This window comes from Lacticaseibacillus thailandensis DSM 22698 = JCM 13996 (assembly GCF_001312865.1).
Taxonomy (GTDB): Bacteria; Bacillota; Bacilli; order Lactobacillales; family Lactobacillaceae; genus Lacticaseibacillus; species Lacticaseibacillus thailandensis.
The window spans coordinates 173,014-230,684 of sequence record NZ_BBER01000004.1; the positions used below are offsets into that span (position 1 = coordinate 173,014).

At 55.7% G+C, this 57,671-nt stretch carries 47 protein-coding genes, 3 tRNA genes and 12 pseudogenes (2 of these 62 only partly in view); 14 read left to right on the forward strand and 48 right to left on the reverse strand.

The genetic code is table 11. The annotated features are described in order from the left end of the window. The 3 genes and pseudogenes from JCM13996_RS07330 to JCM13996_RS07340 form a co-directional block, all read right to left on the reverse strand. A pseudogene (locus JCM13996_RS07330) lies at positions 1-572 on the reverse strand (NCS2 family permease) (it extends 741 nt beyond the left edge of the window). Positions 573-729: 157 nt separating this feature from the next. Further along, positions 730-1,248 (reverse strand): biotin transporter BioY, encoded by a 519-nt coding sequence (locus tag JCM13996_RS07335; protein WP_054750629.1) that lies wholly within the window; start codon positions 1,246-1,248, stop codon positions 730-732. Positions 1,249-1,258: 10 nt separating this feature from the next. Beyond that, positions 1,259-2,095 carry an NAD(P)H-hydrate dehydratase gene (locus JCM13996_RS07340; RefSeq protein WP_054750630.1) on the reverse strand — a complete coding sequence of 279 codons (837 nt, stop codon included), beginning with the start codon at positions 2,093-2,095 and terminating at the stop codon, positions 1,259-1,261. A 211-nt stretch (positions 2,096-2,306) separates the two neighbouring features. On the opposite strand from JCM13996_RS07340, the pseudogene JCM13996_RS07345 reads away from it, so the two are divergent. After that, a pseudogene (locus tag JCM13996_RS07345) lies at positions 2,307-3,499 on the forward strand (acetate/propionate family kinase). Between the two features lie 72 nt (positions 3,500-3,571). Here the strand turns inward: JCM13996_RS07345 and rlmB are convergent. The 12 genes and pseudogenes from rlmB to JCM13996_RS07400 all read right to left on the reverse strand — a co-directional run bounded on the left by rlmB (position 3,572) and on the right by JCM13996_RS07400 (position 15,080). Then, positions 3,572-4,462: a 23S rRNA (guanosine(2251)-2'-O)-methyltransferase RlmB gene (gene rlmB / locus JCM13996_RS07350; RefSeq protein WP_082383872.1), complete on the reverse strand. Its 891-nt coding sequence runs from the start codon at positions 4,460-4,462 to the stop codon at positions 3,572-3,574. Continuing rightward, positions 4,446-4,865, reverse strand: a complete 420-nt coding sequence (locus tag JCM13996_RS07355) for a Mini-ribonuclease 3 (RefSeq protein ID WP_054750631.1) — start codon at positions 4,863-4,865, stop codon at positions 4,446-4,448. The genes rlmB and JCM13996_RS07355 overlap by 17 nt, the downstream gene beginning before the upstream one ends. Then, positions 4,862-6,270 (reverse strand): annotated as a pseudogene (gene cysS, locus JCM13996_RS07360) (cysteine--tRNA ligase). Before cysS ends, JCM13996_RS07355 begins: the two are co-directional and overlap by 4 nt. Before the next feature lie 351 nt (positions 6,271-6,621). Then, positions 6,622-7,089, reverse strand: coding sequence for an NUDIX hydrolase (locus JCM13996_RS07365; RefSeq protein ID WP_054750674.1), 468 nt, complete (start codon positions 7,087-7,089; stop codon positions 6,622-6,624). Positions 7,090-7,115: 26 nt separating this feature from the next. Beyond that, the gene (locus JCM13996_RS11140) at positions 7,116-7,523 is read right to left on the reverse strand and encodes a hypothetical protein (RefSeq protein WP_162205197.1); all 408 of its coding nucleotides are present in this window, start codon (positions 7,521-7,523) and stop codon (positions 7,116-7,118) included. Then, positions 7,472-9,148 (reverse strand): putative glycosyltransferase family protein, encoded by a 1,677-nt coding sequence (locus JCM13996_RS07375; RefSeq protein WP_054750633.1) that lies wholly within the window; start codon positions 9,146-9,148, stop codon positions 7,472-7,474. The genes JCM13996_RS11140 and JCM13996_RS07375 overlap by 52 nt, the downstream gene beginning before the upstream one ends. Positions 9,149-9,242: 94 nt before the next feature. Next, complete coding sequence (gene gltX / locus JCM13996_RS07380; protein WP_054750634.1) at positions 9,243-10,730, reverse strand: glutamate--tRNA ligase; 1,488 nt, start codon at positions 10,728-10,730, stop codon at positions 9,243-9,245. A gap of 91 nt (positions 10,731-10,821) precedes the next feature. Next, positions 10,822-11,217, reverse strand: coding sequence for a TSUP family transporter (locus JCM13996_RS11865; protein ID WP_263848889.1), 396 nt, complete (start codon positions 11,215-11,217; stop codon positions 10,822-10,824). Between the two features lie 25 nt (positions 11,218-11,242). After that, positions 11,243-11,554 carry a TSUP family transporter gene (locus tag JCM13996_RS11870; RefSeq protein WP_263848890.1) on the reverse strand — a complete coding sequence of 104 codons (312 nt, stop codon included), beginning with the start codon at positions 11,552-11,554 and terminating at the stop codon, positions 11,243-11,245. Between the two features lie 28 nt (positions 11,555-11,582). Further along, positions 11,583-12,857 carry a PIN/TRAM domain-containing protein gene (locus JCM13996_RS07390; protein WP_439646477.1) on the reverse strand — a complete coding sequence of 425 codons (1,275 nt, stop codon included), beginning with the start codon at positions 12,855-12,857 and terminating at the stop codon, positions 11,583-11,585. Positions 12,858-13,109: 252 nt separating this feature from the next. Beyond that, positions 13,110-14,501 (reverse strand): DNA repair protein RadA, encoded by a 1,392-nt coding sequence (radA, locus tag JCM13996_RS07395; protein ID WP_054750635.1) that lies wholly within the window; start codon positions 14,499-14,501, stop codon positions 13,110-13,112. 39 nt (positions 14,502-14,540) lie between these two features. Continuing rightward, a complete protein-coding gene (locus tag JCM13996_RS07400; protein WP_054750636.1) occupies positions 14,541-15,080 on the reverse strand; it encodes a dCTP deaminase/dUTPase family protein in 540 nt (179 codons plus the stop codon). 183 nt (positions 15,081-15,263) lie between these two features. On the opposite strand from JCM13996_RS07400, the gene JCM13996_RS07405 reads away from it, so the two are divergent. Next, a complete protein-coding gene (locus JCM13996_RS07405) occupies positions 15,264-15,572 on the forward strand; it encodes a GNAT family N-acetyltransferase (protein ID WP_054750637.1) in 309 nt (102 codons plus the stop codon). A gap of 5 nt (positions 15,573-15,577) precedes the next feature. Then, a pseudogene (gene rpiA, locus JCM13996_RS07410) lies at positions 15,578-16,265 on the forward strand (ribose-5-phosphate isomerase RpiA). 440 nt (positions 16,266-16,705) lie between these two features. Here rpiA and JCM13996_RS07415 read toward each other — a convergent pair. The 4 genes and pseudogenes from JCM13996_RS07415 to JCM13996_RS07430 all read right to left on the reverse strand — a co-directional run bounded on the left by JCM13996_RS07415 (position 16,706) and on the right by JCM13996_RS07430 (position 20,837). Continuing rightward, positions 16,706-18,044 (reverse strand): annotated as a pseudogene (locus JCM13996_RS07415) (C1 family peptidase). Between the two features lie 54 nt (positions 18,045-18,098). Beyond that, positions 18,099-19,420 (reverse strand): annotated as a pseudogene (locus JCM13996_RS07420) (C1 family peptidase). A 90-nt stretch (positions 19,421-19,510) separates the two neighbouring features. Further along, positions 19,511-20,176 (reverse strand): histidine phosphatase family protein, encoded by a 666-nt coding sequence (locus JCM13996_RS07425; protein ID WP_054750640.1) that lies wholly within the window; start codon positions 20,174-20,176, stop codon positions 19,511-19,513. A gap of 1 nt (position 20,177) precedes the next feature. Next, positions 20,178-20,837: a histidine phosphatase family protein gene (locus JCM13996_RS07430; protein WP_054750641.1), complete on the reverse strand. Its 660-nt coding sequence runs from the start codon at positions 20,835-20,837 to the stop codon at positions 20,178-20,180. A 1,020-nt stretch (positions 20,838-21,857) separates the two neighbouring features. Between JCM13996_RS07430 and JCM13996_RS07435 the strand changes: the two genes are divergently transcribed. Beyond that, complete coding sequence (locus JCM13996_RS07435; RefSeq protein WP_263848891.1) at positions 21,858-22,244, forward strand: GGDEF domain-containing protein; 387 nt, start codon at positions 21,858-21,860, stop codon at positions 22,242-22,244. A 45-nt stretch (positions 22,245-22,289) separates the two neighbouring features. On the opposite strand, the pseudogene JCM13996_RS07440 reads toward JCM13996_RS07435, so the two are convergent. The 18 genes and pseudogenes from JCM13996_RS07440 to JCM13996_RS07515 all read right to left on the reverse strand — a co-directional run bounded on the left by JCM13996_RS07440 (position 22,290) and on the right by JCM13996_RS07515 (position 38,109). Then, positions 22,290-23,638: pseudogene (locus JCM13996_RS07440) on the reverse strand (MurT ligase domain-containing protein). 194 nt (positions 23,639-23,832) lie between these two features. Beyond that, on the reverse strand, positions 23,833-24,795 hold the full coding sequence (gene manA / locus JCM13996_RS07445; RefSeq protein ID WP_054750643.1) for a mannose-6-phosphate isomerase, class I: 963 nt from the start codon (positions 24,793-24,795) through the stop codon (positions 23,833-23,835). A gap of 72 nt (positions 24,796-24,867) precedes the next feature. Continuing rightward, the gene (locus JCM13996_RS07450; RefSeq protein ID WP_225353522.1) at positions 24,868-25,902 is read right to left on the reverse strand and encodes a serine hydrolase domain-containing protein; all 1,035 of its coding nucleotides are present in this window, start codon (positions 25,900-25,902) and stop codon (positions 24,868-24,870) included. 80 nt (positions 25,903-25,982) lie between these two features. Next, positions 25,983-26,690, reverse strand: a complete 708-nt coding sequence (locus JCM13996_RS13200; protein ID WP_054750644.1) for a PepSY domain-containing protein — start codon at positions 26,688-26,690, stop codon at positions 25,983-25,985. A gap of 90 nt (positions 26,691-26,780) precedes the next feature. Then, complete coding sequence (locus JCM13996_RS07460; protein WP_054750645.1) at positions 26,781-27,560, reverse strand: hypothetical protein; 780 nt, start codon at positions 27,558-27,560, stop codon at positions 26,781-26,783. Beyond that, positions 27,553-28,263: an ATP-binding cassette domain-containing protein gene (locus JCM13996_RS07465; protein WP_054750646.1), complete on the reverse strand. Its 711-nt coding sequence runs from the start codon at positions 28,261-28,263 to the stop codon at positions 27,553-27,555. Before JCM13996_RS07465 ends, JCM13996_RS07460 begins: the two co-directional genes overlap by 8 nt. Beyond that, positions 28,256-28,633 (reverse strand): GntR family transcriptional regulator, encoded by a 378-nt coding sequence (locus JCM13996_RS07470; RefSeq protein ID WP_054750647.1) that lies wholly within the window; start codon positions 28,631-28,633, stop codon positions 28,256-28,258. Before JCM13996_RS07470 ends, JCM13996_RS07465 begins: the two co-directional genes overlap by 8 nt. 243 nt (positions 28,634-28,876) lie before the next feature. Beyond that, positions 28,877-30,750 (reverse strand): annotated as a pseudogene (locus JCM13996_RS07475) (ABC transporter ATP-binding protein). Further along, entirely contained in the window at positions 30,750-32,480 is a 1,731-nt protein-coding gene (locus JCM13996_RS07480; RefSeq protein WP_054750648.1) for an ABC transporter ATP-binding protein, read from the reverse strand. Before JCM13996_RS07480 ends, JCM13996_RS07475 begins: the two are co-directional and overlap by 1 nt. Next, positions 32,473-32,835: pseudogene (locus tag JCM13996_RS07485) on the reverse strand (TetR/AcrR family transcriptional regulator); the annotation flags it as partial. The pseudogene JCM13996_RS07485 and the gene JCM13996_RS07480, both read right to left, overlap by 8 nt. A gap of 65 nt (positions 32,836-32,900) precedes the next feature. Then, on the reverse strand, positions 32,901-33,146 hold the full coding sequence (locus JCM13996_RS12950) for a TetR/AcrR family transcriptional regulator (protein ID WP_082383880.1): 246 nt from the start codon (positions 33,144-33,146) through the stop codon (positions 32,901-32,903). 338 nt (positions 33,147-33,484) lie between these two features. Then, positions 33,485-33,991 (reverse strand): M20/M25/M40 family metallo-hydrolase, encoded by a 507-nt coding sequence (locus JCM13996_RS13205; protein WP_439646478.1) that lies wholly within the window; start codon positions 33,989-33,991, stop codon positions 33,485-33,487. Then, complete coding sequence (locus JCM13996_RS13210; RefSeq protein ID WP_439646479.1) at positions 33,964-34,671, reverse strand: amidohydrolase; 708 nt, start codon at positions 34,669-34,671, stop codon at positions 33,964-33,966. Before JCM13996_RS13210 ends, JCM13996_RS13205 begins: the two co-directional genes overlap by 28 nt. 36 nt (positions 34,672-34,707) lie before the next feature. Then, a complete protein-coding gene (locus tag JCM13996_RS07495) occupies positions 34,708-35,181 on the reverse strand; it encodes a threonine/serine exporter family protein (RefSeq protein WP_054750650.1) in 474 nt (157 codons plus the stop codon). Positions 35,182-35,183: 2 nt separating this feature from the next. Continuing rightward, positions 35,184-35,942, reverse strand: a complete 759-nt coding sequence (locus JCM13996_RS07500; protein ID WP_054750651.1) for a threonine/serine exporter family protein — start codon at positions 35,940-35,942, stop codon at positions 35,184-35,186. 17 nt (positions 35,943-35,959) lie between these two features. Then, positions 35,960-37,335: pseudogene (locus tag JCM13996_RS07505) on the reverse strand (class II fumarate hydratase). 303 nt (positions 37,336-37,638) lie between these two features. Then, a tRNA-Gln gene (locus JCM13996_RS07510) sits at positions 37,639-37,709 on the reverse strand. Positions 37,710-38,038: 329 nt separating this feature from the next. Continuing rightward, positions 38,039-38,109: transfer RNA gene (locus JCM13996_RS07515), tRNA-Gln, on the reverse strand. A gap of 146 nt (positions 38,110-38,255) precedes the next feature. Here JCM13996_RS07515 and JCM13996_RS07520 point away from each other — a divergent pair. The 3 genes and pseudogenes from JCM13996_RS07520 to glpK all read left to right on the forward strand — a co-directional run bounded on the left by JCM13996_RS07520 (position 38,256) and on the right by glpK (position 42,032). Continuing rightward, positions 38,256-39,684, forward strand: a pseudogene (locus JCM13996_RS07520) (C69 family dipeptidase). Positions 39,685-39,970: 286 nt separating this feature from the next. Next, positions 39,971-40,300: a heavy metal-binding domain-containing protein gene (locus tag JCM13996_RS07525; RefSeq protein WP_054750652.1), complete on the forward strand. Its 330-nt coding sequence runs from the start codon at positions 39,971-39,973 to the stop codon at positions 40,298-40,300. Positions 40,301-40,511: 211 nt separating this feature from the next. Continuing rightward, a complete protein-coding gene (gene glpK / locus JCM13996_RS07530) occupies positions 40,512-42,032 on the forward strand; it encodes a glycerol kinase GlpK (RefSeq protein WP_054750653.1) in 1,521 nt (506 codons plus the stop codon). 63 nt (positions 42,033-42,095) lie between these two features. On the opposite strand, the gene JCM13996_RS10940 is transcribed toward glpK, so the two are convergent. The 6 genes from JCM13996_RS10940 to JCM13996_RS07555 all read right to left on the reverse strand — a co-directional run bounded on the left by JCM13996_RS10940 (position 42,096) and on the right by JCM13996_RS07555 (position 45,537). Continuing rightward, positions 42,096-42,242 (reverse strand): hypothetical protein, encoded by a 147-nt coding sequence (locus tag JCM13996_RS10940; protein WP_156321907.1) that lies wholly within the window; start codon positions 42,240-42,242, stop codon positions 42,096-42,098. A gap of 82 nt (positions 42,243-42,324) precedes the next feature. After that, the gene (locus tag JCM13996_RS07535; protein ID WP_054750654.1) at positions 42,325-42,534 is read right to left on the reverse strand and encodes a hypothetical protein; all 210 of its coding nucleotides are present in this window, start codon (positions 42,532-42,534) and stop codon (positions 42,325-42,327) included. A gap of 9 nt (positions 42,535-42,543) precedes the next feature. Further along, on the reverse strand, positions 42,544-42,825 hold the full coding sequence (locus tag JCM13996_RS07540) for a DUF6287 domain-containing protein (protein ID WP_054750655.1): 282 nt from the start codon (positions 42,823-42,825) through the stop codon (positions 42,544-42,546). 247 nt (positions 42,826-43,072) lie between these two features. Continuing rightward, positions 43,073-43,390, reverse strand: a complete 318-nt coding sequence (locus JCM13996_RS07545) for a hypothetical protein (RefSeq protein ID WP_054750656.1) — start codon at positions 43,388-43,390, stop codon at positions 43,073-43,075. A gap of 669 nt (positions 43,391-44,059) precedes the next feature. Then, positions 44,060-45,169, reverse strand: coding sequence for a DUF6287 domain-containing protein (locus tag JCM13996_RS07550; RefSeq protein WP_054750657.1), 1,110 nt, complete (start codon positions 45,167-45,169; stop codon positions 44,060-44,062). A 32-nt stretch (positions 45,170-45,201) separates the two neighbouring features. Then, on the reverse strand, positions 45,202-45,537 hold the full coding sequence (locus tag JCM13996_RS07555) for a hypothetical protein (protein WP_054750658.1): 336 nt from the start codon (positions 45,535-45,537) through the stop codon (positions 45,202-45,204). Between the two features lie 237 nt (positions 45,538-45,774). On the opposite strand from JCM13996_RS07555, the gene JCM13996_RS07560 reads away from it, so the two are divergent. The 3 genes from JCM13996_RS07560 to JCM13996_RS07570 all read left to right on the forward strand — a co-directional run bounded on the left by JCM13996_RS07560 (position 45,775) and on the right by JCM13996_RS07570 (position 49,671). Continuing rightward, the gene (locus tag JCM13996_RS07560) at positions 45,775-47,673 is read left to right on the forward strand and encodes a helix-turn-helix domain-containing protein (protein ID WP_054750659.1); all 1,899 of its coding nucleotides are present in this window, start codon (positions 45,775-45,777) and stop codon (positions 47,671-47,673) included. 76 nt (positions 47,674-47,749) lie between these two features. Further along, entirely contained in the window at positions 47,750-48,262 is a 513-nt protein-coding gene (locus JCM13996_RS07565) for a helix-turn-helix domain-containing protein (protein WP_054750660.1), read from the forward strand. Positions 48,263-48,330: 68 nt separating this feature from the next. Beyond that, on the forward strand, positions 48,331-49,671 hold the full coding sequence (locus tag JCM13996_RS07570; protein ID WP_054750661.1) for a hypothetical protein: 1,341 nt from the start codon (positions 48,331-48,333) through the stop codon (positions 49,669-49,671). Between the two features lie 319 nt (positions 49,672-49,990). Here the strand turns inward: JCM13996_RS07570 and JCM13996_RS07575 are convergent, their stop codons facing one another. Next, positions 49,991-50,872 carry a hypothetical protein gene (locus JCM13996_RS07575; RefSeq protein WP_054750662.1) on the reverse strand — a complete coding sequence of 294 codons (882 nt, stop codon included), beginning with the start codon at positions 50,870-50,872 and terminating at the stop codon, positions 49,991-49,993. A 401-nt stretch (positions 50,873-51,273) separates the two neighbouring features. Here JCM13996_RS07575 and JCM13996_RS07580 point away from each other — a divergent pair. Both JCM13996_RS07580 and JCM13996_RS07585 read left to right on the forward strand, forming a co-directional pair. Then, positions 51,274-51,345 (forward strand) — tRNA-Glu (locus tag JCM13996_RS07580). Positions 51,346-51,730: 385 nt separating this feature from the next. Then, positions 51,731-52,410 (forward strand): annotated as a pseudogene (locus tag JCM13996_RS07585) (2,3-bisphosphoglycerate-dependent phosphoglycerate mutase). Positions 52,411-52,645: 235 nt separating this feature from the next. On the opposite strand, the gene JCM13996_RS11875 reads toward JCM13996_RS07585, so the two are convergent. The 3 genes from JCM13996_RS11875 to proB form a co-directional block, all read right to left on the reverse strand. Then, complete coding sequence (locus JCM13996_RS11875) at positions 52,646-52,939, reverse strand: hypothetical protein (RefSeq protein ID WP_225353523.1); 294 nt, start codon at positions 52,937-52,939, stop codon at positions 52,646-52,648. A gap of 193 nt (positions 52,940-53,132) precedes the next feature. Further along, positions 53,133-54,386, reverse strand: a complete 1,254-nt coding sequence (locus tag JCM13996_RS07595) for a glutamate-5-semialdehyde dehydrogenase (protein WP_054750663.1) — start codon at positions 54,384-54,386, stop codon at positions 53,133-53,135. A gap of 24 nt (positions 54,387-54,410) precedes the next feature. After that, complete coding sequence (proB, locus tag JCM13996_RS07600) at positions 54,411-55,244, reverse strand: glutamate 5-kinase (protein WP_420836033.1); 834 nt, start codon at positions 55,242-55,244, stop codon at positions 54,411-54,413. A 403-nt stretch (positions 55,245-55,647) separates the two neighbouring features. Here proB and JCM13996_RS07605 point away from each other — a divergent pair, with 403 nt between their 5' ends. Then, positions 55,648-56,511: an aldose 1-epimerase family protein gene (locus JCM13996_RS07605; RefSeq protein ID WP_054750664.1), complete on the forward strand. Its 864-nt coding sequence runs from the start codon at positions 55,648-55,650 to the stop codon at positions 56,509-56,511. Positions 56,512-56,598: 87 nt separating this feature from the next. Here the strand turns inward: JCM13996_RS07605 and JCM13996_RS07610 are convergent, their stop codons facing one another. Continuing rightward, a complete protein-coding gene (locus JCM13996_RS07610) occupies positions 56,599-57,579 on the reverse strand; it encodes a serine hydrolase (RefSeq protein ID WP_082383881.1) in 981 nt (326 codons plus the stop codon). A 52-nt stretch (positions 57,580-57,631) separates the two neighbouring features. On the opposite strand from JCM13996_RS07610, the gene JCM13996_RS07615 reads away from it, so the two are divergent. Next, on the forward strand, positions 57,632-57,671 hold the 5' portion of the coding sequence (locus JCM13996_RS07615) for a hypothetical protein (RefSeq protein WP_054750665.1). The gene runs 245 nt beyond the window's last position; only the first 40 of its 285 coding nucleotides appear in the window; it begins with the start codon at positions 57,632-57,634; its stop codon lies off the right edge, out of view.

Below are 57,671 nucleotides of genomic sequence, written 5' to 3' on the forward strand. Positions count from 1 at the left end.
CTTGACCATCAAGATAGCGGTCACCACGAGGCCAAAGATCGTTAGCCACGTTGTCCCCACGCTCAGTGAACCGAGGCCCACGATGGTCGACTTGTTGGCCGTGATCAGGCCGCCATCACTTAAACCTAAAAAAAGCAATGAACAGCCCAATCCCACCAGAAATCGCGGCTTTCAGGTCACCAGGAATTGCATCAATGATCTTTTCACGGAGCTTAAAAATCGTGATGATGATAAAAATTATGGAAGCAACAAAGACGCCAGCCAGCGCGGTCTCCCACGGCACCTTCATGCCGATGCAGACGGAGTAGGCAAAAAAAGGCGTTGATCCCCAAAGCCGGTGCCGTTGCAATTGGATAACGGGCCAAAACGCCCATCAATATGCTCCCCAACGCACTAGCCAAAGCCGTGGCGGTAAACACCGCCCCTTTGTCCATGCCCGAGGCGCCTAGAACCGACGGATTGACGAACAGGATGTACGCCATGGAGATGAAGGTGGTGAAGCCCGCCAAAAGTTCACGCCGGACGGTGGTATGTAGCTGGTCTAACTGAAAATACGACTTGATACTATCCATAAAAAGGTCTCCTACTACGAGCAAACACTCGAAAATTAGATTAGTAAAAATGACGAACGAACGTGTTTTATGGTATACCAAGCCGGGCAAACGGTCAATATCTTTTTCTGAAATCAGCAAAACCCGAACATTAATTCATGCTCGGGTTTGCCTTTGTTTACAGTAATAGGCCAGTCTGTCGCAGTACCGGTGCGACCATGGCGGTCCCCATGGTTGCCACCAACGCCTTCACCAATAGTGGCATGAGAAACGGTACGATTCCCACTCCTAGCGCACTACCAGCAACGACGTGTAACCAGACCGCACCCACGAATAGTTGGAGCAAACCAGCCCCCAGGTTCCGGGCACCAATCACCATCACTGACCGTGATTGTTGCACACTACCGCCAAGGAACAGCGGGAACAGTATTAAACCCACCAGGTACCCGCCAGTGGGGCCCACCAGGTGGCTCAGGCCACCAGTGAAACCCGCAAACACCGGAAGCCCCACTGCGCCCATTAGGATGTAGACCAGCACGGCCCCCATACCGCTACGCCGATCGAGTAGCCCCACCACCAGGGGCACCATCAGGGTTTGTAACGTCAGGGGCACTGGCCCCAGCGGCACCGTCAGCGGGGCCGTAACTGCCATCAGTGCAGCGCCTAAAGCCACGTACGTGAGTGTCCGAATACGCATGGTCGTCCCCCTATTCTGCGTTGCTGTGACTCAACTGGGCCATCAACGTGGGTAACGCGGCACTCACCGCGGTCGGCAAAGCCACGTACTGGCTGCGCGCCACCATATCGGCGGCAGCGCTATGGACCCACACGGCGGCTGCAACCACCGCCAAGCTATAGCCAAACTGACCGATAAACGCGGCAATGATGCCCGTCAGCGTGTCGCCAGAACCACCCGTCGCCATGGCGGGACCACCACTCGTATTCCGGAACGCCACATGACCGTCTAACGTCACCGTGGGTGCACCTTTGCACACCACCACCCCCGGTAATTCAGCCGCAGCGGCTTGACTAGCCGCCACTGTCTGGTTAGCGATGGCAATGCCACTCAGCCGTTGCCACTCCATGGCGTGCGGCGTCCACACCGTCTGGGCCGTCCCCGTCTGGTGCTGGTGCCCGGCTGCCATAATGTCAATGGCGGAACCGTCCACAATCAGTGACTGCGGCGTACGCACCGTGTCGAGCACGAGCTGCAACACCACGTGCGCGGCGGCACTATCGCCTAGGCCGGGCCCGACAACTACCACGTCAGCTTGGGCCAACAATTGGGGCAACATGGCGTCCGTCCAGGTGCAGACCATGGCCTCCGGTAACCGGGCGTGCAAAGCTGCATGGTTCACCGCGGCCGTCGCGACCGTCACCAGCCCCGCACCAGCATACACGGCGGCAGTGGCGCTCATGATGGCCGCGCCACCAAAGTGTTCGTCACCTGCCACGATGACCACGCGACCATACATGCCTTTGTGGCTCCGCGTCGTCCGTGGCCGCACCACGTTGGCAGCGCGGCTACGCGTCATTTCATCCATATTCTCAACCTCCTTGGCCTCAGCCTAGCACATTGGCCGGAACTTGCAGCCGTTTGTGGCGGTGACTGCCTGTAGGGACACCGCCCACCACTGATCTTGGTCATAGTAGCAGCTACTGGTTGGCAAAAATACCGGCACGTTATAAAATGTGCTTGGATACTTAGTTACTAATAATAAGTGCTAGCTCCTGCTACAGAAAGGACGTGTACGTATGCCCCAATACCTTGCCATCAACGCCGGCAGTTCCACACTGAAGTGGCGTCTCTTTGCAATGCCGGCGGAATCACTCTTGGGCCAAGGTCTGATCGACCGCATCAACCACTCACACGCCACGGTGACCGTCAAGGTGCCCCACCAACCGGACCTTACTTACACCACTGCAACCGACGATTGCCGTCGCGTTGTGGCGGACTTATTGTTACGTCTCAAGCAACTCGGGCTCGTCTCCCATCTCCACGACATCGTGGGTGTGGGGCACCGGGTCGTGGCGGGCGGCGAGGACTTCAACCAGTCGGTCGTGGTTGATGATGACGTCCTGCTCCGTATCCGCAACCTGCGCAACCTCGCACCGTTACACAACCCAGTGCAAGCAAACTTCATCGCGACCTTTCGCGACGTGCTACCATGGGCGACTCAGGTGGCCGTGTTCGACAGCGCCTTTCACCAAAGCATGCCACCCACAAGTTACCTCTACGGTGTCCCGTACAACTGGTACCAACAATACGGGGCCCGCAAGTACGGCGCGCACGGCACCAGCGTCCGGTACGTCGCTGCGCGCACGGCTACCCTCTTGGGACGCCACTGGACCAGCTACGCTTGATTGTACTCCATCTGGGCGCCGGTTCCAGCGTTACAGCTGTCAAAGACGGACGGTCACTCGACACCTCGATGGGTTTTACCCCGCTAGCCGGGCTGATCTCCGCCACACGTAGTGGTGACGTCGACCCGTCGCTATTAGCCTACATGATGCGCAAACTAAACGTCACCGCGGACCGGATGGTGGACCTACTCAACGATACCGCGGGACTACAGGGCATTTCGGGAATATCCGACGACATGCGTATTCTGAGTGCCGCAGCCGCCGAGCAGCCCCGCGCCCAACTAGCCATCGATATGTACGTACAACGCATTGTCCAGTATGTCGGGGCCTACGTCGCCGAAATGAACGGCGTGGACGCCTTCGCTTTTGCCGGGGGAATCGGCGAACACAGTAGTGCCATTCGGGCCCAGATCATGGCACACTTTGCTTACTTGGGCGCGACCATCGACCCCCACGCCAACACCAACAACGGCAACGAAACCGACCTCAGCACCACCGACGCCCCGGTGCGCACGTGGCTAGTACCCACCGATGAGGAACTGATGATTGTCCGCGATACGTACCGCCTGGCAACGGGTCAGTGAGCGTCAACGTGTCCGATAAACTAAAGCAGCTGGCCGCAACGAGTTTATGCTCATTGCGACCAGCTGCTTTGATTAGCTTAAATTATTGCTGGGCTGCTTGCCGACTCGTAAAGGCTGGTACATCAGGATCCCGGCCGCCACGCTGGCGTTGAGGCTTTGCACATGGCCCACCATCGGGATCGACACCGTGGCGTCCATGAGCTTCTGAATGCCCGGGGAAATACCTTTGCCTTCGTTACCGATGACCAACCCAATCGGCCCGGTCGCGTTCCACTGCCGGAAGTCCTGCCCTTCCATGGCGGTACCGAAGATCCACAAACCGCGGTCCTTCAGTGCCTTAATGGCGTTCGCTAAATTTGTGACCCGCGCGACCGGCACGTGTTCGATGGCACCGGTACTGATTTTAGCTACCGCACTCGTCAGGCCCACAGCCCGGTGCTTGGGAATAATGATCCCGTGCACGCCGACCGCATCCGCCGTCCGCATGATGGCCCCCAGATTACGGGGATCCTCCAAGTTGTCAAGGATGAGGAAGAACGGGTCCTGCTCCGCCGCCTGGGCTTTGGCAAAGAGGTCATCGATGCTGGCGTACGCGTATGGTGGCATCGCCAGCATGACCCCCTGGTGGTTCCCGTTATCACTCAACAGGTCAAGCTTACTCTTCGGTACCTCGCTTACGAGGATTTTGGCCTTCTTAGCCCGTTCCACGATGCTGTGAATCTGGTCACTACTGAGGGACTTTTGCACGAAGAGCTTGTTGATGGTCGCGGCGCTCCCACTTGTCAGCGCCTCAGCTACCGCATGGCGTCCCCAGACAAACTCGTTGTCCTCACTGTCGGCATCGTCATCACGACGGGGCGCTACCGGTGCCCGGCGCGGCGTGCGCCGACTATCACGGCCCCCACGGCGGTCATCATCACGTCGACTTCCCCGGTGATTGCGGCCCTTACTTGATTTGTCCATGTCCCGTGCCTCCCTGTTCAACGTAATCAATACACCATTGAGCTAATTCACGCACCCGGTCTTCGCGTCCGGCTAGGTGCAGGGACCCAAAGAGGGCCTCAAAGCCGGTCGAAATCCGGTAGGTCACCACGTCGGTATTTTTAGCGTGCGTGTAGCTCTTGGCGTTGCGCCCATGCTTATACATGTCCCACTCGTCGTCGCTCAAAACGGACTGCTGTTCCATCCCGTCGATCAACGCCGCTTGCGCCTTGGCAGAAACAAAGTTCTTGGCTACCCGCTGTAGTTGCGCCGGCTTGGTCAGCCCCCGCTGTTCGAGCAGGTGCTGCCGGACGTACACGTCATATACCGCATCACCCATATAAGCCAACGCAATCCCATTCAACTGTCGCGGATCCATCGTCATGCGCGCCGCCACCTCGTTCCTTGTGCTGTATCTTCCAAAATAATGCCACGTTCCGTGAGTTCATCGCGAATCCGGTCGCTAGTCGCAAAGTCCTTCGCTGCGCGCGCCGCGTCCCGGTCGTAAATCATCTGCTCGACGTCAGCATCGAGCAGTTCGTCCGTGGTTGCCGTCTGCACACCAAAAATCTGCATCCAGTCATCAAAGGTGGTCAGTAACAACGCCACCGCCTCAGCGTGCACGGTATCGGCATTAGCATACCCGTTCATCAATTTGACCAGCTCATAAAGCACTGCCAAACCGTTAGCAACGTTAATGTCGTCATCCATGGCCGTAATAAACCGTTGCTTCAGGTCCGCCACCGCCGTCACTACTTGCGGGTCGGTCCCCTTTGCGGCACCCTGCTGACGAAATTCCAGGTTGGCGCGGGCTGTCCGCAGGTGCTCGAGGTCCGTGGCGGCTGCCGCCAAGTTGGCTTCGGTGTAACGAATCGGTTTGCGGTACTGCGTCGTCGCCATGAAGAAGCGTAGTACCATGGGGTCAACCGTCTTGATGATGTCGTGTACGGTCACAAAGTTGCCCAGGCTCTTGCTCATCTTTTGGTCATCTTCACCCACCGTCACGAAGCCGTTGTGCATCCAGTAGTGGACGAACGTTTTGCCCGTTTTGGCTTCACTTTGCGCGATTTCGTTCTGGTGGTGCGGAAATTCGAGGTCCTGACCACCACCATGAATATCGATGGTGTCGCCCAACAGTTTGGTGCTCATCACGGAGCACTCAATGTGCCACCCCGGCCGGCCTGGCCCAAACGGTGCGTCCCAGCTGATTTCGCCCGGCTTGGCCCCCTTCCAGAGAGCAAAGTCGATGGGGTCCTCTTTGCGGGCCGTCTCGACGTCATCCACGTGCTGGCTCGCGCCCTGCTCCAGTTCATCGATGTTCTTGTTAGCTAGGGCGCCATAGTTCTTCGCCTTGCGGGCGCGGAAGTAGACGTCGCCGTCACTGGCGTAAGCGTAGCCTTATCCATGAGCACCTGGATGAAATCGATGATATCAGGAATCATCTGGCTAGCGCGCGGATTGACCGTTGCTGGCTCGATGCCAATCGCCTTTGTGTCCGCCATAAAGGCATCGATAAAACGCTGGGCTAGATCGAGCGGTGCTTCGCCAGTTTTGTGGGCGGCATTAATGATTTTATCGTCCACATCCGTGAAGTTAGACACGTAGGTTACTTTGAACCCCCGGTACTCAAAGTAGCGACGAATCGTGTCAAAGGCGATGGCCGACCGTGCGTTACCAATGTGAATGTAGTTGTAGACGGTAGGCCCACACACGTACATCTTAATCTCACCGGGTGTGATTGGTTTAAATTCCTCTTTTTGACGGGTCAGTGTGTTGTACAAACGCAACATTAGCCGCCGCCTCCCTTCGTGCTTCAAGCTACCTACCATCATACAAGACTTCCCGCCTTGCCGCCAGTATCCGTGGATGGTAGGGGCAAGGCGTTGCGGGAAAGCAAGGTACTACATCGGTGGGCACTCCACGGTGACCGCTGCGGTAGCCAACCATCGCACGAGCTCGCGCCATCGGACCGACCAACCAGGTTACGCCGGTCACCAGCAAGAACAACCATGCTCAATAATCGTCCATCGACCATCATGAATCTACTTGCGCCACGTGCCCGGCATAGTCCTCTCAGGTGAACATCAGCGGTCATCACCATTGAGCGCAAACAAAAACCGGGTTACAAACCCGGTGTCTGCCTATAACTGGTGGGTCGCAATCAGCGTCGCCACAAAGTCAAGCATGTCTTCATTTTGCTTAATGAAAGTCGTTGGCCGCTCCTTGAAGTCGAAGTAAGCGCAACGCTTCGTCTCCTTTTCGCTGGCTTCGCCAAAGCTGCCACCCACAACGTGGACCAGGAATAACCGCGCACAGTTCTGCACCTGGTCGCCGTTCGGGTACTGCATAAAGTACTTGTCGAACAATCCTAGCGGCCGAATCACTTCCACATCCAGGCCGGTGTCCTCCTTCATTTCGCGCACGACTGCGTCCTTGAAGCTCTCACCATATTCCAGGTAACCGCCCGGTACGCACCAACCACTATCCTCGCCGTTGCGTTCCTGCAACAACACGCGGTTCTGGCCATCCAACACAATGCCAGCCGCCGTATTTAAAATAACGGGTGTGTGACCAACCTTACTCCGAATCATCTCAATATAATCTGCCATTTCTTCACCATCTTTGCTTTGCTTGGTTACCGGGTAGCTACGTGTAACCGGCGCCACTGCCTTACCCGTAGTATAGCATCCCCCAACACGTACAGCGCAACTGCCCCCCAACCAATTAGGGCCGCGTGCCACAACGGGCTAAACCAGCGCGCCGGCACGTACCGCTGCACTAGTTGATTGGCCCCTTTGCGTGCATATACAATGACCGCACCAATATCGGTACGGGCGTAATCACCGCGCCGCAGTCGGTGACCATTGAGCCACAGTTCAGTGTGCGCGTAGGCGACCACCGGCAACTGGACGGCACCCGCCTCGGTTGCCGTCCAACTGGTTGCCAAAGCTCCGTTAGCCAACGTCGCCTTATGGTACCTGGTGGTTTTGGTCATCCCGGCCACATCGGTGGCCGTGACGCCCTTCTTAGCCTCATCCTGCACGTACTGCTCGGGATCACCACTAGCGTAAGCCGCGTAACTATACTGCGGCGCGTTGGCAATAATCTGCGCGTAATAGATGTTATACGGACTGGCGTCGTCCAGGGCGACCTGCTGCTGCTTGTACAGCTTGGCGTTGATGCGCCCACCAACCGCGCCCTCATTGGCGTCGGGATCGTTCGTGACGGCCACACGTTCTTGATGGTAGAGCACCGATTGACTATTCTCACGCATCCACCGGACGGACACAGCGGCACGGGCAAGTAATCCGGTGTGGCTTTGGCTACCATCTGCAGGGCTCGACCCAGGTGTCGTCCGTTGAATGTCTCGCGGATCGTGGCCACATCGGGCGCATTCATCGTGATGCTGGTCTGCGACTGCAGAACTTGCGGCTTGTTCCAGGCTTCGGCCGAGTTTTGCACGTCCGTCACCGTCTGAACACCGAGCAAGCCCACCGCCGCCAAAGCCGCGGCCCGACACCAAAGCCGGGGTGTGCGACCAAGACGCCACGTTCCGTCGCCAACCGTCATCGCGGCTCCAGCAACTAAGAGCGTCGCCGCCACGACCAGTAGCCGACTGGGAAACTGGAGAAAGTTACCCAGGCCCGACCACCGGGCCGCCAGTGCGTTCCACGGTACAAGTTGTGAACTCAGTAGCAAAAATACGGTTCCTGTGACCGTAAAGGTACGGTTCAACGTCCGCACGTACCGCCACCGCGTGAGCACGGTCACGATTTGCGCGGCAAAGAGCAAGGTAATCACCAATCCCAGGCCGCTACCGTTGATTGTGCCCCGCCCGTAGTTACCAAAGGACGGCGTGACCGTGTAGGTGCTCAGGTTATTCGGCGCGTAGGGCGCAAGGACGTGGCCGCTAGTGTACACCTCGAGCATGGCGCCCCAGATGTTGGCCGTGAGCACCAGGGTCAGCACCACCGCCAAAATGAGGTCGACCATCATCCGTCCTTTGCGTGGTGTGCGGTATAACCCAATGGCCACAAAGGGTAGCAATGCCAACGTACCCAGCACCGCACTAAGGACGTGCATCTGCAAGACGATAGCCATAATCAGCGCTAACGGCACTACCCGTACGGGCCGTTCTGGGTGTTCCAACATACGCACCCCCGCCAGGAGAATAATGGGCATTAGGGCGGCACCCCAAGCGGTAAATTCTTGCGTGGTCAACCAGGACGCCACCCAGCCCGACAACATGTAAACCAGGCCAGCAACGGTCGCCCACAGCCGCCGTACGCCGGCGCGGCGGGTCAACACGTACATGCCGGTGCCAGCAATAAACAACACCAGCCACCCGAGCAAAACTTCCACAGCCAACCAGCTGTGCGTCCACAGTAACAGGTACCCCACGGCATAACTAAATAATGGGCCGTACAGGGCATTGACTACCCGGCCGGTACGCTGAAAGCCGTAATTCATTTGGAAATAGCTCCACACGTGATGGCGAATCTGTTGGTAAGCATCATAAAAGCGGTTCAGGTGAAAGATGGCATCAATGCCTAAAATTATCCCGTGATTCCATAATTGCGGGGCGACGGCCAAAAGCGCCACCAAACCGATAATAATGATGGGGGTGCAACGCGCACGCCGCACTTTACGTAGAAGTTGCTGTACCACGGATATCCTCCTGCAACAAATGTTTCTCAATATGTATAAAAATGGGAGCTACCACGCCCATACTGCGCGTGGTTGCCCCCCTATTCAGTGCGCTCTACTTCAGCGCGTTCAGTACATAATCAATGTTAGCCAAAACTTGCTTGCGGCCAATCAGTTCTAGCGTTTCTGGTAACTGCGGACCATGCATTACGCGCGTCGTGGCAATACGGATTGGCATGTACAGCTTACGACCATTGGCACCAGTCTCAGCCCGGACTTCCTGGGTTGCCCGCTTAATGTTCAACGCGGAGAACGGCTTCATGGTCTTGGCCTTAGCCTGGAACGCCTTGATGACGGGAATTGCTAGCTCGTCGGCCAGCTCAGCCCGATCATCATCGTTCAGTTCAGCTGGCTGGCTGAAGAACAAGTCGGCATCATCAACGATTTGCGCGGTGTAGCTCATCTGGTCGCGATAAATGTTGACCACCTGACGGACCCACTCAATCTGTTCCTTATCGGGATCGGTATCCACTTTGCCCGCGCGGATCAAGTTGTCCATCGCCAAGCCGGCAATATCGTTCATGTCGGTCTTCTTGACGTACTGATTGTTGACCCACTCTAGCTTCTTCTGGTCAAACTTGGCCGGACTCTTACTCAAACGGTTCGGATCAAACTGCTTGATGAACTGCTTCTTGGAGAAGAGTTCGCTCTCACCTTTTGGCGACCAGCCCAACAGCGCGATAAAGTTGAACATGGCCTGGGGCAGGTAGCCCAGTTCCTTGTATTGTTCGATGAACTGCAAAATGGTCTCGTCACGCTTGGACAGCTTCTTACCGGTGGCGCTGTTGATGATCAGCGTCATGTGGCCAAAGACGGGGTGCTCCCAACCAAAGGCGTCGTAAATTGCCATCTGCTTAGGCGTGTTGGCGATATGGTCGTCACCGCGCAGCACGTGGGTGATCTGCATCAAGTGGTCATCAACAACCACGGCAAAGTTGTAGGTCGGCATACCGTCACGCTTCTGAATGACAAAGTCGCCCCCGATGGAGTTGGAGTCAATACTAATGTCACCCTTGACGATGTCGTTCCACTCGTAGGTGTGATTTTCAGGAATGTGGAAGCGAATAACGGGCTCAAGCCCCTTCGCCTTCGCGGCAGCAATGGCGGCCTGCTTTTCGTCCTCACTCATGCCGGCATACTCGTAGACGTAGTGCGGCATTTCGCCGTTGGCCTTTTGCTGTGCACGTTCGGCTTCTAGCTCTTCCTCAGTCTTATATGATTCGTAAGCCAGACCCTTGTCCACCAATTCTTGAATCAATGGTGCGTAGATGTCGCGGCGTTCAGATTGACGGTACGGGCCAAAGTCGCCGCCCTTGTCGGGACCTTCATCCCAGTCAATACCTAACCAGTGGAGGTTATCCATCTGGCTCTTTTCGCCGTCGGCAACGTTCCGCTTGGTGTCAGTGTCTTCAATCCGTAAAACCAAGGTGCCGTTGTTGTGACGTGCAAACAAATAGTTGAATAAAGCCGTACGGGCATTCCCAATGTGAAGATGTCCGGTTGGGCTCGGTGCGTAGCGCACACGTACTGGTCGCTCTGCCAATATTCTGCCTCCTAATGACTACTAATACTCAAAATTCCGATAATAAGTGTAACATACTTGGGACCAGAGCGGAGCCCCGCGGGTAAAAGCGTTACACCAACGCCTGCACCAGGTAATACAGCCCACTGATGCCGATGAAGGTGTACACAATTTGCCGTACGCGCGTCAAGTTCAGTTGGTCAACCACACGATTAGCCACGATGGTGCCAATAACCGCGCCCAGCATCCCCACCGCCACAAAGCCTAAGTGGTGGAGTTGCAAGATGCCCTGACTAAACCGCAATGAGGTCACGTACACGGTGTCCAACATGAAAAACGTCTGGATACTGGCCAAGTACTCCGTCGTGCTGCGGCTTTCCGTCAAAAAGTAGAGGGCCATCAACGGACCACCAATACCAAACAAGCCGTTGAAGAAACCCGACACGATCATGAACACCACCGCTACCGGCCACACGATATGCCGCGGCGCGTGCCCCCGGTACTGCATGAGTACCTGTAGGTGGCAATCGTAATCAGCAAGCCACCCAGTAAACCTTTGAGCAAAGTTGTGGCCAATGCTGGCCCAGGTGGACCGCCACGGTGGCAACCACCGAATAAACCACAAAGGGCACGATAATGTGCAGCCAGTGGATTCCCCGCCGGTACCGCCACACCAACGCGGCGTTGGGCCCGGACATCGTTAACGTCAATACCCCGGCGCCTTGCGGAATAGGCAACACGAACGGCAAGAACGTCATTAACACGATACCAGAACCAAAGCCCGTAATACCTTGAACCAGGCCGGCAAAGAAACCTGGTATCACGTACAATAATGTTCCTAGCACCCGTCCCCAACTCCATTCATGTACAAAGTTAACTAAGCCTTGTCGGCACGGCCGCGACGCCCACGCCGCTTACGCGCTGGCTTGGCCGATGCCGCCGCTTGCTCCTGGCGGTTCGCGCTCTGCGGCTCATTTTGTGGCCGGTTGCTTCGGCCGATGGATCCGGGGCAGCCTCAGTAGAAGCATCTTTGCCTAACGGATTGACACTGTGAGCCGGCCGGGCGAAAATCATGCGCCCAGCGTTGGTCTGAATCGCGCTCGTCACGATAACACGTAGATTTTGATCCATGTAGTACTGGCCATCCTCGACAACGACCATCGTTCCTTCCGGCATGTACGCGACCCCTTGCTGGCGTTCGGTCCCAGCCTTCACGATGTGGACCGTCATTTCTTCGCCCGGAATGACTTCCGGTTTCAGCGCGGTGGCCAGCTCATTAATGTTGAGAATCGGCACGTTTTGGAACTCGCTCACCTTGCCCAGGTTGTAATCGTTCGACACCACGACCGCATCCATTTCCTTGGCCAGCTTCAACAGTTTGCCGTCCACTTCGCGGGAGCCCTCAAAATCAGAGTCCGTCATCTCGATCCGAATATTCTTATCCTTTTGCATTTGGTTGAGAATATCCAGCCCACGACGACCACGTTCACGTTTCAAACTATCCGCCGAATCGCTGATTAGTTGCAGTTCATGTAACACAAAGTTGGGTACCAGCAGCGTTCCTTCAATGAACCCCGTCTTGGCTAAGGCCTGAATCCGGCCATCGATGATGACACTAGTGTCGAGAATCTTGTACTGGTGAAACGCGACCCCCTCAACATCATCGGCCTCCGTGACGTCCGGCTTGGACTTGGCGTCATTGTTATTGCGCCGCATGGTCATTAACAACCGGCGCCACTCATGCCGCCGGGTGGTACCCACACGAAAACCCAGATACCCAAAAACGATCATCAAGATGATTGGTGGCACGGTGGACAAGAAGCCGTTTGGTAGCCGGAAAAAGATCAGTTGGGAAATGAGCGTCGCCAGAATCAAGCCAACAATGGTCGACAAACTGCCAAAGAGAATGTAAGTTGGGGACTTATCGCTCAAAAACTGGTCGGCCCGGGCAATCATCCGTAATATAACACCTGCCAACATGAACGCCAGAACGATAAAGAATAAGGCACCAATAATTGCATTAACCACAAAATTATTAAATAATTCGTTCTGACCCATGCCCACGAGGGTCCAGATCCTCGGCATTACGGCCACACCAGCCGGAATCCCGAGTACCGCAAAAATTGCCGTAATAATTCGCTTTTGCATATACTTTCCTCCTCCATATTAGATTTACACGTACACACGTGCATCAGGTAGCAATAACGTGCCCGCTACCTTACCGCTTATTTTAGTCCTTATCGTCGATACAGGCGACCATATGGACCAAAGAAAGCGCAATTTTAAAATTATGATTGTTGACAGCCGCCGCCTCACCCCCTACGCCATTAGCCAAAAAGGGGGGTGCTTAGCTCCAGGAATATTTCCCGGGCAATAATCACCCCCATGGTCGCACTGGTATTAATTATGGTTGTGCCCAAACACCCTCTGTAGGGCTTCGCTGACACTAGTGACCCCCACCACGTCAATATCGTGCGGCACGTCCCAGCCATGCAGGTTGTTGCGTGGCACAAAGATGCGCTTAAAGCCCAACTTGGCGGCCTCTTTGACCCGATCCTCAATGCGGTTAACGCGCCTAACTTCACCAGTCAGGCCAATTTCCCCAACAAAGGCATCGGTGGCCGGAATCTCCACGTCTCGATACGAGCTGACGATGGCCATGGCAATGGCCAGGTCAATGGCGGGTTCGTCTAAGCGGACACCACCCGTGGCTTTAAGGTACGCATCCTGATTTTGCAACATAACGTCGGCGCGCTTTTCCAGCACCGCCATAATCAAGCTGGCTTTATTGCGGTCAACACCGCTACTAGTCCGCTTGGCATTACCAAACAGGGTCGGCGTAATCAAGGCCTGAATTTCCACCAGGATCGGCCGGGTACCTTCCATCGAGACCACCACCGCCGAGCCCGTGGCGCCTTGCATCCGTTCCTCCAAAAAGATTTCGGATGGGTTCGACACTTCCTGCAGACCGTCGCTATGCATCTCGAAGATACCAATTTCGTTGGTGCTTCCAAAGCGGTTCTTCACCGAGCGTAGGATCCGGTAGGTGTGGTGCATGTCCCCCTCAAAGTAGAGCACCGTGTCCACCATGTGTTCGAGCATCTTGGGTCCCGCAATGGCACCCTCTTTGGTCACGTGCCCGACCACAAAAATAGTTATACCTTGGCTCTTGGCGATGCGCATCAGTTCACTAGTCACCTCGCGAATCTGACTCACCGAACCAACCGCCGAGTTCATGTCGGGCACGTTCATGGTCTGCACGGAGTCGATGACCACAAAGTCGGGGTGCATGTCGTCAATGGCCTGCCGAATCGCAGGCATGTCGGTTTCAGGGTACAAGTACATCCCCGAATCCGCCATGCCCAAACGGTCGGCCCGCAACTTAATTTGGCTGGCACTTTCCTCCCCAGAAACGTATAGCACCGTGCCGTGCTTGGCCGCTAACTGGCCCGAAACCTGGAGTAACAGTGTAGACTTCCCAATACCGGGGTCCCCACCAATCAGGATCAAGGACCCAGGGACGATCCCGCCACCAAGTACCCGGTTCAGTTCTTGGAGGTTAGTAGTGATTCGCCGTTCCTTGGTTGCCGTCACGGCGTTCATCCTTTGCGGCCGCACCTGGTTTCCCGTCGCTGTCTGCCGGGGCTGACTCTTGGTGCTGGTGCTAGCGGTTGGGGTGACGGTTTCTTCAATCAAGGTGTTCCAACCACCACAATCAGGGCAACGGCCCACGTAAGACGCGGACACATAGCCACAATTTTGACATACATACCTAGTTCTGGCCTTGGCCATTATTCATCCCCACTTTCAACACCCAAAAACTGCTTGATGCTACTTACCGGTTGAACCAAACCCACCATTTCGCTGTTGGAGGCCGCCCTGGTCACCATCAGCCGTCAGGAACGGCATGAAGATGCCTTGGCCAATACGTTCACCCTTCTTGATCACCTTGGTCCGCGGCCCGAGGTTAACCAGCTGAAAGAAGATTTCGCCTTCGTTGTCCGGATTATTGTAGTAATCGGCATCAACGACCCCAATCCCGTTCGGCAGGATGAGGCCGCGCTTCAACGGGTTACTGCTCCGGTTAGCGAGGACAAACACCTCGTCGGGTTGCATAAAGACTTTGATGCCCGTCGGCACTAGTTGTGGCCGCAGCACATCGCTGGCCCGCTGGAAGTCATTATCGGTCAGCGGGTGCTCGTTGCGAATGAGGCGGAAGAGCCGAATAAAGTCGTAGCGCCAGATACTTTTGAGGACAAAGTCTTCGCGGGCAAAGAAGTCGTAGCCGGCGGCGTTTTTGGTAGACCGGACCGGTAATTTGAGACCATCGTTAGCATACTTAGAAACGACGGCAAATCCACGTTTGGGCATTGGTTTTCTCCTTTGAAATCATAATGATTTGCACTGCTTTGTAATTAGAATAAGGATAACACAGTAGCAACTGGTACGTGGGCCAAGCACCGGGCAATTAACTGCACGGTGCCCACACCCCCCGGCAGCATGGTACACTAGACCCGGAAACAGCCGTAATGATCAAAATATTGGAGGCAGACGATGAAATTTCAGCACGAACACGGTCGTTATTTTCTCACTGACGACCAGGGGCACCTTACCGCGGAAGTCACCTACACCAGTATCGACGAGGGTCACGCACTAAGTATCGACCACACCTTTGTCGATCCCAGTCTCCGCGGCCAGGGAATCGCTGGCCAACTAGTCCGCCGCGTGGTCGACCACGCCCGGCACCACGACCTGAAAATTGAGCCGCTATGCACGTTCGCGCGCGCCGAATTTCAGCGTCGGCCAGAATATGCCGACGTCTTGCGCCATACCGCCGCAGAACGTCACGCCACAAAGGAGTAATCATCATGGATCAAAACGCACTGAAAAAAAATGGCTGCGGACCGCGCCGCCGAGTTTGTTGAAGACGGAATGACGCTGGGGCTGGGCACCGGCTCGACCGTGCACTACCTGGTGGAGGCTATTGCCCGCCGCGTGCAAGCGGAACACCTACACATACAGGGGGTTTCTACCAGTAGCCGTACCGAGGACCAGGCACGCGGTTTGGGCATCACGATGGTTGGCATTGATGACGTCGACCACATCGACCTCACCATTGATGGTGCCGACGAGATCGACCAACACTTCCAGGGCATTAAGGGTGGTGGTGCGGCCCACACGTTGGAAAAGATGGTCGCCCTGACCAGTGCTCAAAACATTTGGATCGTTGACCAAAGCAAATTGGTGGACACACTCGGGGCCTTCCCGCTTCCAACCGAAGTCATCCCCTTCGGTCACACTCAGGTTGAGCGCCGCCTAGCTGCGGAGGGCCTCAATCCCGAGTGGCGTCGCGATGACCAAGGGCAGTTGGTCACCACACACAACGGCAACTACGTCCTCGACCTGCACGTGGGCAAAATTGCCCACCCGCACCTGTTGGCCCAATTCTTGGACGCGCAAACCGGAATCCTTGAGCATGGCTTGTTTCTCGATATTGTGAACAAGGTCGTGGTCGGCACGCCGGATGGGACGCAGGTACTTAACGCCGGTCGCTAAACACAGTTGAATTAACGTAGCGGGCCGTGGCATGATTGCATGTCACGGCCCCTTTTATATTCCTCTGGTTAACGTACCAACGCCAGCACTGGCTCACATTTTTCTCACCATGCCTACGCCCCAAACTTCGTATTAACGCTTGCGGCTATCCTGTTCAATAATGCCGTAGACGATGGTAATAACGATCAAATAAACCGCCACGATCAGCCACCACCACAGCGAATACTGGGTGACCCAACTACTTAAAAAGGCGCTAAAAAAACACCGTTAACAGCAGTAGGGCAATATACGCAACGTACTTCATTTGGGCACCTCCCAATTGTTGACCATTATCCATAATTATTTTAACGCTACCACGGTCCCCGGAGCAGCAACTTTGTTCCCCCAAGACACCAAAGAGGCCCCGGTCAATTACCGGAGCCTCTAGTCGTTACGCCAACTTAAGCCAAAGCACCCATTGGTCCCACGGTGCCAGCAGTGTGGGGTGATCGTATTCCTTCTTGATGACGTCGTTCAGTTCATCAGACAGGAACTTCTTGTTGATTACGACCTGGTAGACGTAGTTGTCGAACCAGTCGTCGGAAGCAACAAAGTAGCCCTTTTCACCGACCTTGTCACCCCAGGAGTTTTCCACCTTCCACTTGGTTGGCTGGCCGTCAACCAAGTCGACCCCAGTCAGAACCATGGCGTGCGTCATCAGGCTCTGCCCATAATCTAGGCGTTCTGCTTGGTCATCTGGAAGCTGGTGTTGAACAAGCCGTCCTGGTCGTAAATGTTCGTGTCGAGAATCCCCAACTGACGGTCGGATTCCTTACCCACGTCACTACCAAACCAAACGGATTTGCCAGCCTGCAGCTGCTTGATGGCTGCCGCCTTAAAGTCCTCAACGGATAAGTTCAAGTGACGTACTTCACGGCCACCCACAACGTTACCCAGCATTTCCACCGTGTACAGATGGTTGTACGGCTTGTCAGCAGTTGGTGCCTGGATAATGGACTGGTACTGGTCCAGATCCCAGCCAATGTACTTGTCGTAGAAGCTCTTTGGTGTCAGGTCTGCGTCGCGGTGGTATTCCTTGTCGTCGTCCCGGTATTCAAAATCGAACTTCGTTGGCGGGTTGCCCAGCGTGTACGCCAAGATCCGGTAGTCTTCGGACAAGAACTTACTCTTGGTAGCCGCAAGGTCATCTGCACTCGCACCATCGTTCACCAGCTTGCGCAGGGCCACCGCGTCTTTGCGTAGCTTCAAGTTCAACGTAGCGTTCAGCTCAGAACTCTTGCTGGAACTGTAGGTTTCAGGCATGACGGACTTCGGCACGATTCCGTACTTATCAATTAGAGCCGTCAGCATATCCCACTGACCACCGTCCTGTTGCGGTGTCGTCAACAGGAAGGCCACCTTGCGGGAATCGGTTGGCTGGTCCGCCGTGGCGATGATGTTTTCATAGAAGTAGTTGGACTTTTCAAACTTGTCCCAGAAGAACGTGAAGTTCTGGGAAAGCTCAAAGTCCTTGATCTTGAACTGGGCCTGAATGGAGTGCCGCATGGTGTTCAAGGCCGCAAACATCCAGCAACGGCCGGACTGCTTCTGGTTCGCAACGGCACCGGTATCCAACTCAACGGAGAAGGTCGGCGTCATGGCCACCTTGCTGGCGGTGTTCTCGGCCACCTTCAAGATGCCGTTGTTCATGACGGCTTTCTGCAAAGCCGGTGCTGCTGGTGTAGCCGCAAAGTCCTGGGCGTACTGGTCCAAGTTTGCGGACGTAACTGCTTTTGCCATTAATTAATTGCCCCCTAAGAAGATTTAAACGTAGTGTAGCACAAAATGAGAATACTATGCGAGTGGGTCCCATGGTGCCAGTGTGGTCGGGGCCTGGTCGAGCACGTCTAGCACCCGTTGTGGCAAGTATTGCCGGTTAATGGCTACTGAGTAAGCGTAGTCCTGGAACCACCGCTCATCCGCGACAAAGTAGCCGTCGTGTCCATTGGCGGAGCCCATGAATTTTCCACCTTCCACTTGGTCGGTGCGCCCTTAACTAGGTCAACACCCGTTAAGACCATGGCGTGACTAACCTCAGCCTGATGTGTGTCGAACCGCGTGCCGACGTCCATGTGCAGGTCAACGCCGAACAACTCGCTTTGTGCGTACAAGTCGCCCACTAACGTGCCACTTTGGCGGTCAGAATCAGCCAACACGTCGTTGCCAAACCACACCGTCTCGCCACCCTGAATCTGCTGGATGGCCGCTTGTTCAAGGACCGCCTCCGGAACGTTGACCCACAAAATCCGCCGGCCACCCTCGACGTGATCCTGGGACGGCAAGGTGTAGCTGTGCCAGTATTCCTTGCCCGTAGCATTCGTGCTGATCAGCATCACGTACTGGTCGAAATCCCAGCCGAGGAACTGGTCAAAGAAACTACGCGGCGTCAAACCAGGCACACGGTGGTACTGGTGCTGGTCATCCATGTACTCAAAGTCGAATTGACGTGGTGGTTCGCCGTAAGCATACGCGAGGATCCGGTAGATCGTGCTGAGTTGCTGCACGCGTTGAGCCGCTAACTGGTCAGGCGTGGCGCCACTGGCGTACGCCTGCCGCAAGGCGACGGCGTCCTGCCGTAACTTTAAGTTCAGCGTAGCGTTAAGCTCCGTGGTATTGTCACTGTTGTAGGTTTCGGGCATGACTGACTTAGGTATGACCCCATATTTGGCAATCAACGACGCAGCGTTTTCGTACTGGCCACCATCCCCGTTAGCCCAGGTAAGGTACCAGTCCAACTTGCGACTGCCGATGGGTGCCGCCACGTTAGCAATCATTTGGTTCAAAAACTGGTTGGACTTTTCCAACCGGTCGTAAAATGCTAAAAACGCCTGGGAAAACTCCAGGTTCTTGACGCCAAACTTGCCGGACACCGCGTGGCGCATTGTGTTGAGCTCCGCGAACATCCAGCAGCGCCCACTATGTTTCTGGTTGGTCACCACACCCGTGGGAATCTCGTCCGAAAACACGGGTGCAAAGGCGGCCTGTCCCAACTGCTGGCGACTCGCTGCCTTGATGCCAACGTTCTGCACCGCCCGCGCTAAGGCCGCGTGACCGGGCTGCTGTTGCAACTCCTGCTGGTACTGTTGCACTTGCTGCCATGAAATTGCCTTACTCATTTGCTGACCCTCCCGTCGTCATGATAAACATACTCAGTTTACGCCATTTAGTGAGTTTTTGAAATGATTACCGTGAGAAAAGGGTGAGTTTTATTGTTTGGCCGGCAAATTAAACAGTGCACGTTGAGCCGGCGTCAACGTGTCCACACGGTCCGGGGTCACTTCCCAGGCCAGCTTGGCCCAAGCACCTGGTTGGTCGCGCAGGACCGTCACGCTGGTGTTGACCAGCTCCCCATCGGTCCGGGCACCATCAATGCTGGTCGTGCCGGTCAGTACCCGCGCCAGCAACGTCAAAATAATGGCGTGGGCGACCACCAAAACGTGCCCGTCCGCGGGCACGCCCGCCACAGCCGCGCGCAGGGCGGCGTGGCCCCGCTGCCAAAGGTGGGCGATTGTCTCGGCATGCATCGCCTGCGCGTTAAAGGCATCCAAATGCTCATTAAAGTGGTGAAACTCAGGGTCGTCCGCAATCACGCTGACGGGGAGCCCATCCCAATCGCCCAGCGTCATTTCGCGCAACCGCGTATCGGTGATGATGGGTACCTGCTCGCCCACCACTAAACGGGTCGTGGTCACCGCCCGTTTAATTGGGGAGGTGATGATACGGTCAAAGTGGACGCCAGCCAGCAATTTGCCCAACGCCTGCGCACTGGCCACGCCTTGGGCTGTTAACGGGCTGTCCACCGTACCACCATTAACGCGGTCGTCCGCATTCAGAATCGTTTCGCCGTGCCGAACCAAGTATAGATAAGCCATATCATTCCTCCTTGAATAGTTGCTGGACGGGTGCTGGCTCGTCAGCCAACGCCGCAGGGGTCACACCCCACGCTAATCGCCGCCAACCCGGGTCACCCGTCTGGTTTTGCAGTACCGAAACACTGGTGTTTGCCAGTAATGGGGCATCCCGCGTCTGGCCAAGCGGCGTGCCGATAAGTACTCGGCTCACAATCGACAGCAAGATCCCGTGCGCCACGATCAAGACGCGGTCTTGGGTGCCCAACCCCGCCACGGCATCCTGGTAAGCGGCGCTCGCGCGGTCAACTAATTCCTGGTAGGTCTCGGCGTGAATGGCGTGCCCATCAAAGCGGTCCGGGTGGTGAAAATAATCGTCATATTGGGTAAAGCTACGCGCAAAATCACCCGTTTGACCGTCCCAATCCCCCAACCGCATTTCACGCAAGCGTTCATCCACCCGCAATGGTGCGTCCGCCCCTACAATCAACTTGGCCGTACGTATTGCTCGTGCTTGCGGTGATACTACGATACGGCGGAAACTCAAGGGCCGTAACATCGCACCCAACGTCCGGGCACTCGCCACGCCTTTGTCTGTCAGCGGGGTATCCACGCCACCACCATTAAAGCGGCCCTGCGCGTTGATCTGCGTTTCACCGTGTCGTACTAGGTATAAATATGCCAATATCCCAACCCCCTGGATGTTAATATCTAGCTCACGACCATTATAACGGACCCAGCCGGGGAAACCAGTCAGGGACTGAACCATTCCGTGTCAGCGTTGTACAGTCAGCGACAATGAATGTTGCTGCGTTAACCCCGCCATGACGGCCATTTTCAATTATTTCAATCATTTAACCCTATTAGTTTTCGAATATGTTATATTAGCGATTGGGGAATTTTTTTGTTGAGGGGGACCGCCTATGCTCGTTTCGTGGGGTCTACGCACGACCACCTTTATTAACAACTCGCTTGTGCTGATCGGCTATGCACTACTATTTAATTGGTTGCAAAATACCAATAGTTTGACGGGCCGTTGGCGGCATTGGCGGGAACCCGCACTGATCGGCATGACCATCGGTTTTGTGGTCTTATTCCACTTTTCCTCGGTCCTCGCCATGGCGGCACAGAACAACCCGGTAGGCTATGGCTGGACCTACCTCAACTTTCAGGGTGCCACGTTACTGTACGCCTTGTTGAGCTCTCGGCGCCGGCACGTGTTTTTGACCATGATCATCGTGGTCAGCCTGTGGTATTGGTGGCTACCCCACGTGTCCATGTCGTTACCGCTTGATGCCTGGACCATCGTCATGATGTACCTCGCCACCAAGTTCGGGGTGAAAATCGGGACCTACTGGTGGATCTACTATCCGTTTGCCTACGTGTACATGGCCCCCTTCTTCATTGCCAATTGGCGGTCATTAAACGGCATCGATGTGGGGTGGCCGTGGCAATTCGTCACTTTGACCCTCATCCTGTGGTTTCTTTGGGAAACGCACTACCGGTTCAAGGCGCGGCGGACCCATGAAGCTCACCTACTCAGCGAAGCCCGCATCGACGACCTGACCGGTTTACGCAATTTCCGGGTGTTCGATGCTGACCTGCACACGGCCTTTGACCGGCTACAAGATCATAACGAGCTATACGCCTGTATACCTTTGATATTGACCACTTCAAGCGGGTCAATGATACCTATGGGCACGTGGTGGGGAATACGGTGTTGCAGGCCGTCGCCAAACGCTTACGGGAAGTCGTTGCACAGTTTGATTACCCCGTACGGACCTACCGGACCGGCGGTGAGGAGTTCAGCTTCCTGCTGCTTGACGTCGTAGAGGATTTTGACAAGGCCTCAGCCTACTCGACCGCCGTTCAAAAGGCGTTAAGTGACCTCACCTTCACCACCGACCGCGGCGACCAGTTCCACATCACCGTCTCAATTGGCCAGGACCGGTCAATTCACGAAGACCGCAATTACCTCGATATCTACAAACGCGCGGACAAATACCTGTATAATTCCAAAAATCATGGTCGTAACGCCATTACCATTCACGGTATTACCATCAGTAAACCCAACGCAGCTAGTCCCAACTAAAAATGATGCTGACATGTTTGCCGCATGTCAGCATCATTTTTTTTCTTAGGCATCAAAACCCGCCGCGATGTAACCACCATCAGCGAGGTGCTTCCGCATCTGGAGCACCGCCGTATAGGTTGCCAGCAAGTAAACGTGCTGTTCCGGTACCCCTTTGATCCAATCCACCACGTTGTTCAGGTCCGGTGCCGTGGCTAAGGCGTCAGGATCCACGCCGGCCACCTGCATACGTAACTGGATATCACGGTACCGCTCGCCACCCACCATGTAGCTACTGTGCTGGTGGGCGTGCACGAACTCTTCGAAGTTGCCGTCCCAGATCCATGACGTGTCGATCCCGTCGGCGTAGTTAGCGTTGAGCAACACAGCCAGGGCAAACGACTGGTCATCATGACCGATCATGTCCAAAACTTGGTTCAAGCCCACCGGGTTTTTGACGAGCACCAGCGTCACCCGCTTCCCGTCAATATTGATTTCTTCCTGGCGCCCAAAGACCTTCTCGTCGTACGCAAAAGCGTTCGCCATCTGTGCTGGCGTCACGCCAAACTCACTCGCCACGCTGTACGCTGCCAGCGCGTTGTAGACGTTGTACAGGCCGCCGATATTCAGGGTGTAAGATTGGTCACCAATCGTAAAGGTAGAGCTGGTCGGCGTCTGCTCCGTAACGGCAGCCACGTGGTAAGTCAACTCCGGGCGGCAAAGCCGCAGTTCGGGCAGAAAAAGCTACCCAGGTTACTGTACGTGCGCTCGCGGTAATGTAAAATATGCTCACAGCGTGGGCACAACACACCATCAGTGTTTGGTGGTGCCAAGAGGTTATCGTGACGTCCAGTGTCAAAGCCGTAGTAACGCATCGGGTTCTTCAGCGGGCGGGAACTAAAAATCGGGGCGTCCCCGTTGGCCACGACCAAGGCATCGGGATGCATGTTAATGCCATTCAAGATCTTCTGGTAGGTCGTGTAAAACTCGCCGTACCGGTCCATTTGGTCACGGAAGATGTTGGTAAGCACGTAGGCTTTGACGTGCACCAACGCCGACACGGGCGCCACGTTGGCTTCGTCAACTTCCAGCACGGCCAGGCCGCGCCCGTGACCTTTGTGCGGACCCTGGGCGATAAAGGCCGAGATAATACCACTCATCATGTTACTACCCGTGGGGTTAGTCATGAGGTCAGGATACTTTTGCCGGAGGGCCTTCACGATCATGCTGGTCGTCAGGGTCTTACCGTTGGTCCCGGTGATGATAATCACATCATAGTCCCGCGCCAAACTGCGTAGGACATCGGGATCGATCCGGGCAGCCAAGTTGCCAGGAAATGCAGAGCCGCGTTTGAAGACTCCGTGCAAGACACCATATGATAAACGAGCGAGGCCCCGCGCAGTTGCGGACCGAATTGGGTTTTGCGTTGTGATGATACTTTCCTCCACATCCGTAATTAACTGTGTTCAATTCTAGCACACCTGGCCTGGTCATGCGGTAATATACGGTGCATACGGGCAGTATGGCTCCTATAGAACCGCCAATTAACGGACATACTAAAAAGGGCCAGCCACACACTGGTGGTTGGCCCTGCGTTTGTTAATAGAAATTACTTGGTCTGGCCCGGCGTGGACGCGATAATGTCCATCTTGCCGTCGAGGTCCCAATCGTCGACCTGCGTCGGAATGATGAAGTGGTCACCCTTCTTCAGGGCGTACACCTGCCCATCAACCGTGATGTGGCCCGCACCATCAAGGACGGACACCAGCGTGTACGGCGCCGTCTTGGTCAAGTGCAGTTCACCGTTGACCTGCCAACGGTATACCGAGAAGAACGGGCTCATTGGTGCGGTCACAAAGGTAGTGACCGTGGAATCACCCATGGTCTCGTGCTTGATGTCCAACTTGGGGTCGACACTCGGCACCGTCGTCACGTCGATGGACTGCTTCAGGTGTAACTCACGCTTATGCCCCTGGTCGTCCGTCCGGTCATAATCGTACAGGCGGTAGGTGGTGTCGGAACTTTGCTGAGTCTCCAGGACCATAATGCCCTTGTTCAGCGCGTGAATCATGCCGCTGGGAACGTACACAAAGTCACCCGTCTTAACTGGGACCTTGCGCAACAGGTGCTCCCAGTCGCCCGCTTCGATCATGGACTTCAACTCGGCCCGCGTCTTGGCATGGTGGCCGTAAATCAGGTAGCTGCCTGGTTCCGCCGAGATCACGTACCAGCATTCCGTCTTACCCAGTTCGTGCTCGTGTTCGGCCGCATAGGCGTCGTCCGGGTGAACCTGTACGGAGAGACTATCCTCAGCGTCCAGAATCTTGGTCAGTAGCGGGAACACGTTGTCCGTTGGCTGGCCAAAGTATTCACCGTTCTCAGCGTAAGCCTGGTTCAGCGTCTTGCCTGCCAGCGGGCCATTCTTAATCGTGGCCGGCCCGTGTGGGTGACCAGAAATCGCCCAGCACTCACCAATCTTACCCTCAGGTAGGTCGTAGCCAAACTGCTCCAGCTTACGGCCACCCCAAATCTTTGGCCGGAAATATGGTTTCAGGAAAAGTGGTTCTGTCACTGTTATCAAGCTCCCATCTATGGCATTTGCACACGCATTCACGTATGCGTTTACACCTGTAAGGATACCACACTAGGCCCGCTCTGTGGCGGCCAAATATTGAGGAATCAACGCATCCCGTGCCGCCAAAAATTCGGGGTGTACGACCGGGTGCACGCGGTTCGCCAGCACAATCAACCCGCGGTGCCCCTTGGGATCCAGCAGAATAAACGTTCCGGTATAGCCGGTGTGGTACAACCACTGCCGGTGCGTCACTGGCCCTTCCCGCAGGTCAAAGCCCAAACTGCGGCCCCCGGCGTAACTTTGCTGCAAATTTTCGGCCCAATTTTCGTGCAGAAAAATTTGTTGCACGCGGCCAAAGGTGACGTGGGCGTATTGCACCAATCCGTCAATGTTGGCAAACAGACCCGCCGCGCCGGAATCGGCACCCAGAATTGCACTCTTGGGGTCGTGCACAATTCCGCGCCGTAAACCGTGCTCGGGACCATAGGTCGTCGGTACGGTCTGCGCTGGATCAGGGGTAAAGGTGGCGTTGGTCCGCATACCAAACGCCGGTAAGACCCGGGCGGTAATCAACCGTTGAATGGGATCGCCGTAAACTTTGGCTAACGCCCACCCCACCAGGAGTAGGTTAACGTCGCGGTACTGCACGACTTTGCCGGTCCCGTCCGTTTCGTGTAGCTGGGTCAACAGGGCGTGGCGCAACTGGTCAGCTGGCAGTTCGTCGCGGTGCGGAATGTAACCCGCCAGTCCCGAGGTGTGCGTCAACGCCATGCGAAAGGTGACGTGCGGTGCCGAAAACTCCGGCAACACTTCCTGAATGGGCTGATCAATTCCCAGAAGTCCATCCTGCACCGCCCGCAAAAATAGTGGGGTGGTGCCGACCACTTTGGTCAGTGACGCCAGGTCATAAAACATCCCTGGCTTTAACGGCAGCGGCTCAGGTACGGTCGCCGCCTGTCCCAATGTTTGGGTGTACACCGCATCCCCATCCAGTAGTGCGTACGTCGCACCGGGCGTGATGCCACGCTTGATCATGTCAGTCAGGGCCATCCGTACCAAGGCGTCGCCGGCCGCAATACGTTGTGTTTGTTCGGTTGCATCCATTTTTACTAATCCGCTTCCCAACTATGTATTCGTGCCGTTGATGGCACGTAATCCCCGCTATTATAGCACTGGTGGACCAACTAGTGATGCCACACAGACCACCCGTAACAAAGTAGGACCAGAAATTGATTGATTTCTGGTCCTACTTTGTTTGCGCCAACAACTGCATCCCATCGAGCGCCGCAATCGGCACGCCCGCCACTAATCATCGTCTGACGTTGCCAACACCTTACCAGTGTCGGCCTGGACGGAGACCTCACGTTGCCCGGCGTGTGCCGTCTGGATTTTGACGCTCCAAACCGGCACCCCGTCGTCTTGTTCCAGCGACCACTCGCGCGCGGTACCCGGCACCGCTGGGTGGCTGCCTGTGTGATGTGCCCTAAAGCCAACAGGTGCTCCGTGTTGATGGCGTGCTCCTGCCGCTCCACCCCGCCGGCCTCATCGGCTGCCAACGCGTGTTGCGCTTGCCGCAACACCCGACCCGTCCGACCATCCAGCACCATCTGGTACTCGGTATCATCATCCACGGCCTCCACGTCGTACTGGTACTGATTGCCGTGCGGTTCGATCTCAATACTGCTCAGATCGACATCGGTACCCCAGCGGTCGTGCATCAACTCGACAACGGCACTCACCGAGACTTTGACCGCCTGACTCGGCTTGGATGACTGTTGTCGGTTAACGTGACTACTATTACTCTGGCTACTCGTTTCGTGTGGCGTCGCGGTTGGATGACCACACGCACTCAATACGCACAGGCTCACTACGGTCAATAGTATCGTCTTCATCAGTTTTCCTCCACTGGTGTGCACGTCCAGACTTTGCCTCTACCTTAATTTTAACAAGTCCAGGGGCTAAATACTATCACCGTACCGTCATTAAGCCTGCTTGGTTTCGACCCAGTTGTGCAGTAGCAAGACGTTGATGACCGAATAAACCGCACTTTCGACCAACGACCAGAAACTAGCCCAGTAGAAGGCAGGAATGGCATCTTCGATTTGGTCCACACTAGTAAAATTAAAACCCAAGTGCGGCGCAAGTTGCCGCACGCCACCTTCTAACCCGTTCAGGGCCATGAGGACCAGCACTAACACCACCAGGTAGAAGCAAAATTTGACGATGCGTTGCCGCATAGGTGGTAGAAACGCACTAATACTGACCCCGACCAAATGGATCATGCTAATAAAGATCCACATGTACAGGCACGCCGAGAGCATCATGGTCACGCCGGCAAGGCCGTAGCGCCAAAGCGCCTCCGCGTGGTCAGCCTGTAGCTGTAAAGGCACGGCCTGTTGCTGCAAAGGTACGGACAATAGACCAATGACGGTCACCCCTACAATGAGCCCGTAAAGCATGCTGATAAAGCTGGACAACACGTTCATCACGTACAGACGCAGGTCTGTCACTGGCGCCAGCCGGAAGCGACTGGTCGTCCACACCCGTTCCTGGTGATTAGCCAGCAAGACAAACAGGACGATGCCCGCTATCAGAGCGTAAAAGCCGGCAATCACCACTGCAAAATCGGCCTGATAACCATGGTGCCAGGTACCCCAACCAATTGTGACAATCACAGCGGCTAAGTATACCAACACGACGTAGCTGGTCAGCTGCAACTTTGGTACCAATAAATTTTTGAGCACGTGCACCCGTTTAGTCATGTTGTACCCTCCCTGCATGTACATCTTCAAAGTATTCTTCAATGCTCTTGCCGGTAGCCCGGATATCATCAGCCTCTTCATTGGCGACTAGTTCGCGCCCCTCAATAATCATGACGCGGTCCAAAATGTTCGCAATATCGCCCACATGGTGGTCACTGATCAGTAAAGTCGCGTCAAACGGCTTCCACTGAATGATGGCAGCGATGATCTTCTTGCGCGTCATGCTGTCGATTCCGTCAAACGGCTCATCCAACAGGTACAACTTGGCCCGCCGCGCTAAACTCAGTGCGATGACAACCTTCTTCAAGTTACCCTTGGACAGACTGCCTAACCGGGCGTGGTGGTCAATATCCATGAATTGCGCCACCAGCTCGAACTGCTCGCGGTCAAAGTCTGGGTACCAGGCGGCCCACGCGGCGACGGCCCGGTCGACCCGCAAGTTTAACGGTAGCCCGTTGGTCTGTTCCGAAAAACTGACCGCAGCTTTGCGGGCGACTAACTGTGTTGCGCCGTCCACACTGATTGATCCCAGAAAGTGAGGCGCACTGCCGGCAATCAGGCGCATAAGCGTGGTTTTGCCAGCCCCGTTGGCACCCAGGAGGCCAATAGTCTGTCCTGATTCTACGTGGCAGTTGATGTCGCGCAAAATCACCTTAAAGTTCCGCTTGTACGTTAATCCACGTATTGCTAGTAAATCAGTCATTATTGGTGGCCTCCTGTTCCTGAATGTATTGATGCAAGTAAAACTCCATTTCACTCGGCGTAATCTTCAGCGCGTTCAACCGCTCGTACAGCGTCGCCACCTGCTCCTTGACGATGCGCGCACGCAGATTGACGATCACTTCCATGTTGGTGGTGACAAAGTTGCCTTTGCCCCGTTGCGGCACGATCAGGCCCGTCGTGACCAATTCAGCGACGGCGCGTTGCACCGTGTTCACATTGACCGCTAGTTGCGGGGCCAACTCCCGCACCGAAGGCAGTTGCGCCCCCGCGTCGAAGTGACCGGTAATGACTTCGCGGATAATATACTGCTCAATCTGATAATAAATGGGTATCTTAGCGTTAAATTCCACGGGGCATCTCCTCATCACTACTGTACTAGTTCACTAGTACAGTGTAACAGCTGCCGAGCTGACCGTCAACTCCCCAACCACTTTGTTGCACTTGTTTGCGTACAGCCTCACAGTGAGTGTCGCGGCCGACCAAACATCAGTCGTGACGATCAGTGTTGGTGCGTGGGCCACTACATCCACCCGCGTATACAAAAAGGGTCAACCTCCTGTAGGAGATTGACCCTTTCACTATCAATATTAACGTTAGATTTCGACGTTGCCACTAAACTGACTGTTGTACAGGTCGGCGTAAAAACCGTTTTTGGCCATCAAGGCGTCGTGGTTCCCGGTTTCGACGATGGACCCGTGGTTCATAACGATGATGTTGTCAGCGTCACGAATCGTGGACAACCGGTGCGCGACCACGAAGCTTGTCCGGTTCTGTAGCAACCGTTCCATAGCGTGCTGAATGTGCATTTCAGTCCGCGTGTCGACGGAACTCGTGGCCTCATCCAAAATCAAGATTTCTGGATCCGCCACGAACGCCCGGGCAATCGTCAGCAACTGCCGCTGCCCTTGACTCAGGTTTGACGCCTCTTCATTGAGGACGGTATCGTAGCCGTTCGGTAACTGCCGTACGAACGAATCCACGTGCGCTGCCTTGGCCGCGCTGAGAATCTGTTCATCCGTCGCGTCTTCACGCCCGTACTTCAGGTTGTCCCAGATAGTGCCGGTAAACAGCCAGGTATCCTGGAGCACCATGGCAAAGTGGCTGCGTAGGTCCTCCCGGCTCATGTCGCGGGTATCCTTACCCCACAGGCGGATGGAACCACCCGTGACGTCGTAGAAGCGCTCCAACATGTTGATTACCGTAGTCTTCCCGGCCCCAGTTGGCCCGACGATGGCAATCATCTGCCCGGACTGCACGTCCAGGTTGTAATCCTGCATCAGGGTGTCGGCACCCGGATAACCGAACTTAACGTGGTCCAGTTTGATGATCTCATCCGTCTTGGGTTCTGCGGGCAGGCCGGACGGAGTGTCTTCCATTTCGGGTTCGTCAAGCACCTCGAAAATACGCTCAGCGGACGCGATCGTCGACTGAATGGTGTTCGAGAGGTTGGCCAACTGGGAAATTGGCTGGGCAAACTGCTGGGTGTACTGCAGGAAGGCCTGCACGTTCCCCAAAGTAACGCTACCATTCGCAACTTGGACCCCACCAACAACGGCTACAAAGACGTAACCAATGTTGTTCATGAAGGTCATCAACGGCATCATGATCCCGGAAACGAACTGCGCCTTCCAGGCAGCCTGGTAGTAACGCTCGTTTTCTTCCTCGAACTCATGGACCATGACTTCTTCACGGTTGAAACTCTTGACGATTACTTGCCCACCATACGTTTCTTCAACCTGGTTGTTGATTAACCCCAGCGACTTTTGCTGGGCGGCAAAGAAGCGTTGCGACTTTGGCGCCACAATACCAATGGCAATCACGGACAACGGAATCGTGACCAACGCAATCAGCGTTAACTGCCACGATATCGTCAGCATCATCCACAACGTCCCGATGAAGGTCATCGTGGAAGTGACCATCTGCGTCAGACTTTGCTGCAACGTGCTGGCAATGTTATCCATATCGTTAACGGCACGGGACATAATGTCACCATTGTTGTGCGCGTCGTAGTAGTGCACCGGCACCCGCTTCATCTTGGCCTTAAAGTCGCGGCGCAGATCGTAAACGGTCAGCTGACTAACTCGGGTCATGATGAACTGCTGCAGGAAACTGAAGAGGGCACTGGCCAGGTACATGACGATGACCGTGGCGATAATGGTTTCAATTTTACCCCAATTAATGGGTAGGTGCTGATGTGAATCCCTGCCTTTTGTTCAGACTGACCCTTCATCACCCCGGCAAAGATTTGGGTCGTTGCTTTCCCCAAAATCTTGGGGGTCCGAATCTGGAAGTAAACGGAGGCGATGGCCATGATCAGCACGAAGATGACGGCGACCAGCCGGCCCTTCATGTAGCCCAACAGGCGACCGGTCGTCTGCCAGAAGTTCTTCGGCTTTTCGACTAGGCCCATGCCGCGCATGGGTCCGTGTCCACGAACGGGAGCGGTTTTTGTAGTACTTGCAGCCATTACGCTTCATCCCCTTCCCGAATCTGTGAACTAACAATTTCTTGGTACGTTTCGTTATTAGCCTTCAATTCCTCGTGGTTACCAAAGCCGACCACGCGACCTTCATCCAGTACCACGATCTCGTCGGCGTCGGCCACGGTGGAAACCCGCTGACCCACGATGACGACAACCTTGCTACTGATATCCGGGTCGTCCTTCAGGGCCTGACGCAGGTTGGCGTCGGTCTTGAAGTCCAGGGCGGAGAAGGAATCATCAAAGACGTAGATGGAAGCCGGCTTGACCAGCGCCCGCGCAATAGCGAGCCGCTGACGTTGACCACCAGAGAAGTTAGCCCCACCCTGCTCGACCATGTAGTCCAAGCCGTCGGGTTCTTCCTCGATGAAGTCACGTGCTTGGGCAATTTCCAGGGCGTGCCAAATCTCATCGTCGGTCGCGTCGGCTTTACCCCATTGCATGTTCTCGCGCACGGTGCCCGCAAACAGTACGGCTTTCTGGGGAACAAAGGCCACCGTCTTGTGGAGCTCCTTCAGGTCGGCGTCCTTGACGTCGATCCCGTTCACACGGACGGCACCCTGCTCGACGTCGTAGAACCGCGGAATCAGGTTGACCAAGGTACTCTTCCCGGAACCAGTCCCCCCAATCACGGCGAGGGTCTGCCCGGCGTGCATGTCAAAGTTGGCACCGGTCAACGCCGGATTTTCGGCGTGGCGGTAACGGAACTCGACGTGGTCAAACTGTAATTCAGGCGTCGTGCCGTCAAAGTTCTTGGCGTCGGCTTTGGAGTCGATCGGTGAGTTTTGATCCAACACTTCGTTGATCCGGACCGCTGATGCCTGGGCACGCGGCACGAACACGAAGATCATGGCCAGCATCATGAAGCTCATCAGAATCTGCATCGCGTAAGTCATGAACGCGATCATGTTCCCGGTGTTCATGGCCTGGGCGGCGATCAAATGACCACCCCACCAAACAATGCCGATGTTGGTGGCACTGATTACCAGCGTCATCACGGGCACCATGAGGGCCATGATGGAGAAGACCTTCACGGCGTTGTGGGTGTAATCCTGGTTAACACCTTCAAAACGCTTCTGTTCAAAGTCGTCCTGCCGAAACGCGCGGATAACGCGGACCCCGGTCAAACCTTCACGGAAGACCAAGTTGATATTATCGGTCTTTTGCTGCATCTTGCGGAACAGCGGCACAGCAAAAATCATGATCAAACCGATGAACACCACCATGATCGGCAACACGATGACGAAAATCTGCGTCAAGGTGTGGTCCTTTTGATAAGCCAGGAAGCTGGCCCCAATGAGCATGATTGGTGCCATGATCATCATCCGCAGGGCCATGATGGCCACGTTTTGGATCTGGACCACGTCGTTAGTGGTCCGCGTGATCAGGGAACTGGTCCCGACGGTGTCCATTTCGTCGTGAGAATAGTTGATAACTTTGCGGTAAATGTCCTTGCGAATGTTGGCCCCGAGACGCTGGGAAGCACGCGATGCCAATAAGACGTTCATGACGGCGGCCAGCACACTGATCAGGGCAAAGATGGCCATTTCGCCACCCTTACGCCAAATGTAGTTCACGTCCCCCGTTTCGACACCATTGTTCACGATGTCGGAGGTCAAATTAGGCAGGTACAAGTTACTGATAACCTGGGCAACCATAAATAGGATCGCGCCCACCACGGCCCAGTATGAAATGCGGCCCTTTGCTAATCTAAGCATGTGATTCTCCCTTCAATAACACACCATGTTGTAACCAGTCGAGTAACCACGCCATCCGCTCCTTTACTTTAGCAACGGTGTCGGGATGCTCGCCCTCCTGGTGGTTGTAGAAATAAGCCAAAGACTGTGCGAACCCGCCCATGGTTGTGCGGAACAACAGTTCTTTTTGCTGATTATTGGTCACGCGGAGACCGGAAAAGTCAATGTGCTCCTGCAAGTACCGCCGGCCGGCGCCATGGCGGTGCACATTTTCCCCAAAGGCGGCGTGGCTGGCCGACTTGAAGTTCATGTTGCTAAACACGTTGCGGAAAAATGGCGCGTCATCACCTTCAAGTAACCGGTCAATGGTGACGTCAAAAAAATTCCGTCACTGAGGCAAAGAAATCACCGTGATGCGCCTCCACAATGGCTTTGAACGCATCAACGAACCGTTGCCCCTCCGTTTCGAGTAAATAGTAAAAAAATGTCCTGCTTATCCTCAAAGTACTGGTAAAAGCTCCCCCGCGGGACGCCCGCCAGCTCAATAATGTTCGAAATTGATGCCTTGGCGAATACCGCCCGGGTAAATTCCGTCTTGGCGGCCGCATCATGCGGGCTTGTTTCGCCGCTGGTAGCCGCAGAAATGTTGGTTTCGGCACAAGGTCGCCCCCCTTCGCGTAAAATTATGACGTAATGTCATGTGACAGTTTGTCATTATACACCCCTGGGCGACGAATGAACATAATTTTTTTTAGGATTTTCTGAAACAAATGCACCTGGGTCCCAGGCGCCGTAGCGTTAAGCCATTATGGCATAAAAAAAACAACTATCACAATTGCACAATCGGTGTCGCCGCAGCAATGCCCATCCACACGATACCAGGCAGGGCTACTATTGGCGTATGGCACCGCGCGCAGAATTAAGTGCGTTGTGGTCACTGGTAGGATAACGCTTTCTCCGGTGGTACTAAAAACAAGGGCGGCTGCGCATATCGCCCGCAACCACCCGTAGGTACCTTCGTTAACTTACTTGTGCTGTTGCAAATACTCAACCGCAGCAGCCCCGACCGCTTTAGCGGCAATAATCAAACAATCCTCGTTCATCAGGAAATTGGGGCTGTGGTGTGGGTGGCTCTGCCCGTCGTCCGGGTCACAGCCAATGTACAAAAACGTGCTGGGCAGCGCCTGAGCGAAGTAAGCAAAGTCTTCCGACGGGTCTTGCGGCCCCACGTCGGTCACCGCCCGGACTTCCGGAATGTTGGCAGACTGAATATTGTGCACCGCCTGCATGGTCAGGTCCGGATCGTTAAACAAGACGGGGTAATTATCGTCGTAGTCCACGTCCACCTGCACGCCGAACATGGCGGCCACACCCTGAGCAATCTGTTCGATCTGCTGGCGCACAGTCACCCGGGTACTTTCCTTCATCACGCGCACATCCCCCTTGAGGGTCACGTTCTGCTTAATGGCGTTAAACGACCCCACGCCGTCAAACGAACCGATCGTCACGCTAGCAGTATCAAACGGGTCCACCCGCCGCGATACCACAGTCTGGAGCGCGGTAACAAAATAACTGCCGGCCACGATGCGTCGTTGGCTAAGTGCGGCATGGATGCGTGTCCGCCTTTGCCCACCACCGTAACCGTAAAGTTGGCCCGGCCCGTTTGCGTCTCACGCACGTGGTAACCGACCGTCCCCGTTGGCATTGACGTCATCACGTGCGCACCCAGGACGTTGTCGACGCCAGTCAGGACGCCGGCGGCCAACATTCCCTGCGCCCCACCGGGAGAAACCTCCTCGGCGCTGGTGGATGATCCGCACCCGCCTGGTAACTGGTCGCGTAACTGCCACAGGGTTCGGGCTAGTACCATCATGTAGGCGGTATGGCCGTCGTGGCCGCAGGCGTGCATCACTCCGGGTTGCTGGGACTTGAACGGCAGGTCGTTATCCTCCTGCACGGCCAACGCGTCAAAGTCCGCCCGCAGTGCTAGCGTCGGGCCGGACTGACCGCCCGGAATGTCCACCGCAAACCCGTACCCGTCGCCATAATCAGTGACGGGACAATCAAAGCCGGCGTAAAACCGTTTAATGTAGGCCGCCGTCCACTGCTCGTGGAACGAGACCTCCGGATGCTGGTGCAACTCCCGCCGAATGCGGATAATCTCTGATGCTGCTGCATCCAGTTGCTGCATTAACGTTGCTAATAAGTCCATCACAACCACCCTTTCATATGTAAATGTACTGCGCGCCTACCGCCGTTGACTGACCTCACGGTGTAACAGCCGCTGAATCCACGGCCGCACCTGGTTCATCAACGCTTCCGCCAACACGAACCCGATGGCCAACGCAAAGGCCACCGTCAACGTTTTGATCAGGCCTTGCTGTGCACTGGCATCGTGGCCCAACGTAAAGTTCTTCATACTCATATAGATAATGGCCCCCGGCACCAGCGACACCAGGCACGGAACGTACATCACGTTCACCGGTGCCCGCACCGCAATGGCCGCGACGTTCGCCAGTACCCCGATGGTCAAAGCCGCCAGCAGGTTGGGCAGGATCACGTTGCCGGCCACCTGGTCGACCAGGACGTACACGCCCCAAGCCAAGCCACCAGTAACGCCCGAAGCCATCAACGTCCGTCGCGGCACGTTGGTAATAATGCCAAAACCGACGGAGGACAAGAAGCCAAAGGCAACTTCAATGAATAAATTAACTAAGTTCATCTTCACGCCCCCATGACTAACTGCACCAGGACCGACCCCAACACCACGCCACCACCAATGGCAACGGCTACCAAGATCGCATCCACCGCGCGCACCATTCCCGAGATGGTGTGCTTACCAATTAATTCTCGTAGCGAGTTAGTCAGCGCCACGCCGGGGACAAGGGGCATCAAGGCGCTAATAATGATGTTATCGCTACTAACGGCCCAATCTAAGTGCACCAGCAGTACTGCTAGTACCGCAATCGTGAACCCACCCACAGCTGAAGTAATGTAGGGCGTTTTAGTCTGGTGGCCGACCCACTGCGCCGCTAGGTAACCGGCAATGCCGACCCCAAAAGCCCAGGCTAAGTCCCCCCACGTAGCTTTGAACAGCAACATCGGGGCAATTGATACCAACCCGGCGCCAATGATCTTTTGAACCCAGGTAAAGTCGATCACCTTCCGGTCAATGGCGGCAATCCGCCGCTGCAAATCGTCAAAACTAAGGTGCCCCGCCACGAACTGCCGGGACACCGAGTTAATCTCGTCCACTTTTTGCAGGTTAAAGTCGCCCGTGCGCACCTTGATTAGGTGGGTGTGAGCTTCCGTTTGGGCATCGACAAACACCGCCGTCATGGTGGCATGGCAGCTCAATTCGAGCCCGGCCGCGCGGCCAATGTACTCGGCGGTCCCCTCGACCCGCGAGGTTTCGGCCCCGTTTTCCAGCAGGATCTTCGCCACACGGCCACTCAACTCAATTACGTCTTCTTCACTGGGCATTGCCCGCACACCCCCAATTAGTCGTCGACCCGCGTCATGCGTAGCGGGTTGGTCCACTCGTCAAACTGCGCCGCCGTGACTTTGCCAGACGCTAACGCCGCGGCCCGCAACGTGGTACCGTCCCGCAGCGCCTGCTGGGCGATTCGCGCACTGACTTCATAGCCAATATGTGGTGACAGGGCCGTCACCGTCATCAGTGAACCGTCCACCGCCGCCCGCATGTGGTCGGCATTGGCGGTCATGCCGGTCAGCAGCAGCCGATTGAACTGGTCCAACCCGCCGCTCAGTAATTCGACTGACTCCAGCAAAGCCGCAATGATGACCGGTTTGTAGACGTTCATTTCAAAGTTACCCTGGCTGTTGGCCACGCTGATGGTCACATCATTACCCATAACGCGGGTAGCAATCATCGTCAGGGCCTCCGCCTGGGTCGGGTTAACTTTGCCGGGCATGATCGAGCTACCCGGCTCGTTGGCGGGGATGGTCAGCTCCCCGTAGCCACCACGGGGACCACTAGCAAGAAAGCGAATATCGTTGGCAATCTTCAGTAGGTCGGTTGCGAGCGTCTTCACGGCACCATGTGCGTTAGTCAACTCGGTATGCGCCGACAACCCGTGGAACTTATTGGGCATGCTGGTATACGCCACGCCCGAATCACTGATGAGTTGCGAAATAATCGCCTTGGTGGTGCTGGTCGTGGTGTTGAGCCCCGTCCCCACGGCGGTACCCCCGAGTGGTAGCGCACGCAACTGGTCCCGGGCCTGCGTCAGCTATGTACGTCTTGTTCCAACGTGGCGCGCCAACCGGAAACTTCCTGGCCAAAGGTGATGGGTGTGGCGTCCTGGAGGTGCGTCCGCCCCAACTTAACGGTGTGCCGGTACAGTTGCTCCTGGGTCTTGAGCGTACTCAGGGTGTGCTGTACTACGTTGATGAGCCGCCCCATTGCAGCGTAGGCCGCCATGTGCATCGCGGTGGGAAAGGTGTCGTTGGAACTTTGCCCCTGGTTGACGTGGTCGTTAGCCAGTACCGTCGTCCCGGCTGCTTGGCTCGCCTGGTGGGCGATCACTTCGTTGACGTTCATGTTGGTCTGGGTGCCGGAACCAGTCTGGTAGACCCGCAGTGGAAACTGGGCGCGCAGGTCATGGTCGTTAAACGTCAGGAGGCCACTGGCCACCTGCACGATACTGTCAGCAATCGTGGTTGGCAGGCTGCCATCACGACCATGCACGGTGGCCGCGGCGCGCTTGATCTCAATCAGCGCCCGAATCACTGGTAGGGGCATGAGCGGACCGACCGCAAAGTTGTGGCGAGAACGCTCCGTTTGCGGGCCCCACCAAACTCCGTCAGGTATTTCTACCGCACCGAGCGCATCGTTTTCAATTCTCATGACCATACCCCTTTTCGACTTTGTTGCTTCTATTGTCACCGCCCGGTTCATTTTTGTCCAGAGCACGAAGATAACGGTTGCTCGGACCTGTTGTTGATATGACTACCATTGCGGTGGGCCCGGACCGCGATGACCTGCGACCGGGGGGTACGCCGCCATGGCCGCTACCTGGGCGCAACCGGTGTTTCGATATCGGCTCTGACTGCCCTTGGCGGGTGACCCGCTCTTGGACTAGCGCCGTGAGCCTGCCCTGAAGGCTCACTCACGGCATAAAAAAAACGGTTGCCGTTAAGCAACCGTCATCAGTGATTGGGTATCTAGGGATCGAACCTAGGATTATGGATTCAGAGTCCACTGCGTTACCACTTCGCTAATACCCAATAATATTCATTTCTGTGCCAAGCACAATAAATACTATACGCAGAATCGCGCGTGCCGTCAACCGGATTGACGATTTTTCTTGATATATTCCACCGTACGTCGAGGAATAAGCCCGCTGAACCTATTTTTGCATCGAGTTACCGGCCGCCCGTAACTCACGCAAATCCACGGGCCAGGCTACCTAAACGATTAACGGTTACGCTAGTCCAGCGTGACCCGCACTGTAGACAAATTGATGGCAGCCCACCACCGGCTAAACCACCCACCAACCTGGCGGGCACGTCCACGAAAAAAACGCGCCCCACCGACGGGACGCGCCAACACTTGCTTGGGTATCTAGGGATCGAACCTAGGATTATGGATTCAGAGTCCACTGCGTTACCACTTCGCTAATACCCAATATCATTATTTGCGTGCGCTGAGCACGGGAAATATCTTACCGCGCTTTCCGGGCCGCCGTCAACACTTTCAGCCAACTTTTCAATGCAATTTATGAGCAACCAGAGTAAACTGAAGGTACTAATGACGAAAGAGGGAGAAAGTTTATGAGTTTATCCGCATGTACCTCGATCCTGGTCGGCAAAGCTGCTAGCCTGGACGGCACAACGATGATTGCCCGCAACGACGATACGTTCCTGCCCCTGACCCCACAGCGCTTCTATATGCACCCCGGTTGGAAGGGTAAGAAGGGCCAGACGGTCACGTCACCCCTGAACGGCTTTACCGCCGAACTACCCGAAAACGGCTACCGTTACAACGCCGTGCCCAACGTCGACCGCGAGCACCTCGGTGACTACGAAGAAAGCGGCATTAACGAAAAGAACGTGGCCATGAGTGCAACTGAAAGTACTTATGGTAACGAACGTGCCCTGCCCACGACCCGTTGGTCAAAGACGGCCTGGATGAAGACTTGATCGTGAACATGACCCTGCCTTCATCGAATCCGCCCGCCACGGAGTCGAATACCTCGGCCAATTGATCAAGCAATACGGTTCCCCAGCTGGTAACTCGGTGCTGTTCTCCGACCGTGACAGCGTGTGGTACATGGAAATCGTCACGGGTCACCACTGGGTTGCTCAGCGCATCCCCGACGATGCCTACGCCGTGGCCGCCAACCAGGTAGCCATCCAGCAGGTCGACTTTGACGACACCGACAACTTTGCTTGGAGTGAAGGTATCCGCGAGTTCGTTGAGGATAACCACCTGAACACCGACAAAGAAGGCTGGAACTTCCGTCACATCTTTGGCACCATGAACGAAAAGGACCGCCACTACAACACGCCGCGTGTATGGTACGCCCACCACGTGCTGAACCCCGAAGTCCCGGACGAACCTGAATCCGCCGACCTCCCGTTCATCATGCGGACGAACCACAAGATTTCTGTGGAAGACATCGCGCAGATCCTAGGTAGTCACTACAATGAGACTAAGTACGATCCGTTCGGCCACGATGGTGACGAGCGCGACCGGCTCCGTTACCGGCCAATCGGCTTGAATCGGACCCAGAACTCCCACGTCCTGCAGGTGCGCGACAACGCGCCAGCGGGGGCGGAAGGTATCATGTGGCTGTGCCTGGGCTACCCAACGTTCAGCCCGTACGTGCCGTTCTACACCAACGCCAACGACACCGACCCGTCGTACAGTACGACGCCACTGAAGCTCGACACGGATGTCGACTCCGCTTACTGGATGTACCGGACGCTGTCCACCATTACTGAGAGTCACTACAGTAAGTTCATTCAGCAAAACCGGGACTACCTGACTGCCCTGTACCGCCGCTTCCGTGAGCACGTCGCGGAAACTGACGCCGCGGCTAGCGAACTGAGTGGCAAAGACCTGACCAAGGCCCTGACTGAGGCTAACTACAAGATCGTTGCTGAAGCCAAAGCCGCCACTAAGGCCCAAATCAACGACATGCTGATGCAAAGTATCAACCTGTCGCGCTTGACGTTCGATATGGACAAGAACCTGTAATTACAATTGGACCGGGGGCCGCACTTGCGGCTACCCGGAGGACCACCAACCTGCTGACTGTTGCCACCAGGTTGGTGGTTTTTCTTTGGGTTCGGCATTAAAGCAATAATAAAATCAGCCCCAAGACGGATACCGCCTGCTCACGCATCAACGATAATGAATATGTGTTACGGCAACCATTATTTTTGGAGCAGGAAACCCCGTGAGTGTGAGCAGTCATCTTTGACCTCATCACGGTCGGAACCCGGTCATCTTTAGTTAACTATACACTTTGGAGGTAATCACTATGGATAACAACACCTTACTCATCACCACCACCGAAAACATTCCCGGACACACCTACACCATCATCGGCGAAGTGTTCGGCCTGACCACCCAATCTAAGAACGTGGTCTCCAACATCGGCGCCGGCCTTAAGAATCTGGTCGGGGGCGAAATCAAGGCCTACACCAGTATGTTGCACGATTCCCGTACCAAAGCCATCGAGCGTTTACGCGACGAGGCGGCCAAACAGGGCGCTGACGCCGTGGTCATGATGCGCTTCGACTCTGGTTCCATCGGCGGCGACATGCAAAGCGTCGTGGCGTACGGGACGGCCGTGCGGTTCACGGATTAATACCTGACCCAACGCCACCAGTCATCGTCTGGCGTCAAGTTAAGCAACCGGCATTAAAACACCACCCTACTTTTTACGGCTGACCCACATTGGGGGAAGCCGTTTTAGTTTCCCCCTAGGCAAATTCTGCCCGCCATATTTACCTCTCCCCACCGGACTGGTACCATTATTTGTAAGCGTCACCATTACTGCTATCAAGGGAGCGTAAACTATGGCCACTACTAAATACATCCTCGCCATTGACGAGGGCACCACGAGCACCCGCGCGTTGATCCTTGACCATGACGGCCACGTGGTCGCCGACGCGCAAAGTGAATTCACCCAGTACTTTCCCCAGCCCGGCTGGGTCGAACACAACGCCAACGAAATCTGGAACGCCGTCCTTTCCACCATCGCTAACACGTTCATCAACAGCGGCATCCAGCCGAAGCAGATTGCCGCCGTTGGCATCACCAACCAGCGCGAAACCACGATCGTGTGGGACAAAGCCACGGGGTTACCCATCTACAACGCCATTGTTTGGCAATCCCGCCAGACCAACGCCATCGCCGCCCAACTACAAGCCGAAGGGGCCGGTGACCTAATTCACGAACACACCGGATTGCGCATTGACGCCTATTTTTCCGCCACCAAGATTCGCTGGATTCTCGACCACGTACCCGGCGCGCAGGCACGCGCCGAGCGTGGTGAACTCCTCTTTGGCACCATCGACACCTGGATCGCCTGGAAGTTGTCGGGCGGTCAAATTCACGTCACCGACTACACTAACGCCAGCCGCACAATGCTATTCAACATCCACACCCTGCAGTGGGACGACGATATTTTGCGGCTACTCAACATTCCGCGGGCCATGTTGCCGACGGTGCGCAGCAACTCCGAAATTTATGGGCATACCGCCAGTTACCACTTCTACGGGAGTAGCGTGCCCATCGCGGGGATGGCCGGTGACCAGCAAAGCGCCCTGTTCGGGCAACTGGCGCTCCAGCCAGGAATGGTCAAAAACACCTATGGCACCGGTTCGTTTATCGTCATGAACACCGGCACCGAACCCGTTATGTCCGCCAATAACCTGTTGACGACCATCGCGTACGGACTACATGGTCAAGTTAATTACGCTCTGGAAGGATCCGTGTTCGTCGCCGGCAGCGCCATCCAGTGGCTGCGCGACGCCATGGAGTTGGTGCCCAGCGCACCCGACTCCGAGCAGGCCGCCCGCGAGTCCACCAGCCAGGATGAGGTCTACGTCGTGCCCGCCTTCACCGGCCTGGGCGCACCGTACTGGGACGCGGATGCCCGCGGGGCCGTCTTTGGCCTCACCCGGGGCACCACGCGCAACGACTTTATCAAGGCGACCCTACAATCACTGGCATACCAAAGTCGCGACGTGGTCGACACCATGAGCCACGATACCCACATTCCGATGCCAGTGCTGCGGGTCGACGGTGGTGCGGCCAACAACGACTACCTGATGCAATTCCAAGCTGACATACTTGGTACCCCCGTTGAACGCGCCGCTAACCTGGAAACCACGGCGATGGGCGCCGCATTTCTCGCCGGACTGGCCGTCAACTACTGGGCTGACACCGATGAGCTGCAACACCTCGCCCAAGTCGGCCGGCGGTTCACCCCACAGATGGACGCCAACCGCCGCGAGGGACTCTATGCCGGTTGGCAACAAGCCGTCCGGGCCACGATGATGTTCAAACCCAACCCAAACCAGACCCCCGTGTAGACGCAAAGAGGCGCCACTGACAACCTTCGTTGTCATCAGTGGCGCCTTTGCGTATACTCCATGTTACTTTGCCGACCGGTCACCCGCACCGCGCATCCCCCGAATAATCGTGAGCACACCGGCTGCGAGCCCGAGTGCCCCACTCAACAGGGTCACCCCGCCAGACACCGTCGCTAAAATTCCGTTGATCACTACTTTGCGGTCCGCCATCTTGCTGCCTCCTGCTACTAAACGCCGCTATCATGCCTACGTTGACAGTATAACAGCGCTTACAGGTAGCTGTCACTACCTGCTACTGCCGGTAGTAAGCCTCATCAGCAAAGCCGCCCTGGCCGGCACCGAAGATAATGCGGTCGCGACTACTATCCGAATCATCATTGGCCGCCCCTTTGGCGCCTCGCTGCACTAAGAGCATCGGCGTCGTCGCCGGAACGCCACCAAAGTAACAGCCCGTGACCGCTAGGGTCCCGTTAGTCGCGGTATCCGCGTTGCGCACAATCACTTCGGGATGTCAATCAACATCGTGCCCACTGACTACGGCGCCCTTGGTGACCCCTTGGTATTCGTTACCCGGCTGCACCAACGTTTGGTTCGTCACCACCAGTGTGGCCCCCGTTTGCGGGTTGGTCCACGTGCCGACCAGACTGCTGAAGTTCTCCTGGGCAACGGCCGCAACGTTCAAGCTGGCACCAGCAGCTTGACTACTGTTGCTGGCCTGGCTGGACGTCTGGGCAGCGCTGCTAGCTGCGCTACTGCTCGCGGTCGCGGCGCTCGATTTGGACGACCGCGCCACCTTCGCCTTGCGTACCGTGACGTTATGCTGGTGGCTGGTCCTGGCTGCGCGGTTGTGGCTACTGCTGGAGGCCCCCCGCTGCTGGTGGCTACCACAACCAGCGAGGTGAGCGCGACCACCGTACCAACGATTAAAGTGCTAATTTGTTTGACCATATTAATTTAGTGCAACCAGACCAACGGCACCGTCGCCGCCTCCTCAGGGTGGCAGTGGCCGTGCCGTTAAGGGTTGCTACTCCTCCCGCAGCCTACTTGCGTGTGTTGAACGCCGTAAAGACGTTGGCAACGGCCGAAACGGTCGCCATCTTGTTGGTCGACTCCGATACTGCCAAGTTCTGCTGCTGCAGGGATAGCTGGTCGTGCTGGAAGTCCTGATTTTCTGCCACGTTAAAGGCTTCTTGCAAAGTCGTCGCCCGGTTTTCCTGCACTAGGTGCATTAAGCGGTCAATCGTCCAGTAGCTGTAAAACTCTTGCGGGAAGTCTTGCATACCACGAATATAGTCAGGATTTTGTTCTGCACTGCGTAAGTGGTTCTCTCCGGCAGCAATCGCCTTGTTCGCGGCCACGCCGCCAACAATCCGACGATAGATGAGATACGCTATGAAAGCAATGCAGGCAAAAGTAAAAATACTGGGAACGTACCTATCCACAGTGGACGATCCCAAAAATGCACCGAATACTATCAGCACGATAAGCCATAGGATGGGTGTCAAGATCATCCACTTCTTAAAAAAAAGTGCTTAGTAGCTGCTAACTGCTGACGCGCTACATAAATCTCATGCCGCGCGTCCTGCGCGTCGCAGTCAGTTGCTTCTTCTTGTTCAGGTAAGCCAAAATTTCGTCTTTAGTCATAATATGTTTCCTCCACGTTTTATCCCTTTATTCACTTTTTTTGTATAACTGATAATGCCTAGAAAAATAGTGTAGTGACCACAATTACTCGATTTAAGGCGACAAGTTATCACCGTTAACTTTCCCCAAAATTGCTGCGGAACAAAATAATCAATCAACCCGATACTAGGCCATACGCAAATCCGGTTCTTAGTAGTATCGCCTGTCACTCCATGGTTAAACTCTTGGTCGGCTGCGGGCACACCACGCGGATAGAACCTCTATGCTGTAGCTCGTACGGTCATCCGCATTGGCCAGATCCGCGTGCAGCGCTGGTTACCGCACTGCTACTAGCCGCCTTGTTGGTGGCACGGCTATTTATCCCAATACCCATAACCCAAAAATTATTGCTGCACAAAATACTGTGTATAACCGTTATTACTGCTCCAAACGACGATGCGGTTCTTGCTGGTGTCGTCAGTCACCCCGTTGTTGAACTGCTTGTTCACCGCGGTACCACGCGGATAAAACTCAATACTGTAGTTCGTGGTGACATCCTGGTTGACCAAATCAGCTTCTAGAGCACCAGCATTTTGCCCAAATTTAACGGCGGAATCCGTCCCGTCAATGTTGAAGCTACTGCCGGATAAGGTAAACTCGGTCGTCGTGACCTGGTTGTTCGTGACCGTCAACTGGTCAGTTAGCCGCTGGCTGTCCTGGCTCCAGTTATATCCTGGCTGACCACCCAGATTGTTACCGGCCACCGCAACTTCTTGCCATGAACCGGCCAGACTAGAGTAATTGCCCTGTTGAATTTGCGTTAGGTTCATCCCCGAGTTGGTTGACGATGCTTTTGCGGCGGCCTGCTTGCTTGATGAACTGGTAGCCGCACTACTACTGCTCGAACTACTACTGTTGCTGGCACTACTGCTAGAGCTGGCTTGAGCCGTCTGTTGGTGTTTGGACGGGAAAGCCTGGGCCCAGGTCCGCTTGCCCGCCTGCACGGCCGCATACTGCTTACCCTTCGTGGTCCGTTGACTATAGAAGCGCACCGGATTACTGCCGATACCCAGAACACCTTTGTGAAAGGTAAACGTGAGCGCCTCGATTTTGCTGATGTCGGTGCCCGCGGCCACATAACCTTGCCGTCCCTTATCCAACGTCCAGGAATGATGCGGTAACGTCAGGCTGACCCGGTTACTCTTCACCACGAGCTGACCCCGGCTACGCTTGGTGCCACCCATCCCAATTTCTTGGGCCACATAGCGTTGATTACTACTACCCCGCCGGTGGAGTACCAACGCATGGACGCGGTAGGTACTGCTTTGGGCCTTGGCCGGCGCGTACTGCACAAAGTAGTACTTGCCAGACAAGTTGGCCACCCGCGCGTGCGTCGTACTACTTGCGCTACTGCTACTGGTGCTGCTGGTGTTGTGCCCAACACAAGCGGCCAACAGGACCACCCCGCTGGCGACCACCAACGTAGTTACTAGACGCTTAATTCCGTGTTGCATTATTTTGCCTCCCCCAAAGTTACTCACAATAATCACTTATCCTTGGTGTAATGTAACTTCATTCCAAATGCCGTCAGGTCGAAGGACTTTTTGTCCTTCGACAACGTCGCTGTTTTATGATCACCATCCAGCGTCATGTCCAACTTGTTACCTTTGATTTTGTACGTTCCGTTATTGTGGGTGCCCTTTTCGTGCACCTTATTGCCCTTAAACTCGAGTGTATCCGTCGATGTGGACCATAAGATTTGCACCTTGGCTGAGTACGAACCACTCAGGTGCTTCGGCATGACCATGACTACACCTACAATGACCACCACGGCCACCACCGCGATGCCAATCAGCCAACTAGGCTTAATCCGCTTCTTCATAATTTTTGCCCCTCCCATTTTCAAATATGACCCGACTTGGTTGCGACCACCCACAACCTGATTATTATTTTATGGACATGTTTCTAGGTCCACAATTTATACGCGCAAATTTAGCTGCTTTTCTGCCTAGATTTTGCATATATGTAATTTCGACCATTGAGCTTTGGGTAATTCTGCGCGATATTACAATTGTGCGAATCATAGGGCTATTTATAGATAAGTTGGAGGCAAGTCTATATGGAACAAACAAGTTGGGGCCACTTTATGCGCCGCTTCCGCAAAGACCGGGGGATGTCCCTCGCGGAGGCGGTCAAAGGCGCACACTGCGCACCGTCGACCTTGTCGCGGTTTGAACGGGATGAGGCGGATATTAGTATCAATAGTATGAAGCAGATCATGGCCAACTTGGTCATGAACACCTGGGATTTCCGCGAGCACGTCACCGACAACGCGGAATACTTCACGGATAATAAGTTGTACTACTTTATGAGCGGGAAGACCGACCGTTTACGCCAGTTGGCCGCGGCCTATAGCGCCCAGCACTCGGAGCAGCGTCCGATGCCAGCGGTGGCTTACACCAAACTGATCTACCGTCTCGCCATCGAACCCGCCACGCCCATCCGCCGCCTACAACGCGACCAAGAACAGTTGTTGGCCCAATTGCTCCAGCCGTTTCAGGGCTGGAACATCGCCCAACGGTTTGCCATCTACGTCGCGTTGCGGTTTGCCAGCCACGAGCTGTTAAGCGTGATGAGTATCCGCCTGAGTCGTTTTGCCCTGGCTTACGACGATGACAGCATTCAAAGTTACAGTGTCACGATGGAAGATTTGAGCATCCTGCTGGTCCACCTAGTCGCTCGGCACGAAATCGACCTGGCTCACCAGGTGGCTGCGGCTTTGGAACACACCCACACCACGCTGGTGCGCAACGGTGAAAACTTTGACCTCAAGGGCCATATCATGGGCGAGGCGGCGCCGTACCAGTTTGCCAAAGCCGTCCTGGCCTGGCGCGAAGAGCCGACGGCCATCACCAGCGCCCATGTACGCGATGTGATCCACGACATTCGCAATACGGGGATGGACTACATCACCCAGTACTACCAGGAATGCTGGGACACCATCCAGTCCGGCGTCACCAGCTGGCACGACGTGACACTCAACGCGCCGACTATACCTCCGGCACCGCTGCACGCATGGGCCTTCACCGCGGATAACCTGCGGCAAGTCCGCAACATTTTGGGCCTCGACCTGGGTGAAGTGGCCGTTGACTGGACCAGCGCAACTCAATCTCGCTTCGAAAAGGGGCAAACGCAGTTAGGGTTTAAGGCCTCGCTCAAATTGCTGAATGCCCTCCTGCTCGACTACAAGTTTCTCTTTGGCGTGATGTTTGATTCGCCAGAGACGGCCTTGTCCAAGCGCATCGAGCAGACCCACGGCCCCGACTTCACCCAGCGGGTCAAAGTTGCGCTGGCGCGCGAAATCGCTGCGCTACCCAAAACGCCGCGGAACCTCTACCTCATGCAGTATGGCGTCCTAGGTCGCCACGCCATCGGCCAACTGACGTGGCACGGCAAGACCTTCGCTGAAGCCTGTGCCATCATGGGTGCCAAACAATATGCCGACGCCACGGTGGCAGGAATCCTCGCCACACGCTGGATCCGGGTATCGGACGTCCACCGGATGCTTAACACCCTTGGCCTGCTGGACAAGGAACAGTACGTGCAGGTGTGGCGCCACGTTCTAAGTCACACGCGGATCGATTCGCGTAGCGACGGCGCGTTTGGCGCCGTCGCTACGCAGGGCGTCATCATTTACTACCAGGCTACCGACGTGGTCCGCCTCCGCCAGTTATGGGGCTTCCTGACGCAGATGACCGAAATTTTTCAGCCAACCCTCATTCCCTCCGTCACGGGCACCGAAATGGTTTGCCGGCTGTTTATGTATCCGGAACAGGCGGACACCACCATCGCGGCTTTATACCGGGCGCAACAAGCCATGCACAACCTGATGCCGACACCCGCCGAACAGGCAGTATTGCCGCCCGATGCATTTACCGTCTGCATTTACTACCTAGACGTCTTCAAGCACTGGCGCGCAACGGCGGTACTGCCCGGATCAACCCGGCCGGAACGCTGATTGGCGACCAACCCCAGCAGAGGCGAGCAAAACGGCACGACCACACCGTGTCGCCATTTAGAGAAAGGTGAGTCTAATGAACCAAATCAGTTGGGGCCGCTACATTCAACGCTTCCGCCACGACCGGGGACTGACGCTTATTGCGGCGGTAAAAGATGCTGGGTGCGCGCCGTCAACCTTGTCGCGGTTTGAACATGATGACGTGGATATCAGTGTTACCCGTATGCGGAAAATCATGCAAAATATCGCCATGGACCGTTGGGACTTCCAGGACCGCGTAGCCACCGACCCAGAATACTTAACGGACAATAAGTTGCTGGACTTCATCAATGGTGACCTAAACCAACTACGGCAGTACACATCGGCATACACCCTTGCACACCGCGAAAGCCGGCCACTGCCTGGTGTCCAGTACACCAAGATGATTTACCAACTAGCAATTGAACCCACCAACCCTAACCACCGCTTACGGCCTAGTCAGGAAGATTTGCTGGCGCAGTTGTTGCAGCCACATCAGGCTGGAGTGTCGCCCAACGCTTTGCCATTTACGTCGCCTTGCGCTTCGCTAGCCACGAATTACTCACGCTAATCAGCCACCGGCTTAGTGCCTACGCAAACAACTATAACGACCACAATATCCTGCAAAGTGGTCTCTCCATGGAGGACCTGGGCATCCTACTCGTCCAGCTCGTCGCCCACCGGGAATTGGGGCTTGCGCGCGAAGTCAACGCGGCTTTGGAGCACACGGAGAATGTTCTGGATCACAACTTCACCACATACGACGTCCGCACCCACATCGTTGCGGACGCTTACCCGCGCCGCTTTGCCCAAGCCGTGCTTGGATGGGGTGAACACGACACCGCAAACACGGCCGCAGAGGTGCGCAACGTCATTCACGATGTGCGCACCGTCGGCATGGACGACCTGTCCAACTATTACCAAAGTCTGTGGGACACCGTCCAATCTGGCATTACCGGATGGCACAACGCTGGCTTACAGCTGCCAGCAGTCCACCCGCAACAACTTACCTCGTGGGCTTTTACCGGCACCAATCTGCACCACATTCGTACCATGCTGGGCCTGAGCCTCGCAGATGTTGCCGTTGATTGGACGGTAGCGACCCAGTCCCGGTTTGAGCACGGCCAGACCCAGCTGGGCTTCATCGCTTCACTTAAGCTCCTCAACGCGCTACTGCTAGACGCCAAAATTTTATTCGGCACCATGGACTGGTCACCCGAAAACGCCTTTTCTGAACATATTCGCACCACGCCCGTCAAGGATCCCAAAGAACGGGTCCTGGTCGCCCTCCAAAATGAGCTGGCGGCGCTGCCGCCCAAGCCCCGTAACCTCTACCTTATTAAGTATGGCGTCCTGGCACGTCACGCGGTGACGCAGCTGACCTGGCTCGGGTTATCGCTCAAAGATGCGCGCGACGCCGTGCACGTGGAGCGCAGCGCGGCGGCCACGGTGGAGGGTGTCACCTCGACACGTTGGATCCAGGCGTCTGACATTCACCTGCTGCGTAACTCACCCGCCATGTTGAATAAGGACCAATTCAACACCATTTGGCGCCATATCTTCAGCCATACCCGCCTGAATACCACCAGCAATGACGACCTGATGAGTCTGAGTGCGGAAGGTGCATTGATCTACTTCCAAACGGCTGACATTGTACGGATTCACCAGATTTGGCAGGTTCTCATTCAGAAACACCCCACCATCAGCATGCGGGAAACCACATCCATCACGGCCGCACAGATGGCCTGCCGCTTGTTTATCTTTCCCGAACAGGCTGACACCACGCTGGCCTCAATGTTACGGGCCGAGCAGGCCATGCGCAACTTTGCCCCCGCCGCGCTCAAGCACACCGTCGTGATTTTTCACGCCAACCCGTTTACCGTCTTCCTGTACTACCTGTCGGTGTTCAGGTACTGGCAGGCCAGTGGCCGGTTGCACGCTGACCCAGAGAAGCACACATCGCCGCGGCGGGATTCGTGAGCACGTTAACGTCAACAGGTGCAGTAGTCCGTAGACCGCTGCACCTGTTTTACTGTTAATGGCAACGATGGGTGTACCATCCGCCTCAACTGGGCGGTAACCCCAAAAGCCCATCCCGGTCTGGCGCCGGAATGGGCTTTACTTAGCTGCTCGCTCAGGTTACACATGCTCACGGTATTAGCGGATGTGTAATTTACCCACGCCCTTATCACCAGCTTTGTCCAGTTGGATCTTCGTGTTGGACGTACCCAGACGCTTAAATGTTTCTTTGGGCGTCAATATCGCGGCCGTGCTCGCCCTAAACCCGTAGAACCGTGAACTACCAATTTTTTTTATCAATACGGTCCGGTTTAGCGGACAATTCCATCCACCAACCATTGTTACGTAGTGCCGGCATGGCGGTGGCATTGAATGACATGTTGGAAATCTTACCACCGCTGTTAGAATCCTGGACCGGAATGCCCATCCGGCGATCGAATTCCGCAGTATCAATGGGCATTTGCTTCTTGCCCCAAACCTGCGCATGACCAAAAACCACTTTTTCACGGATGGCCGTTTTACCCTTGTTATTACTGCTATTAGGCGCAATGTAAGCCTTGACCTTTTGCGGTGTTGGCGCCACGTAATCGCCCGAGGCAGTGTTTTGCAACCAGTTGAAGTACTTTTGGGCGTAATCGCGGTCGTAATTAATACGCATGTCCACGTCGTCGTCACCGTCAAAGCCGTTCTCAACGTAATCATCAGTCATGATGCGATTACCATTAGCCACGACATTATCAACAAATGATTTCCGGTAGTATTTATAAGTCTTTTTGTCCAACGCTTCGTACTTCGCAATAATCTGATCGGTGGACATTTTGCTTAGTTGTCCTAACGTCAGTGCTTTGTCAAAAGACCGCACCGTCCAGTCCTTTCTACTGTAGTAAGTGGGGTGTAAACTATCCCCAGCCGTGACCGCAGACAATTCCACCGCCATGCCATTCTTAACCACGAAGATTTCTGGAACCTCCGTACTAGCATCCATGCTGACCTTGCCAGTTTGTTCAATTTGGGCCCTAAAATCGATTGGTAACCACACGGTTGGTTTGCGCGATTGCAACGCTTGCCCATAAAACTTCTTGGATTGGTGTCCACACGCGCTTAATGCGAGTACCGCCATCAAACCCACCGCTAGTGCCCAGAACTTATGCCCACGCTTCATTCTCTTCATCCTCCTGCCCCCAAAATCAATCAGTACTGCCAGTTTCAACCCAGCTCGACGAATAAATTCATCTTGCGTGATTGCGATACCCTCAAGTGCGAATCGGGCTATTTAACTGTGCCCCCATTATATAAAGCCTTTTTTTTGACGGCAGTATTTGCAGAAGCAAAATAGCAGGATTTTTTTTGCCCGGATTTTGCATATTTGTAATTTAGTGGGGCTAGGTGAGGCAAAAATTACGGCAGGAGCAGTACCGAGCACCGTTGGCTAGGCCTTCCGCCCGCGGTAATTCCGGCCGTACCTGTCGGTGTTTGACCTTGTCCACGCCAAAAAGTTACGCGCAACCCATTGACATTCACGTCAAATCCCGTAGAATGTAATAGTGCTCAATTAATTGACATTGCCCGTTGGTCAAGGGGTTAAGACGTCGCGTTCTCAGCGCGAAAACACGGGTTCGAATCCCGTACGGGTGATCAGTAAAACAAACACAGGTTTTGTTCAGCGAGGAATGCCGCTATGGCGGGGTTTCTCGCTTTTTTTATTTGACAGGAATAAAACGCAAAATGCATGGTCAGGATCGCGAATAAACGATTTTGTAGTTGATCGCGCATTGAGCTTTGCGTGCCACTCGCGGTCACCGTGGACCCACTTCTTGACCACGCGCATTTGCGCGGCGCTGGCCCTCTTTGCAACCATCGTAAAACTTCCCTAGACGATAAAGTCATGCCATAACGTTAATAATGCCAAGATGATTGCCACAACCGCTAGCGTTACGGTCGCTTTTTCCACCATTTGCAGAAACCCGCTCTCCGGGTGCTATAATGGACGTAATTACATTTCAGTATCCACGGGGGCAACATGGTTCAACTAGTTTTGGTTCGTCACGGTGAAAGCACCGCCAACTTTGATAATACCTACACCGGTTGGTCCGACGTCGACTTAACGGCGCACGGTCGCGCCCAAGCACACGTTGCTGGCCAACTGATCGCCGCCAGCGGCCTACAGTTCACGGCGGTTCACACTTCGATGTTGCGGCGCGCCATCATGACCGCCTACATCATTCAGGACGAGTTACACGCCAACTGGCTACCTATCACCAAGAGTTGGCGTCTTAACGAGCGGCACTACGGCGCGCTACGTGGGTTGAACAAGGACAAAACGCGGGCGTTGTTTGGCCGCCAACAGGTGGCCCAGTGGCGGCGGAGTTACACCGCCGAGCCACCACACTTAGCCCGGGCACACCACCAACGCCGCTACGCCCACTGGCCCACGAGTATCATCCCACCGGTGAGAGCTTAGCCGACGCCAGTGCGCGGTTGTTGCCCTACTGGAACGACGCGGTGGTGCCGCAGCTACGGGCGGGCCACAACCAGCTGATCGTCGCGCACGGTTCGACGTTGCGGGCCCTCATTAAGCACCTGGAAGGCATCGCTGACACCGACATTGATGGGGTCGAGGTTGGCAACGCCGCCCCCATCGTCTACACGCTCAACCAGCGGCTGGCAATTACGGATAAAGTGACGTTAGCGGAGAAATAAAAAAACGTGATGTCCCGCGAAGTTGTCACCAACTTTGCAAAACATCACGTCAGTTTAAATTAATTCACCATGGTGGTACCGGACGGTTCGTAGAAATCGCCCGGCACCACTTTTTTTATGCGTGTACAAGCCAACCAGTAGCGGCCATTTCCGCCGCACATAAAAAAAAGCACCCCCAACCGTCAACGGTGCGGGTGCTAACAATCAATGATAGTCACGCTACTCAATGGTCGCGTTACTTTTTCTCGGTATCCTTAGCGTCCTTGGTGTCCTTCGTGTCGCTGGCCGGCTTAATGGTCTTGACCGCGCCAGACTTCCGGGCGTTCTTATTCTTGTTCTTGGCTTCATCCTCTTCGGTGACCGGCGCCTTAACGGGCTTGCCCCCAAGCTTGATGTTCGCAAAGTTGATGACGGTCTTGTGTTTCAGGTCTTCAACCACCACGGAATCCTCCGTGTCAAAATCGTCAATCGTGAGCATAGCGGAGTTGGTGTAAATCTTTTCCACGGTGCCCTTGAAGCCATTCGGCACACTCGTGCCTTTGGCGACGTCAACCTTGTCACCAACCGCTAACTCAACTGCGTTAGCGGGAATTTTTGCCTTGTTTTTTTGCCTTTGACTTTGATTCTGCCATCGTGCACCTCCTGCGCTGTTCTATCGCCACCTGGCGATTACGTCGAAAACCATTATAACCGTTTTGCGGGCCGCCGTCGACTGGTCAACACTATGCGCGCACCTGCCCGTTACCGACGATCTCGTACTTCGTGGTGGTCAGCGCGTCCAACCCCATCGGGCCGCGCGCGTGCAATTTCTGCGTACTAATGCCGATTTCAGCACCAAAGCCAAACTTAAAGCCGTCAGTGAACCGCGTCGAAGCGTTCACGTAAACGCAAGCAGCATCAACCAAGTCCTGGAAGCGGCGACTGTGGGCCAAGTTGTTGGTGATGATGACCTCGGAGTGCTTGGTGTTGTGCGCGTTGATGTGCGCGATTGCGGCATCGACATCGTCCACGACTTTGACCGCCATGATCAAGTCGTTGTACTCGGTATCCCAGTCCTCAGCGGTTGCCGCCACCATGTCCGGCACGATGGCGCGGGCCCGGTCGTCACCACGCAGCTCCACACCGTGCGCACGCAGGTCAGCCGCCAGTACTGGCAGGTAGGCATCAGCCACGCTGGCGTTGATCAACAGCTTTTCAGCCGCGTTGCAGACGGACGGACGCTGGACCTTGGCGTTGATGACGATCTTACGCGCCATTTCCAGGTCCGCCGCGTCGTCCACGTAGATGTGACAGTTGCCCGCCCCGGTCTCGATCACCGGCACGGTTGCCGTCTGCACGACCCGGTTGATCAAGCCGGCCCCACCACGCGGGATCAGCACGTCAACGTACTGATTCAGGTGCATCAGCTCCGTCGCCAGCGCGTGGCTCGGGTCGGTAATCAGCTGGACGGCGTCGGCAGGCAGGTCGATGCTGGTCAGGGCGTGACGCAAAGTCGTAGCCAGAGCCTGGTTACTATGCAACGCTTCTTTGCCCCCACGCAGGATAACGGCGTTGCCGCTCTTAAAGGTGAGCCCGGCCGCATCTACGGTCACGTTAGGGCGCGCTTCGTAAATCATCGCTACCACGCCAAGCGGTACGCGCCGCTGGGTAATGGTCAGCCCGTCCTCGGTCACCCACCCGCGGTCGATCTGTGCCGTTGGGTCCGGCAACTGCGCCACTTGGCGCAAACCCGCCGCCATGTCCTGCACGCGAGCGGGTGTCAACCGTAGCCGGTCGAGGAACCGGGGATCGATGGTGGCTCCGTCCAGGTCCTGCTGGTTGGCCGCCAGGATGGTGTCGGTCGCGGCAATCACGGCGTCAGCCATCACGTTAAGGGCCCGCTGCTTGTCGGGATCCGGCAACTGCGCCAGGGTGGCCGCCGCGGCTTTGGCTGCGCGACCCATGGCCTGTAAATCGTTCGTTTGTACGTTGTCCATGTTCAAATTCCTCCTATTAACTCCTTACCGTGACTGTGCGGATTGCGCGTGTGGCATCTTGTTAGCTGGCGCAAAGCGAGTGCCGATGTCCTCCCCCGCCATGACGCGCAGCACCACCCGCGGGTCGGCGCCGTTAACCAACACCATCGTTTTGCCCGCCGTAATCATTGTGTTGGCGGCCTTGAGCTTAGTGACCATGCCGCCCGTACCAAAGCGGGTCGAGCTGCCACTGGCGCCGGCGAGAATCGCGTCGGTTACCCGCGTGACGTGGTGCAGCAAGTGTGCGTCGGCGTACTTACGCGGGTCGACGTTGTAGAGACCGTCGATGTCCGACATGATGATCAGGACGTCGGCGTCCACTTGCCGCGCAACAAGGGCGGAGAGCTGATCGTTATCGCCAAAGGTGGTGCGGTGATCCATTTCATCAGTCGCCACCGAGTCGTTTTCGTTGATGACCGGAATAATGTTTTGCGCCAGTAACGCTTCAATAGTGTCAAGCACGTGGATGCGGCTAACGGGGTAATCAAAGACGTCGTACGTCAACAGCAACTGTCCCACCATTGTCCCGTAGTCAGTAAACCGGCGGGTGTACAACGACATCAGTTGCGATTGACCAATCGCAGCCAGGGCTTGTTGGCCGGCAATGGCGGCGGGGCGCTCGTGCTGACCCAGCATGTCGAGGCCGACCCCGATGGCACCAGATGACACCAGGAGGACTTCGCAACCCTGGTTCTGCAGGGCGGTGAGAGCATAGGCCAGACGGTCGATAGTTTGCAGGTTCACTTTGCCATCCGGATAGATGAGGCTACTTGTACCAATTTTAACTACTACCCGTTTTGTGCGTGTCTGTGCCATCATGTTGCCGTCCTCCACGTGCGTTCCTGTGACAAAAAGCGTTGCCCGACCGAGGCACCCTCACCGGGCGGTACCATCCTCGTTCGAAGCAACGCTTCACTCTTTGACTACCATATATGCTTGTTCATCTGTTCCTGCCAGCTTGGATTCGTGCGCATTGAACGGCTTGCAGTCCGTGACCATTCTCCCTGTGAGGCACTACTATGACTGGCGGTGGGCCGCGGCCCAAAACCTGTCGTTATCATACGGCCATCGACTTACTTTTGTCAAGGCGGTTGCAATTTAGGGTAAACTTTTGCATGTTGGTCATTTATACTGTAGGTGTTTGGTTCTAGTTTGAGGGGTACCACACCGTTGGGCGTGCCGCTGGGGTAGCCGCGCGCCCCGACTTTGAGGAGGACACCCTTTGATTACACTCACTAACACACAATTTACCGCCACCGTCAACCCGTTCGGCGCCGAGCTCACCACGTTGACTCGTCGCCAGGACGGGCGCGAATACATCTGGTCCGACACCACCGGAAAATACTGGGGCCGTCACGCCCCGATCCTGTTTCCCGCCATCGGTCGGTCCAACGACGACCAGTACGTCGTCGACGGTCGGACGTACCCGATGCACCAGCACGGCTTTGCCCGCGACTTTGAATTCACGGACGTCACGCAAAGTCGCGACGACACCGTCACCCTGACGTTGCATGACAATGCCGAGACGCGGAAGCTGTACCCGTTTGCCTTTGCCCTCACCGTCACCTACACGCTGACCGTGACCGGACTCGCGGTCCACTACACCGTCGCCAACACCTCTGCCCAGCCGTTACCGTTTGCGCTGGGGTCACACCCCGGCTTTGCGCTCAGCCAGCCGCTGGATCAGTACGTCGTCACGCTGACCGGCGCCAAGCTGCCGCTCACCAAGTTCGGCATCGGACCGGTACCGTTCCGCAATGGCAAAGTCGAGCCGCTGACCGCCGCGGACGGGGCTTCCCTGCCACTCAGCCACGAACTGCTTGATGATGGGCTGCTGATTATCAACGCGCCGGATGCCACTAGTGCCACTTTGGCCAGCAAGGATGGTAGTTACAAAGTCACGCTGAGCCTGGCCGACTTCCCGTACCTGACGCTGTGGAGTCCGGAACACAAGCACGCACCGTTCGTTTGCGTCGAGCCGTTCCACGGCCTGCCGGATGTGTCCGGGCAACCGACCGACTGGTACCAGAAGCCGGGCAACACCACTGTCGCCCCGGGTGGCAGAGTGACTTTGGCTACACCATGACACTGGAGTAAATTAAGCAAACATTGCGCGCAAAATAGCGCCCGCACCAACGACTACAACGGTCGCTGGTGCGGGCGCTTTTGGCGTTTAGTCGCCACTGTAGTCTACAATCTTGGTCCCAGCACTACTGCCATAAACGATCTTCTGCACCTTAGTGGCGATGGCCTTGACGCGGGTAAAGTCGAGCGTCGTTTGGTTGTGGCCGTGGGTCATGATCACCAGAATATAGCGGTGGCCGTCACTGGTGGTGACGATGCCGGCGTCATTGTTGACGTCGTCGAGGAAACCGACCTTATCGGCTACCGTGGCGCCGCTGTCGACGCTCGCCACGCCGGCGGGGATACCGTCGCGGTAGACCTGCTTGCTCATCAGGCTGAGGAGGTACTGCCGGTCACTACGGTTGCTAAACACACCGGTGCCAGCCGCGAGCGCCTGTAGTAGTTGGCGCAGGCTGCGGCTGGTGGTGCTGGCCGCTTCACTGTCGCCATGGAAGACGGGGTTTGCCCACTCCTGGCTCTTGATGAACGCGTTGATGCTGGTACGCCCGTACTCCGCGAGAATACTTTCAGGAAAGGTGTTGCTGGAATTGACCACCATCTGGTAGAAGCCCTCTTTGTTCGCGGTGGTCCAACTAAACTTACCCTCCTGATGCAGGTGTAATAAGTAGGCGGCGATGAACAGCTTATAGGTGCTGGCCGAAGTCTCGGTGGTGGTGGCGTTACTGTCCACGGCAATTTTGCCGTTCCCGTACGTCAGTTGGTCGGTGGTACTGTCTGCGGCCGACCCGCTGGTAGCGTCAAGACTGTAAAAGCTGACGCTGGCATCCCCGTCTTTGGTCACCTCATTCAGGTAATGTTGCAGGTTCCGTTGGATCACGCTGCGCTTCTTGGCGGCGGTGGTCGCCGCGCTAGTGGTGGAAGAACTGCTGCTGGTGGCGGCCTGGGTGTGCTGGCCGTGACCCTGGGTGTCGCCGGCGGCCCGCCAGAAAAGGAGTGCAACAGCCATGGCGCCGAGAACGACGACAATGGCGGCCACGATTCGTTCGTGGCGGCGGTCCTGTGAATGCATATGCAAAATAATTGCCCCCAATTGCAGAATACGTCCAGTGTAGCGGGCCCACGTGGCGCCTTTGCAACCAAATTATGACGAAACCACGAATT

Bases quoted from the DNA above. Each gene is read 5' to 3' on its own strand.
- JCM13996_RS07335 (WP_054750629.1), bottom strand. From the start codon at position 1,248: ATGCGTATTCGGACACTCACGTACGTGGCTTTAGGCGCTGCACTGATG.
- JCM13996_RS07460 (WP_054750645.1), bottom strand. From the start codon at position 27,560: ATGACTAAACGGGTGCACGTGCTCAAAAATTTATTGGTACCAAAGTTG.
- proB (WP_420836033.1), bottom strand. From the start codon at position 55,244: ATGATGGCACAGACACGCACAAAACGGGTAGTAGTTAAAATTGGTACA.
- JCM13996_RS07555 (WP_054750658.1), bottom strand. From the start codon at position 45,537: ATGAAGAAGCGGATTAAGCCTAGTTGGCTGATTGGCATCGCGGTGGTG.
- JCM13996_RS07610 (WP_082383881.1), bottom strand. From the start codon at position 57,579: ATGCATTCACAGGACCGCCGCCACGAACGAATCGTGGCCGCCATTGTC.
- rlmB (WP_082383872.1), bottom strand. From the start codon at position 4,462: ATGGACAAATCAAGTAAGGGCCGCAATCACCGGGGAAGTCGACGTGAT.
- JCM13996_RS07340 (WP_054750630.1), bottom strand. From the start codon at position 2,095: ATGGATGAAATGACGCGTAGCCGCGCTGCCAACGTGGTGCGGCCACGG.
- JCM13996_RS10940 (WP_156321907.1), bottom strand. From the start codon at position 42,242: ATGGCGGACCGCAAAGTAGTGATCAACGGAATTTTAGCGACGGTGTCT.
- JCM13996_RS07405 (WP_054750637.1), top strand. From the start codon at position 15,264: ATGAAATTTCAGCACGAACACGGTCGTTATTTTCTCACTGACGACCAG.
- JCM13996_RS13210 (WP_439646479.1), bottom strand. From the start codon at position 34,671: ATGGACTTATTAGCAACGTTAATGCAGCAACTGGATGCAGCAGCATCA.
- JCM13996_RS07450 (WP_225353522.1), bottom strand. From the start codon at position 25,902: ATGGATGCAACCGAACAAACACAACGTATTGCGGCCGGCGACGCCTTG.
- JCM13996_RS07570 (WP_054750661.1), top strand. From the start codon at position 48,331: ATGGAGGACCTGGGCATCCTACTCGTCCAGCTCGTCGCCCACCGGGAA.
- JCM13996_RS07575 (WP_054750662.1), bottom strand. From the start codon at position 50,872: ATGAAGCGTGGGCATAAGTTCTGGGCACTAGCGGTGGGTTTGATGGCG.
- JCM13996_RS07565 (WP_054750660.1), top strand. From the start codon at position 47,750: ATGAACCAAATCAGTTGGGGCCGCTACATTCAACGCTTCCGCCACGAC.
- JCM13996_RS07595 (WP_054750663.1), bottom strand. From the start codon at position 54,386: ATGGACAACGTACAAACGAACGATTTACAGGCCATGGGTCGCGCAGCC.
- JCM13996_RS07500 (WP_054750651.1), bottom strand. From the start codon at position 35,942: ATGCCCAGTGAAGAAGACGTAATTGAGTTGAGTGGCCGTGTGGCGAAG.
- glpK (WP_054750653.1), top strand. From the start codon at position 40,512: ATGGCCACTACTAAATACATCCTCGCCATTGACGAGGGCACCACGAGC.
- JCM13996_RS07480 (WP_054750648.1), bottom strand. From the start codon at position 32,480: ATGCTTAGATTAGCAAAGGGCCGCATTTCATACTGGGCCGTGGTGGGC.
- JCM13996_RS07465 (WP_054750646.1), bottom strand. From the start codon at position 28,263: ATGACTGATTTACTAGCAATACGTGGATTAACGTACAAGCGGAACTTT.
- radA (WP_054750635.1), bottom strand. From the start codon at position 14,501: ATGGCCAAGGCCAGAACTAGGTATGTATGTCAAAATTGTGGCTATGTG.
- JCM13996_RS11865 (WP_263848889.1), bottom strand. From the start codon at position 11,217: ATGCAGTACCGGGGGCACGCGCCGCGGCATATCGTGTGGCCGGTAGCG.
- JCM13996_RS07390 (WP_439646477.1), bottom strand. From the start codon at position 12,857: ATGCAAAAGCGAATTATTACGGCAATTTTTGCGGTACTCGGGATTCCG.
- JCM13996_RS07495 (WP_054750650.1), bottom strand. From the start codon at position 35,181: ATGAACTTAGTTAATTTATTCATTGAAGTTGCCTTTGGCTTCTTGTCC.
- JCM13996_RS13200 (WP_054750644.1), bottom strand. From the start codon at position 26,690: ATGAAGACGATACTATTGACCGTAGTGAGCCTGTGCGTATTGAGTGCG.
- JCM13996_RS07400 (WP_054750636.1), bottom strand. From the start codon at position 15,080: ATGCCCAAACGTGGATTTGCCGTCGTTTCTAAGTATGCTAACGATGGT.
- JCM13996_RS07560 (WP_054750659.1), top strand. From the start codon at position 45,775: ATGGAACAAACAAGTTGGGGCCACTTTATGCGCCGCTTCCGCAAAGAC.
- JCM13996_RS07355 (WP_054750631.1), bottom strand. From the start codon at position 4,865: ATGACGATGGATCCGCGACAGTTGAATGGGATTGCGTTGGCTTATATG.
- JCM13996_RS07550 (WP_054750657.1), bottom strand. From the start codon at position 45,169: ATGCAACACGGAATTAAGCGTCTAGTAACTACGTTGGTGGTCGCCAGC.
- JCM13996_RS07525 (WP_054750652.1), top strand. From the start codon at position 39,971: ATGGATAACAACACCTTACTCATCACCACCACCGAAAACATTCCCGGA.
- JCM13996_RS07365 (WP_054750674.1), bottom strand. From the start codon at position 7,089: ATGGCAGATTATATTGAGATGATTCGGAGTAAGGTTGGTCACACACCC.
- JCM13996_RS07425 (WP_054750640.1), bottom strand. From the start codon at position 20,176: ATGGCTTATCTATACTTGGTTCGGCACGGCGAAACGATTCTGAATGCG.